The sequence below is a fragment of the Nocardiopsis suaedae genome, from assembly GCF_027706745.1.
In the GTDB taxonomy this organism is placed as follows: domain Bacteria; phylum Actinomycetota; class Actinomycetes; order Streptosporangiales; family Streptosporangiaceae; genus Nocardiopsis_A; species Nocardiopsis_A suaedae.
Genome location: NZ_JAQFWP010000060.1, coordinates 1 through 46130, shown reverse-complemented (window position 1 = coordinate 46130; position 46130 = coordinate 1). Strand labels below are relative to the sequence as shown.

At 74.4% G+C, this 46130-nt stretch carries 40 protein-coding genes, 1 CRISPR repeat array and 2 riboswitches; of the genes, 29 read left to right on the top strand and 11 right to left on the bottom strand.

Going from position 1 to position 46130, the window contains the following annotated elements; all coding sequences use genetic code 11:
- Positions 1-78 precede the first annotated feature (78 nt).
- A complete protein-coding gene (locus tag O4U47_RS24505) occupies positions 79-270 on the top strand; it encodes a DUF397 domain-containing protein (RefSeq protein ID WP_270680320.1) in 192 nt (63 codons plus the stop codon).
- A 50-nt stretch (positions 271-320) separates the two neighbouring features.
- On the opposite strand, the gene O4U47_RS24500 is transcribed toward O4U47_RS24505, so the two are convergent.
- Positions 321-1400, bottom strand: a complete 1080-nt coding sequence (locus tag O4U47_RS24500) for a polyprenyl synthetase family protein (RefSeq protein ID WP_270680319.1) — start codon at positions 1398-1400, stop codon at positions 321-323.
- A 93-nt stretch (positions 1401-1493) separates the two neighbouring features.
- Here O4U47_RS24500 and metF point away from each other — a divergent pair, with 93 nt between their 5' ends.
- Complete coding sequence (gene metF, locus O4U47_RS24495) at positions 1494-2447, top strand: methylenetetrahydrofolate reductase [NAD(P)H] (protein WP_270680318.1); 954 nt, start codon at positions 1494-1496, stop codon at positions 2445-2447.
- Here metF and O4U47_RS24490 read toward each other — a convergent pair.
- On the bottom strand, positions 2365-3033 hold the full coding sequence (locus O4U47_RS24490; RefSeq protein ID WP_270680317.1) for a GNAT family N-acetyltransferase: 669 nt from the start codon (positions 3031-3033) through the stop codon (positions 2365-2367). The genes metF and O4U47_RS24490 overlap by 83 nt on opposite strands.
- 306 nt (positions 3034-3339) lie before the next feature.
- A complete protein-coding gene (gene bldD / locus O4U47_RS24485) occupies positions 3340-3834 on the bottom strand; it encodes a transcriptional regulator BldD (protein WP_017622275.1) in 495 nt (164 codons plus the stop codon).
- A 458-nt stretch (positions 3835-4292) separates the two neighbouring features.
- Between bldD and pyrR the strand changes: the two genes are divergently transcribed.
- The 13 genes from pyrR to metK all read left to right on the top strand — a co-directional run bounded on the left by pyrR (position 4293) and on the right by metK (position 20070).
- Entirely contained in the window at positions 4293-4922 is a 630-nt protein-coding gene (gene pyrR / locus O4U47_RS24480) for a bifunctional pyr operon transcriptional regulator/uracil phosphoribosyltransferase PyrR (protein WP_270680316.1), read from the top strand.
- A complete protein-coding gene (locus O4U47_RS24475; RefSeq protein WP_270680315.1) occupies positions 4922-5848 on the top strand; it encodes an aspartate carbamoyltransferase catalytic subunit in 927 nt (308 codons plus the stop codon). Before pyrR ends, O4U47_RS24475 begins: the two co-directional genes overlap by 1 nt.
- Positions 5849-5869: 21 nt before the next feature.
- The gene (locus O4U47_RS24470; protein ID WP_270680314.1) at positions 5870-7183 is read left to right on the top strand and encodes a dihydroorotase; all 1314 of its coding nucleotides are present in this window, start codon (positions 5870-5872) and stop codon (positions 7181-7183) included.
- The gene (carA, locus tag O4U47_RS24465) at positions 7180-8364 is read left to right on the top strand and encodes a glutamine-hydrolyzing carbamoyl-phosphate synthase small subunit (RefSeq protein ID WP_270680313.1); all 1185 of its coding nucleotides are present in this window, start codon (positions 7180-7182) and stop codon (positions 8362-8364) included. Before O4U47_RS24470 ends, carA begins: the two co-directional genes overlap by 4 nt.
- Positions 8365-8370: 6 nt before the next feature.
- Positions 8371-11667 (top strand): carbamoyl-phosphate synthase large subunit, encoded by a 3297-nt coding sequence (gene carB / locus O4U47_RS24460; protein WP_270680312.1) that lies wholly within the window; start codon positions 8371-8373, stop codon positions 11665-11667.
- Between the two features lie 66 nt (positions 11668-11733).
- Complete coding sequence (locus O4U47_RS24455) at positions 11734-12633, top strand: dihydroorotate dehydrogenase electron transfer subunit (protein WP_270680311.1); 900 nt, start codon at positions 11734-11736, stop codon at positions 12631-12633.
- Positions 12634-13189: 556 nt separating this feature from the next.
- Positions 13190-14158: a dihydroorotate dehydrogenase gene (locus O4U47_RS24450; RefSeq protein ID WP_270680310.1), complete on the top strand. Its 969-nt coding sequence runs from the start codon at positions 13190-13192 to the stop codon at positions 14156-14158.
- Between the two features lie 424 nt (positions 14159-14582).
- Positions 14583-15284 carry an orotidine-5'-phosphate decarboxylase gene (gene pyrF, locus O4U47_RS24445; protein WP_270680309.1) on the top strand — a complete coding sequence of 234 codons (702 nt, stop codon included), beginning with the start codon at positions 14583-14585 and terminating at the stop codon, positions 15282-15284.
- 423 nt (positions 15285-15707) lie between these two features.
- Positions 15708-16028 carry an integration host factor, actinobacterial type gene (gene mihF, locus O4U47_RS24440; protein ID WP_017541927.1) on the top strand — a complete coding sequence of 107 codons (321 nt, stop codon included), beginning with the start codon at positions 15708-15710 and terminating at the stop codon, positions 16026-16028.
- A gap of 277 nt (positions 16029-16305) precedes the next feature.
- Positions 16306-16902 (top strand): guanylate kinase, encoded by a 597-nt coding sequence (gene gmk / locus O4U47_RS24435; protein WP_270680308.1) that lies wholly within the window; start codon positions 16306-16308, stop codon positions 16900-16902.
- Positions 16903-16972: 70 nt separating this feature from the next.
- A complete protein-coding gene (gene rpoZ, locus O4U47_RS24430) occupies positions 16973-17239 on the top strand; it encodes a DNA-directed RNA polymerase subunit omega (protein WP_017622265.1) in 267 nt (88 codons plus the stop codon).
- Positions 17240-17282: 43 nt separating this feature from the next.
- Positions 17283-18512: a bifunctional phosphopantothenoylcysteine decarboxylase/phosphopantothenate--cysteine ligase CoaBC gene (gene coaBC / locus O4U47_RS24425; protein ID WP_270680307.1), complete on the top strand. Its 1230-nt coding sequence runs from the start codon at positions 17283-17285 to the stop codon at positions 18510-18512.
- A gap of 364 nt (positions 18513-18876) precedes the next feature.
- Positions 18877-20070, top strand: coding sequence for a methionine adenosyltransferase (metK, locus tag O4U47_RS24420; RefSeq protein ID WP_270680306.1), 1194 nt, complete (start codon positions 18877-18879; stop codon positions 20068-20070).
- 178 nt (positions 20071-20248) lie between these two features.
- Here metK and O4U47_RS24415 read toward each other — a convergent pair whose 3' ends face one another.
- Together O4U47_RS24415 and O4U47_RS24410 are read right to left on the bottom strand one after the other, a co-directional pair.
- A complete protein-coding gene (locus O4U47_RS24415) occupies positions 20249-21556 on the bottom strand; it encodes a DUF418 domain-containing protein (RefSeq protein WP_270680305.1) in 1308 nt (435 codons plus the stop codon).
- A gap of 446 nt (positions 21557-22002) precedes the next feature.
- On the bottom strand, positions 22003-22884 hold the full coding sequence (locus O4U47_RS24410; RefSeq protein ID WP_270680304.1) for a helix-turn-helix transcriptional regulator: 882 nt from the start codon (positions 22882-22884) through the stop codon (positions 22003-22005).
- Between the two features lie 101 nt (positions 22885-22985).
- Between O4U47_RS24410 and O4U47_RS24405 the strand changes: the two genes are divergently transcribed.
- Complete coding sequence (locus O4U47_RS24405; protein WP_270680303.1) at positions 22986-23693, top strand: SDR family oxidoreductase; 708 nt, start codon at positions 22986-22988, stop codon at positions 23691-23693.
- A 295-nt stretch (positions 23694-23988) separates the two neighbouring features.
- Here O4U47_RS24405 and O4U47_RS24400 read toward each other — a convergent pair whose 3' ends face one another.
- The 4 genes from O4U47_RS24400 to O4U47_RS24385 all read right to left on the bottom strand — a co-directional run bounded on the left by O4U47_RS24400 (position 23989) and on the right by O4U47_RS24385 (position 27522).
- Positions 23989-24453 (bottom strand): nitroreductase/quinone reductase family protein, encoded by a 465-nt coding sequence (locus O4U47_RS24400; RefSeq protein ID WP_270680302.1) that lies wholly within the window; start codon positions 24451-24453, stop codon positions 23989-23991.
- 66 nt (positions 24454-24519) lie between these two features.
- Entirely contained in the window at positions 24520-25710 is a 1191-nt protein-coding gene (locus tag O4U47_RS24395) for an acyl-CoA dehydrogenase family protein (protein ID WP_270680301.1), read from the bottom strand.
- A complete protein-coding gene (locus O4U47_RS24390; RefSeq protein WP_270680300.1) occupies positions 25707-27146 on the bottom strand; it encodes a CaiB/BaiF CoA transferase family protein in 1440 nt (479 codons plus the stop codon). The genes O4U47_RS24395 and O4U47_RS24390 overlap by 4 nt, the downstream gene beginning before the upstream one ends.
- A gap of 7 nt (positions 27147-27153) precedes the next feature.
- Positions 27154-27522, bottom strand: coding sequence for a DUF3870 domain-containing protein (locus O4U47_RS24385; RefSeq protein ID WP_270680299.1), 369 nt, complete (start codon positions 27520-27522; stop codon positions 27154-27156).
- Between the two features lie 408 nt (positions 27523-27930).
- Positions 27931-28057: riboswitch (SAM riboswitch) on the top strand.
- Positions 28058-28155: 98 nt separating this feature from the next.
- Here O4U47_RS24385 and O4U47_RS24380 point away from each other — a divergent pair.
- The 3 genes from O4U47_RS24380 (at position 28156) to O4U47_RS24370 (ending at position 31330) form a co-directional block, all read left to right on the top strand.
- A complete protein-coding gene (locus O4U47_RS24380; protein WP_270680298.1) occupies positions 28156-29499 on the top strand; it encodes an aminotransferase class V-fold PLP-dependent enzyme in 1344 nt (447 codons plus the stop codon).
- A 557-nt stretch (positions 29500-30056) separates the two neighbouring features.
- The gene (locus O4U47_RS24375) at positions 30057-30773 is read left to right on the top strand and encodes an SAM-dependent methyltransferase (RefSeq protein ID WP_270680297.1); all 717 of its coding nucleotides are present in this window, start codon (positions 30057-30059) and stop codon (positions 30771-30773) included.
- Entirely contained in the window at positions 30773-31330 is a 558-nt protein-coding gene (locus O4U47_RS24370; RefSeq protein ID WP_270680296.1) for a DinB family protein, read from the top strand. The genes O4U47_RS24375 and O4U47_RS24370 overlap by 1 nt, the downstream gene beginning before the upstream one ends.
- Positions 31331-31408: 78 nt before the next feature.
- Here the strand turns inward: O4U47_RS24370 and O4U47_RS24365 are convergent, their stop codons facing one another.
- Positions 31409-32188 (bottom strand): nucleotidyltransferase domain-containing protein, encoded by a 780-nt coding sequence (locus O4U47_RS24365; RefSeq protein ID WP_270680295.1) that lies wholly within the window; start codon positions 32186-32188, stop codon positions 31409-31411.
- Positions 32189-32326: 138 nt separating this feature from the next.
- Here O4U47_RS24365 and O4U47_RS24360 point away from each other — a divergent pair, with 138 nt between their 5' ends.
- Entirely contained in the window at positions 32327-32602 is a 276-nt protein-coding gene (locus tag O4U47_RS24360; RefSeq protein ID WP_270680294.1) for a FitA-like ribbon-helix-helix domain-containing protein, read from the top strand.
- Between the two features lie 571 nt (positions 32603-33173).
- Here the strand turns inward: O4U47_RS24360 and O4U47_RS24355 are convergent.
- A complete protein-coding gene (locus O4U47_RS24355) occupies positions 33174-35738 on the bottom strand; it encodes a primosomal protein N' (RefSeq protein ID WP_270680293.1) in 2565 nt (854 codons plus the stop codon).
- A gap of 115 nt (positions 35739-35853) precedes the next feature.
- Here O4U47_RS24355 and fmt point away from each other — a divergent pair, with 115 nt between their 5' ends.
- The 9 genes from fmt (at position 35854) to O4U47_RS24310 (ending at position 45870) form a co-directional block, all read left to right on the top strand.
- Complete coding sequence (gene fmt / locus O4U47_RS24350; RefSeq protein WP_270680292.1) at positions 35854-36792, top strand: methionyl-tRNA formyltransferase; 939 nt, start codon at positions 35854-35856, stop codon at positions 36790-36792.
- Between the two features lie 104 nt (positions 36793-36896).
- A CRISPR array of direct repeats spans positions 36897-37353; the repeat unit is 30 nt; unit sequence CGTGAGCCCCGCAAACGCGGGGATGGACCG.
- A gap of 220 nt (positions 37354-37573) precedes the next feature.
- Complete coding sequence (locus O4U47_RS24345; protein WP_270680291.1) at positions 37574-39061, top strand: RsmB/NOP family class I SAM-dependent RNA methyltransferase; 1488 nt, start codon at positions 37574-37576, stop codon at positions 39059-39061.
- 132 nt (positions 39062-39193) lie between these two features.
- Positions 39194-39865, top strand: a complete 672-nt coding sequence (gene rpe / locus O4U47_RS24340; protein ID WP_270680290.1) for a ribulose-phosphate 3-epimerase — start codon at positions 39194-39196, stop codon at positions 39863-39865.
- Positions 39866-40161: 296 nt separating this feature from the next.
- Positions 40162-41163, top strand: a complete 1002-nt coding sequence (locus tag O4U47_RS24335; protein WP_270680289.1) for a phosphatase PAP2 family protein — start codon at positions 40162-40164, stop codon at positions 41161-41163.
- A gap of 367 nt (positions 41164-41530) precedes the next feature.
- Positions 41531-41658, top strand: a riboswitch (FMN riboswitch).
- A 124-nt stretch (positions 41659-41782) separates the two neighbouring features.
- The gene (locus tag O4U47_RS24330; protein ID WP_270680288.1) at positions 41783-42403 is read left to right on the top strand and encodes a riboflavin synthase; all 621 of its coding nucleotides are present in this window, start codon (positions 41783-41785) and stop codon (positions 42401-42403) included.
- On the top strand, positions 42403-43089 hold the full coding sequence (gene pnuC, locus O4U47_RS24325; RefSeq protein ID WP_270680287.1) for a nicotinamide riboside transporter PnuC: 687 nt from the start codon (positions 42403-42405) through the stop codon (positions 43087-43089). Before O4U47_RS24330 ends, pnuC begins: the two co-directional genes overlap by 1 nt.
- A 161-nt stretch (positions 43090-43250) precedes the next feature.
- Positions 43251-44555 (top strand): bifunctional 3,4-dihydroxy-2-butanone-4-phosphate synthase/GTP cyclohydrolase II, encoded by a 1305-nt coding sequence (locus tag O4U47_RS24320; protein WP_270680321.1) that lies wholly within the window; start codon positions 43251-43253, stop codon positions 44553-44555.
- 284 nt (positions 44556-44839) lie between these two features.
- Complete coding sequence (gene ribH, locus O4U47_RS24315; protein WP_270680286.1) at positions 44840-45346, top strand: 6,7-dimethyl-8-ribityllumazine synthase; 507 nt, start codon at positions 44840-44842, stop codon at positions 45344-45346.
- Between the two features lie 32 nt (positions 45347-45378).
- Positions 45379-45870 (top strand): PH domain-containing protein, encoded by a 492-nt coding sequence (locus O4U47_RS24310; protein ID WP_270680285.1) that lies wholly within the window; start codon positions 45379-45381, stop codon positions 45868-45870.
- Positions 45871-46130: the final 260 nt, after the last annotated feature.

Here is a 46130-nt window from a genome sequence, read left to right as displayed (position 1 = left end):
GGGGAGTGGGCGGCGTTCCTGCGTGAGGTGGCCTCCGACCGCTCCTGAGGTGACCATGGATACCCGAGGAGAGTCCGTATGGCGTCCCCCGTACTGGCCTGGCGCAAGAGCAGCTACAGCAACCAGACCGGGGGCCATTGTGTCGAGATGGCAGAACGTCCGGGACGAGTCATGATGCGGGACACGCGGAACCGCGACCTCGGCCACCTGTCGTTCCCCTTAGGGGAGTGGGCGGCGTTCTTGCGTGAGGTGGCCGCCAGCCGCCCTTGAGGCGTGGACCCCCTGGCCTCCCCCGGTGAGGGGGTCCCGTCCGCGACGCCTCAGAACTTCCGGGACGTCGCCGCCACGATCAGGTCGGCCAGGGCCGATCGCGCCTCCGGCTCGATCAGGTCGGACTCCAGCGCCCGTGTCGCCTGCTCCACGTAGTCGTCGATCCGGCGCTCGCACGCCTCCAGGGCGCCGCTCTCCTCGGTGATCGTGCGCATGAGGGAGACCGCTTCGCCGTCCAGGTCCGGGTCGCCCAACCGGGAGCGGAACTCGGCGGCGGCCGCCTCCCCGGCGCGCTCCAGCGTCTCGGCCACCAGCAGCGTGCGCTTGCCCTCGCGCAGGTCGTCGCCTGCGGGCTTGCCGGTCTGCGCCGGGTCGCCGAACACGCCCAGCACGTCGTCGCGGAGCTGGAAGGCCAGCCCCAGCGGCAGCCCGTAGGCCGAGTACACCGGCGCCAGCTCGGGCCCGCGCCCCGCCAGGGCGGCGCCCAGGTGCAGCGGCCGCTCAACGGTGTACTTGGCGGCCTTGTAGTGCATCACCCGCAGTGACGCCTCCACGCTCTCGGCGCCGCGCACCTGCTCCAGCATGTCCAGGTACTGCCCGGCCATCACCTCGGTGCGCATCGCGTCGAACGCCGCCCGGCCCGCCGCCAGCGCCTCCTGCGGCAGCCCGCTGCCCTGGTACATGTCGTCGCACCAGGCCAGGCAGAGGTCCCCGATGAGGATCGCGGCCCCCTGGCCGAACCCCTCCGACGAGCCCGACCAGCCCTGCTCGGCGTGGAGCGCGGCCAGCCGCCGGTGGGCGGCGGGCAGCCCGCGCCGGGTGTCGCTGTTGTCGATCACGTCGTCGTGCACCAGCGCGCACGCCTGCAGCAGCTCCAGGGAGGCGGCGGCGCCGTAGGCCTCCGGGGTGTCCGTGCCCCCGGCGCCGCGCCAGCCCCAGAAGCAGAAGGCCGGGCGCAGCCGCTTGCCGCCGGACAGCATCGCCTCCAGCGCGTCCATGGCCGGCGCCAGCTCGGCGCCGATCTCCAACAGCTCGGTGCGGCGGCGCCCGATGAACTCCGACAGCGCGGCGTCCACGGCGGGGCGCACATAGGAGACCGGGGATGCGGGGGTGGACGGGGTGGAGGTCATGGACGCAGGTTATCGGCCGCCTGACCGGTGACTTGACCGGACCGGGGGTGGTCGGCCCCCCGCGCCCCAGGCCATGGGCTTATGGTGGAGGGCATGTTTGGCTCACCGACAACCAACGGAACCGCGACTGTGCCCACCCCCCGGCCCCGGGACATTCGCGACCTTCTCAACGCCGGCGAACCGACATTCTCCTTCGAGTTCTTCCCGCCGAAGACCGAAGAGGGCCTGAAGAGGCTCTGGACGGTCATCCGCGAGATCGAGGCGCTCGGACCGTCCTTCGTGTCGGTCACCTACGGAGCCGGCGGGGGGACCAGGGACCGCACGGTGGAGATCACCGAGCAGATGGCCACCGACACCACGCTGCTCCCGGTCGCCCACCTGACCGCGGTCGACCACTCGGTACGCGAGCTGCGCCACCTCATCGGGCGCTTCGCCGCCGTCGGTGTGACCAACCTCCTCGCGCTGCGCGGCGACCCGCCCGGCGACCCGCTGGGCGAGTGGGTCAAGCACCCCGACGGCCTGGAGTACGCCGAGGAGCTGGTCCGCCTGATCAAGGAGAGCGGGGACTTCTCCGTGGGTGTCGCGGCGTTCCCCTACAAGCACCCGCGCTCGGAGGACGTCGAGACCGACGTGCGCTACCTGGTGCAGAAGTGCCGCGCCGGCGCCGACTACGCCATCACCCAGATGTTCTTCGACGCCGACGACTACCTGCGGCTGCGCGACCGGGTGGCCGCCAAGGGGTGCGAGACGCCGATCATCCCGGAGATCATGCCGGTGGTGAAGTACGGCACCATCGAGCGCTCCGAGCAGCTCTCCGGCGCCCCCTTCCCGCGCCACCTGGCCGAGGAGTTCGAGAAGGTCAAGGACGACCCGGAGGCCGTGCGCGAGCTGGGCCTGGACCAGGCGCACCGGCTCTGCGAGCGGCTGCTCGACGAGGGCGCGCCGGGCATCCACTTCATCACCTTCAACCAGTCCACCGCCACCCGCGAGATCTACCGGCGGATCGCCGCCGACCGCGCCCCCGCAGTGGCAGGCGCGCGGCCATGACCGCGAAGGGCTGATCCGGGCTGCCGGGAAAGGAGAACTCCGGCAGCACGTCGATGAACCCGCACGAGCCGTAGAGCCGCCGCGCGACGGTGGAACCCGTGCGGGTGGACAGCACGGCGGCGCGCTCCGGGCGCGCCGCCGTGAGGCTTTCCAGGAGGGCGCGGCCGATGCCGCGCCCCTGCATGTCGGGGCGCACGTGGACCTCGGCCACCTCGAAGGTGTCGCGGAACCAGCGCCGCTCGGCGGCCGGGTCGCGCCGCCGCAGCTCCTCGGTGACCACGTCGAACCACCACTGCCCGCGGTGCCCGCGGAAGCCGTAGGCGAACCCGGCCAGGCGGGGCGGCGAGGGGGCGGCGCCGGGGCCGTCCGGGGGACCGGCGGCGGGGTCTCCGGCGGGCTGCAGCGCCAGCACCGCCTTGAAGTGGGGGTGGCGGGCGTGCTGCTCCATGATGGTGCGCCGCCCGGGGAGCTGCTCGGCGGGCGGCTCCATCGCGGCCGTGTAGACCTCCAGCAGCGCCGGCAGCGCGTGGACGAAGGCGGGAGGGGCGGGCTCCCACAGGTCGAGCGGCCCGGTGTCGGTCTCCACAGGGTCAGCCTACGCCCGGCGGGGCGGCCGGGGGCCTTCTTGACCGGGGCGGGCGTGTGCGGTTAACTGGACGTGTTCGCACACCAGTTCGATCGGCGGGGCGGTCCACCGCCTTCGCCGGATCGCGGGGCACCCCCCTGGTGCGCGGATCGGCCGCGGCCGGGCGGGGGGAGGGGAAGCCTCTTGCCCGGCCGCGCTCCCTCCTTCTCGGTGCCCCTGGGGCAGGGGGGCGCCGGTGTCGGAAGCGGCCGGGCGCCGGGTCCGCGCGGGACGGGGCCGCGCGGGGGATTTCGCCTCGACGGCGGTCTAGAAGGCGTCCACGGCGCGCCGTGCCTCGGGGTCCAGGACCCCCCAGTTGATCAGTTCCTCGGTCAGGTCGCTCGGCGAGCGGTCGTAGATGACCGCGAGCGAGCGCAGGTCCTCCTGGCGGATGGAGAGCACCCGGCCGTTGTAGTCGCCGCGCTGGCTCTGGATGGTGGCCACATAGCGTGCCAGCGGGCCGGCCTTCTCCTGCGGGAGCTGCTGCATGCGCTCCAGGTCGATGACGAGCTTGGGCGTGGGGCCCAGCGGGGCGGGTGCGGCGCCGCCCGGCAGCAGCTCGGACATGGGCACGCCGTAGAAGTCCGCCAGCTCGGCGAGCTTCTGCACGGTGACGGCGCGGTCGCCGCGCTCGTAGGAGCCCACCACGACGGCCTTCCAGCGCCCGTGGGACTTCTCCTCCACCCCGTGCAGGGAGAGCCCCTGCTGGGTGCGGATGGCGCGCAGCCGCGCACCAAGGGACTTCGCGTATTCGGATGGCATGTTCTTCGTCGCTCCCCGGCCGTGAGGTGGCTCGTTTCCCGGGCCGTCGCGCACGGTGTGACGCAGCCCAGATTGGTTACGGACAGTGACGGTAAGGCTGTCGGGGCGCCAGGTCAAGCCGTTGGGTGGAAACGCGACTATTCAGTGGCCAAACCGTGCGTAAGTGAGAGGTGTCTCATTCCGGGACCGAACGGGGCGTCCGGTGGGGTTTCGGGACACGGGAAGCCCGCAACGGTAGGAGGTTTCACATTTGACGACCACTTCGGCCGCCCCGGTGCCCCCGTGGTGCGGCCATGGGTGGCCGCCTGTGGTCAAGCCTCCATGGTATGGCGAGGGTCACATTTTCGCCATGTTTGGTGATAGAGCCCGGCGGGCCTGCTTCCGCCGCGCTGATAACGTGAGGCCGATCGACATCCTTTAACGTCCTGCTCAGTGAGGCAGGGAAGGGGGTCACTACTTTGTGTGCCCAAAAAAGCGCGGACGGTGAGCCACCGGCCGGGGATGCACGCCCCGTGCTGGAGGGCCCCGAGATCCAGCGCGCGCTCACCCGCATCGCACACGAGGTCCTCGAACGCACCAAGGGCGCCGAGGACGTCACCCTGCTCGGCATCCCGTCCCGCGGCGCCCCTCTCGCGCACCGCCTGGCCGAGCGCATCGAGCGGGTCGAGTCCCGCACCGTCCCGTGCGGCGCCCTCGACATCACCATGTACCGCGACGACCTCCACCTCGCGCCCGCGCGCGCGTTGGGCCGAACCGAGATCCCGCCCGAGGGGATCGACGGCCGGGTGGTCGTGCTCGTCGACGACGTCCTGTTCTCCGGCCGCACGGTCCGCGCCGCCCTGGACGCCCTCAACGACCTGGGCCGCCCGCGCGCGGTGCAGCTCGCCGTCCTCGTCGACCGCGGCCACCGGGAACTGCCGGTCCGCGCCGACTACGTCGGCAAGAACCTGCCCACCTCCCTGCGCGAGTCGGTGACCGTGCTCCTTGAGGAGACCGACGGCCTCGACGCCGTCCTCATAGGACCCAGGCGGGAGCGCGGCGGCGGCCGCACGGACGAGACCCGCGCCGCGGGCGGGGAGGAGAACTGATGCGCCACCTGCTGTCCGCGGGCGACCTGACCCGGGACGAGGCCGTGCTGGTGCTGGACACCGCGCGCGAGCTCGCCCAGGTCGGCGACCGCTCCGTGAAGAAGCTGCCCACCCTGCGCGGGCGCACCGTGGTCAACCTCTTCTACGAGGACTCCACCCGCACCCGCACCTCCTTCGAGCTGGCCGCCAAGCGCCTGTCCGCCGACGTCATCAACTTCTCGGCCAAGGGCTCCAGCGTCTCCAAGGGCGAGAGCCTCAAGGACACCGCCCTGACCCTGCAGGCCATGGGCGCCGACGGCGTCGTCATCCGCCACTCGGCCTCCGGCGCCGCCCGCCGCCTGTCCAACTGGGTCGACGGGTCGGTGCTCAACGCCGGGGACGGCACCCACGAGCACCCCACCCAGGCCCTGCTGGACGCCTACACCATGCGCGAGCGCATGGGCCGCCTCGACGGCCTGCGCGTGGCCGTGGTCGGCGACGTGCGGCACAGCCGGGTGGCCCGCTCCAACGTGCTGCTGCTCAACACCCTCGGCGCCCAGGTCACCCTGGTCGCCCCGCCCACCCTGGTGCCGGTCACCGCCGGATCCTGGCCATGCGAGGTCGCCTACGACCTCGACGCGGTGCTGCCCAAGACCGACGTGGTGATGATGCTGCGCGTCCAGGCCGAGCGCATGAAGGACGCCTACTTCCCCACCGCGCGCGAGTACAGCCGCCGCTACGGCCTGGACAAGGAGCGCTTCGCGCTGCTCGGCGACGACGCGATCGTCATGCACCCCGGCCCCATGGTGCGCGGCATGGAGATCTCCGCCGAGGTCGCCGACTCCCCGCGCGCCACCGTGACCGAGCAGGTCGCCAACGGGGTCAGCGTGCGCATGGCGGTGCTCTACCTGCTGCTGGGCGGCTCCGAGCCGGCCATTGGGAACTGAACTAAGGGAGAACTCGGGCCGATGGCCAATCAGAACCACGACGGCGGGGCCTACCTGATCCGAGGGGCGCGCCCCCTGGGCGGCGAGCCCGCCGACATCCTGCTGCGCGGCGGCACCGTCGCCGCGATCGGCGCCGGGGCGGCCCAGGCCGCCGACGGCGCCGCCGAGGTCGACGCCGCCGGGCTCATCGCCCTGCCCGGCCTCGTCGACCTCCACACCCACCTGCGCGAGCCCGGCCGCGAGGACGCCGAGACGGTGGCCGGGGGCTGCCGCTCGGCCGCCGCCGGCGGCTACACCGCCGTGCACGCCATGGCCAACACCGACCCCGTCGCCGACACCGCCGGGGTCGTCGAGCAGGTCTGGCGGCTCGGCCGGGACAGCGGCCTGTGCGACGTGCGCCCGGTCGGCGCCGTCACCCGCGGCCTGGCCGGGGAGCGGCTCGCCGAGCTGGGCGCCATGGCCGACTCGGTCGCCGGGGTGCGCGTCTTCTCCGACGACGGCATGTGCGTGTCCGACGCCCTGCTGATGCGCCGCGCCCTGGAGTACGTCAAGGCCTTCGACGGCGTCGTCGCCCAGCACGCCCAGGAGCCCCGCCTCACCGAGGGCGCGCAGATGAACGAGGGCGAGGTCTCCGACCGGCTCGGCCTGGGCGGCTGGCCCGCGGTGGCCGAGGAGGCGATCATCGCCCGCGACTGCCTGCTCGCCCAGCACGTCGGCTCGCGCCTGCACATCTGCCACGTGTCCACCAAGGGATCGGTGGAGATCATCCGCTGGGCCAAGGAGCGCGGGTGCGACGTGACCGCCGAGGCCGCGCCGCACCACCTGCTCCTCACCGACGGCCTGGTGGAGGACTACGACCCGATCTACAAGGTGAACCCGCCGCTGCGCACCGCCGAGGACGTGCGGGCGCTGCGGCAGGGCCTGGCCGACGGCGTGATCGACTGCGTGGCCACCGACCACGCCCCGCACCCCATCGAGGCCAAGGAGACCGAGTGGTCCACCGCCGCGATGGGCATGCTGGGCCTGGAGACCGCGCTCTCGGTGGTCCACCACACCATGGTCGACACCGGGCTGCTCGACTGGTCCGGGGTGGCCGAGCGCATGTCGGCCGCGCCCGCCCGGATCGGGCGCGCCTCCGGGCACGGCCGCCCGCTCGCCGAGGGCGAGCCGGCCAACCTGGCCCTTTACGACCCGGCGGCCGAGCGGGTGGTCGACCCCGCGGCCCTGGAGTCCAAGAGCACCAACACCCCGTACCGGGGCATGACCCTGCCGGGACGTGTCGTGGGCACGTTCCTGCGCGGCGTCCCGACGGTCCTCGATGGGAAGATCCAGTGACAGCAGAAGCAACCGCAGCCCCCGAAGCCGCCCCGGCCGTGCTCGTGCTGGAGGACGGCCGCGTGTTCCGCGGCCGCTCCTTCGGGGCGCGCGGCGAGGCCTACGGGGAGATCGTCTTCAACACCGGCATGACCGGCTACCAGGAGACCCTGACCGACCCGTCCTACCACCGCCAGATCGTCACGATGACGGCGCCGCACATCGGCAACACCGGCGTCAACGACGACGACCCCGAGTCGGGGCGGATCTGGGTGGCCGGGTTCGTGGTCCGCGAGCCCGCGCGGGTGCCCTCCAACTGGCGCGCCCAGCGCACCCTCGACGAGGAGCTCGCCCGGCAGAACGTGGTGGGCATCGCCGTGCCCGGCACCCGCGCGCTCACCCGCCACCTGCGCGACCGCGGCGCCATGCGGGCCGTCATCAGCACCGAGGAGACCGACCCGCGGGTGCTGCTGGAGCGGGTCAAGGCCGCGCCCGAGATGGCCGGGGCCGACCTGAGCGGCGAGGTCTCCACCGACGAGCCCTACACCGTGCACCCGCCCGAGGGCGTCGCCGCCCGCTTCCGGGTCGCCGCCGTCGACCTGGGCATCAAGGCGATGACCCCGCAGCGGCTCGCCGAGCGCGGCTGCGAGGTGCGGGTGCTGCCCGGCACCGCCACCGCCGCCGAGGTGCTGGAGGCCGGGCCGGACGGGGTGTTCTTCAGCAACGGCCCCGGCGACCCCGCCACCGCCGGCGCCAACGTCGCCGTGCTGCGCGAGGTGCTTCAGGCCGGGCGGCCCTTCTTCGGGATCTGCTTCGGCAACCAGCTCCTGGGCCGCGCCCTGGGGCTGGGCACCTACAAGCTGGTCTTCGGCCACCGCGGGGTCAACCAGCCGGTGCAGGACGTGCACACCAAGCGGGTGCACATCACCAGCCACAACCACGGCTTCGCCGTCGACGCGCCCACCGACGGGCCGTTCGACACCCCGCTGGGCCGCGCCGAGGTCAGCCACATCGACCTCAACGACGGCGTCGTCGAGGGGCTGCGCCTGCTCGACCGGCCCGCCTTCAGCGTCCAGTACCACCCCGAGGCCGCGGCCGGGCCGCACGACGCCGCCGAGCTCTTCGACGCCTTCTGCGACCTGATGGACCGCAGCCGGGGCGCCGAGCCCGCGTCCGCCCAGCCCGAGAACGCAGAGAAGTAGGGAACCATGCCCCGCCGCAACGACCTGAACTCCGTCCTGGTGGTCGGCTCCGGTCCCATCGTGATCGGGCAGGCCGCCGAGTTCGACTACTCCGGCAGCCAGGCCTGCCGCGTGCTCAAGGCCGAAGGCCTGCGCGTCATCCTGGTCAACTCCAACCCGGCCACGATCATGACCGACCCGGAGATGGCCGACGCCACCTACGTCGAGCCCATCACCCCGGACATGGTCGAGAAGATCATCGCCAAGGAGCGGCCCGACGCGCTGCTGCCCACCCTGGGCGGCCAGACCGCGCTGAACACCGCCATCGCCCTGCACGAGTCCGGCGTGCTCGACAAGTACGGCGTCGAGCTCATCGGCGCCAACGTCGAGGCCATCCAGTCCGGCGAGGACCGCGAGACCTTCAAGGGGATCGTGGACCGCATCGGCGGCGAGTCCGCCCGCTCGCGGATCTGCCACAGCCTGGACGACTGCCTGGCGGCCGCCGCCGACCTGGGCTACCCGCTGGTGGTGCGCCCCTCCTTCACCATGGGCGGCTCCGGCTCGGGCTTCGCCCACGACGAGGCCGAGCTGCGCCGCATCGCCGGGCAGGGCCTGACGCTCTCGCCCACCACCGAGGTGCTCCTGGAGGAGTCCATCCTCGGCTGGAAGGAGTACGAGCTGGAGCTGATGCGCGACGGCAACGACAACGTGGTCGTCGTCTGCTCCATCGAGAACTTCGACCCGATGGGCGTGCACACCGGCGACTCGGTGACCGTCGCCCCCGCCATGACCCTCACCGACCGCGAGTACCAGCGCATGCGCGACCTGGGCATCGCCATCATCCGCGAGGTCGGGGTGGACACCGGCGGCTGCAACATCCAGTTCGCCGTCGACCCCGCCAGCGGGCGGCTCATCGTCATCGAGATGAACCCGCGGGTCTCCCGCTCCTCGGCGCTGGCCTCCAAGGCCACCGGCTTCCCGATCGCCAAGATCGCCGCCAAGCTGGCCGTGGGCTACACCCTGGACGAGATCCCCAACGACATCACCGCCGAGACCCCGGCCAGCTTCGAGCCCGCCCTGGACTACGTCGTGGTCAAGGTGCCGCGGTTCGCCTTCGAGAAGTTCCCCGGCGCCGACCCCGGCCTGACCACCACCATGAAGTCGGTCGGCGAGGCCATGGCCATCGGCCGCTCCTTCCCCGAGGCGCTGCAGAAGGCCATGCGCTCGGTGGAGAAGAAGGGCGTCGGCCTCACCTGGGAGGGCGAGCCCGGCACCAAGGACGAGCTGCTGCAGTCGGCGGCCACCCCCGGCGAGTACCGGCTGCGCCAGGTGCAGCAGGCGCTGCGCGCCGGGGCGAGCGTCGAGGAGCTGCACCGGGTCACCGGCATCGACCCCTGGTTCCTGGACCAGATGGCGCTGCTGGAGGAGACCGCCCGCACGCTCGCCGCCGCCCCGCAGCTCGACGCCGAGCTGCTGCGCGACGTCAAGCGCCTGGGCTTCTCCGACGCCCAGATCGGCCAGGTCACCGGCAGGACCGAGGAGGTCGTCCGGGAGCTGCGCGGCGCCCTGGACGTCCACCCCGTCTACCTGACCGTGGACACCTGCGCCGCCGAGTTCGCCGCCAAGACGCCCTACCTGTACTCCAGCTACGACGAGGAGACCGAGGTCCCGCAGGGCACCCGCCCCAAGGTGGTCATCCTCGGCTCCGGGCCCAACCGCATCGGCCAGGGCGTGGAGTTCGACTACAGCTGCGTGCACGCCTGCTTCGCGCTGTCCGAGGCGGGCTACGAGACCGTCATGGTCAACTGCAACCCGGAGACGGTCTCCACCGACTACGACACCAGCGACCGGCTCTACTTCGAGCCGCTCACCCTGGAGGACGTCCTGGAGGTGGTCCGCGCCGAGCGGCTCACCGGCGAGGTCGTCGGCGTCGTCGTGCAGCTGGGCGGGCAGACCCCGCTGGGCCTGGCGCGCGCCCTCAAGGAGGCCGGGGTGCCCATCGTCGGCACCAGCCCCGAGGCCATCGACCTGGCCGAGGACCGCGGCGCCTTCGGGGACGTGCTGGCCCGCGCCGGGCTCCCGGCGCCCAAGCACGGCACCGCCACCTCCTTCGACCAGGCCCGCACCGTCGCCGACGAGATCGGCTACCCGGTCATGGTCCGCCCCTCCTACGTGCTGGGCGGGCGCGGCATGGAGATCGTCTACAACGAGGCGATGCTCGCCGACTACATCGAGCGCAACGCCGAGGTCAGCCCGGACTACCCGGTGCTGATCGACCGGTTCCTCGACGACGCCATCGAGATCGACGTGGACGCGATCTACGACGGCCGCGAGCTGTACATGGGCGGCATCATGGAGCACATCGAGGAGGCCGGGATCCACTCCGGCGACTCGGCGTGCGCCCTGCCCGCGGTCACCCTCGGCCACGAGGACTACGAGCGGATCCGCTACTCCACCGAGGCGATCGCCCGCGGCACCGGGGTGCGGGGCCTGCTCAACGTCCAGTACGCGCTCGCCTCCGGGGTGCTGTACGTGCTGGAGGCCAACCCGCGCGCCTCGCGCACGGTGCCGTTCGTCTCCAAGGCCACGGCGGTGCCGCTGGCCAAGGCGGCCGCCCGGGTGATGCTGGGCGCCGACATCGCGCAGCTGCGCGCCGAGGGCCTGCTGCCCGCGGGCGGCGACGGCGGCACCCTGCCCATGGACGCCCCGGTGGCGGTCAAGGAGGCGGTCATGCCGTTCAACCGCTTCATCGACCGCAAGGGCGAGGGCGTGGACACCGTGCTCGGCCCGGAGATGCGCTCCACCGGCGAGGTCATGGGCATGGACGCCGCCTTCGGCGCGGCCTACGCCAAGTCGCAGCTGGCCACCTCGGGCTCGCTGCCCACCCGCGGCAGCGTGTTCGTGTCGGTCGCCAACCGGGACAAGCGCAGCATGGTGTTCCCGGTCAAGCGCCTGGCCGACCTGGGCTTCGAGATCCTGGCGACCGAGGGCACCGCCTGGGTGCTGCGGCGCAACGGGGTCGAGGCCAAGGTGGTGCGAAAGCACAGCGAGGGGCCCGGGCCGGACGGGGAACCCACTATCGTTCAACTCATCCACGACGGCGCGGTGGACCTCATCGTCAACACGCCGTTCGGCGGGGCCGGGCAGTCCGGCCCGCGCCTGGACGGCTACGAGATCCGCACCGCCGCGGTGGTGCGCGGCGTCCCCAGCGTCACCACGGTGCAGGGGCTCGCCGCCGCGGTCCAGGGCATCGAGGCGCTGGCCCGCGGCGACATCGGGGTGCGCTCCCTCCAGGAGCACGCCGAGTCGCTGCGCGGCGCCTGAGGCGACGATCAGGGCGAGCGGCCCGCCGGGGCCGCCCGGCGGGTGAACAGGGCAGGACGGTCAGGTTTGAGCGACTACGGTCCGGTGCAGATCCGGTGCCCGGTGCTGTCGGTGCGCCGGGTGGACGCCTACTACGCGATCACCGTGGTCGCCCCGCAGATCGCCGAGCGCTTCCGGGCCGGGCAGTTCGTCGCCGTCGCGGTCGGCGGGGAGGCCTCGGCCATGCTGCTGCGGCGCCCGTTCGCCGTGCACGACGTCAAGCCCGACTACGGCGGCACCGTGGAGTTCCTGTTCTCGGTGCGCGGGCCGGGCACCTCCTGGCTGTCCGAGCGGCGCTCCCGGGACCTGCTGGACGTGGTCGGCCCGGTCGGGCGGCCCTTCCCGCTGCCCCGCGACCCGGTCAACTGCGCCCTGGTGGGCGGCGGCTCCGGCGGGGCCCCGCTGTTCCCGCTGGCGCACGCGCTGCGGCGGCGCGGCTGCCGGGTGGACTTCGTGCTCGGCGGCGCCTCTGCCGACCGGGTGTTCAGCGCGATCACCGCGCGCCGGGTGGCCGAGACCGCCACCTTCACCACCGACGACGGCTCTTTCGGGGTGCGCGGGCCGGTCACCGCCCCGCTGGGCCGGGTGATCGAGGAGTCCCGCTCGGACGTGGTGTACGCCTGCGGGCCGATGCCGATGCTGCGCGAGACCGGGGCCGTCGCGTCCCGCCACGGCATCCCGCTGCAGGTGGCCGTGGAGGAGACCATGGCCTGCGGCACCGGGCTGTGCATGTCGTGCGTGGTCCCGGTGGTCGGGGAGGACGGCGTCACCCGCATGGTGCGCGCCTGCATCGACGGCCCGGTCTTCCGGGGCGAGCGGGTCCGCTTCGACGACGTGGGCACCATCCCGTTCGACGCCTTGGGCGCGCCCGGCTGGAAGGCCCGCCCTGAACCGGGCGACGGCATGGCCGACCGCGCGGCGGGGTGAGCAGCCCGGCCTACGGCCCGGGGTGCGCGGTCGCCCAGGGGGCCGAGTGGAGGCGACCGGGTGCGTCGGGCCCTGCCGCCCGGACGCGGGAGGCCGTCCCGCCGTCGGTACCGACCCGCGCGGTGCCGGTCCCCGGTCGTGCGGGGCCGGGCCCGTGGCATCGCCGGGGACCGCACGGCGTTCGTGGAGTCTCCGGTGGCCCCGGCCGGTCGTCCGGGCCGAGGTCGGTCCGGGCCCGGGCGGGGACCGCTGCGGCCGCGCCAGTCCGGTCCGACGGAGGCCCTTCGGCTCCGGCGGCGCGTTCGGCGAATTCGGCGGCTTCGGCGGGGACGAATGTCGCCGGTCGGGCCCCGGACGGACGACGGGGCGGTGCACGGGGACCCGGGACCGGGACGGCCGTCGTGACCGCCGCAGGCGAGCGCCCGCCTTCAGCGGAGCGCTTCCGGGCCCGGGACGGCTCCGGCCGTCGTGGGGCGCGCACCGCAGAGCCCGGCACGGCGCCCATCTCTCAACGGCCGAGAGCGGCCACCCACCACCAGGAAGGCGGAACCCGACGATGAGCCCGGACCTGCGGACGCGGCTGGGCAGTGTCCACCTGGACAACCCGGTGCTGACCGCGGCCGGGTGCGCGGGCACCGGGCGCGAGCTGGCGGCGTTCTTCGACATCTCCCGCATCGGGGCGGTCATCACCAAGTCGGTCATGCTGGAGCCGCGCGCGGGGCGGCCCGCTCCGCGGGTCGCCGAGACGCCCAGCGGCATGCTCAGCGCCACCGGGCTGCAGGGCCCCGGCGTGGAGGTGTTCCTCCAGCGCGACCTGCCCTGGCTGCTGTCCCGCGGCGGCCGCGCCGGGGTGTCGCTGGCCGGGTCGGGCGTGGCCGAGTACGCCGAGCTGGCGCGGCGGGTCTCCGAGGCGCCCGGGGTGGCCTTCCTGGAGGTCAACCTGTCCTGTGCGAACCCCTCCGACCAGGGGCGGCACTTCACCGACGACCCCCGCGAGGCGGCCCGCGTGGTGCACGCGGTGCGCTCGCACGCCCGCTCCGACGTGCCGGTCTTCGCCAAGCTCGCCGCCGACGTGCCCGACCCGGTGGCGCTGGCCGAGGCCTGCGCCGAGGCGCGTGCGGACGGCCTGTCCCTGGTGAACACGGTCCGCGGGATGGCGATCGACCCGCGCACCCTGCGCCCGGCGGTGGCCGGGGGCATGGGCGGGGTGTCCGGCCCGGCGATCCGGCCGATCGCGGTGGGGTGCGTGTACGAGGTGCACGCGGCCCTGCCCGAGCTGCCGATCATCGGCACCGGCGGGGTGCGCACCGGCGCCGACGTGCTGGAGTTCCTGGCGGCCGGCGCCTCGGCGGCGGCCGTGGGCACGGTCAACTTCCACGACCCCTCGGCGTGCGCGCGCATCCTGCGCGAGCTGGAGGAGGCGCTGACCGAGCACGGGGTGCGGCGGGCCGCCGACGTCATCGGGGCCGCGCACCGGCCCATGGGGGAGCCGCTGGGGGGTGCGCACGCCCCTGGCGGGGCCTGAGACAGCCCGTGGCGGCCCGGACACGCATCGGCCTTGTCCCAGGACGGAGCGCCTGCGCCGGGGAGTCCAGGGCCGTCTGAGCGCCGCGCCGGGCCCAGAGGGCCTCCGCCGGAGCGGTGTGAGCTGCGGCGGCCGGTCGGGACTGGCCGCCGCGCCCGCCGGTCGGCGCTCCGGGCCCGGACCGCCCCTGGGGCCGTGACGGCCGGGCTGACCTGGTCGGACGGAGATCACACCGCTCCGGCGGCTCCGGCCCCGGCCCCCACGGGGCCGGGTATGCATGAACCCGCCGTACGGGGGAACCGCACGGGGCAGTGCCCGCGCGTCCGTGCGGCTCCCGCCGGCCGCGGGCGCCGGCCCCTCCGGGGGCGGGCGGCCCGGCCGGACGGCACGCACGTTCCACACACGCACGTGAAGGAGAGGCATCGTGGCCGCGCCCATCGCAGTCGCCATCGACGCACCCGAGATCGAGACCGCCGCCCGCTGGGCGTCCGCGGTCGCCCCGCACGTCAGCACGGTCAAGGTGGGGCTGGAGCTCTACCTGCGCTATGGGCCCGAGGTGATCACCACGGTGCGCGGGGCCAACCGGGTCTCGGTCTTCCTCGACCTGAAGCTGCACGACATCCCGGCCACGGTGGCCGGGGCCGCGCGCAACGTGGCCCGGCTCAAGCCCTCCATCCTGACCGTGCACGCGGCCGGGGGCCGGGACATGGTCCGGGCGGCGGTGGAGGCGGCCCCCGACACCACGATCGCGGCGGTGACGGTGCTCACCTCGCTGGACGACGCCGAGCTGGAGCGGATCGGGATGGTCGGCCCGGCCTCGGACGCGGCCCGGCGGCTCGCGGAGCTGGCCGTGGAGGCGGGGGCGGGCGCGCTGGTGTGCTCCCCGCACGAGGTGGCCCAGCTGCGCGCGGACGTGGGCCCCGACGTGCGGCTGATCACCCCGGGGGTGCGCCCGGCCGGCGCGGACCGCGGCGACCAGGCCCGGGTGGCGACCCCGGAGCAGGCCCTGGCCTCCGGGGCGGACCTGCTGGTCATCGGCCGCCCGATCACCCGTGCCGCCGACCCGGGCGCGGCCGCGGCCTCCATCGCCGCGGCGGTGCGCCGTTCCGAGGCGGTCGGCGGCTGAGGCCCGGCGCCCGTGCCGGGGCCCAGCGCCTATCGGGTGCTGGGCCCCGGTGCCTTTCGCCGGTCCGGAACCGGGCGGGGGCGCGTGCGGGGGGCGGCCACGGCCGCCCCTGGCTCCCCACCGTGTCCGATTCCGGTCACATTCGGTCACGCCGATTCGGTTCGCCGCAAGCCGTGCAGCGAGCGGCTGCGCGACCGGCTCGGACCCCGGAGTGCGTGCCTGTCCGGGGATGACGCGGCCATGCCCAACCGGGCCAAAAGTCCCGATTTCAACCTCGGTGCGCAATCGAGTGGTGACACACTGTAATTAGTTGGACGAAATAGCGCTTGAAGGGCCACTTTGCGTTGCCGAACGGGGCCGGAACCTACTAACTTGCGCAGGCGTCCGCCCTCTACAAACGAGAGAAAACCGAGGTGACCCGGCGTGGCCCTTCCTCCCCTCACACCCGAGCAGCGCGCCGCGGCTCTGGAGAAGGCCGCTAAGGCCAGAAAAGAGCGCGCGGAAGTCAAGAACCGGCTGAAGCACGGTGGCGTCTCCCTCAAGGAGGTGCTCGCCGACGGCCAGACCGACGACGTCATCGGCAAGATGAAGGTCTCGGCCCTGCTGGAGTCGCTCCCCGGCGTCGGCAAGGTCCGTGCCAAGCAGATCATGGAGCGGCTCAACATCGCCGAGTCGCGCCGCGTCCGCGGCCTGGGTGCCAACCAGCGCTCCGCCCTGGAGCGCGAATTCGGCGGCGCCGAGTAAGGACCCGACCGACTGTGCGGTCCCCCACCGCGGGGACCGCCCTACGGGTCCGCCGGCCGGCCGCGGCACCGCCGCGGCCGCCGGTGCGGCGGAGGACCCCGTGAGCGCCGCGGCGCGCCCGGTCCGCACCGCCCCCGCCAGCGGGGCGCGGGACGGCCGGGGGCGCCGCGGCGCGGTGGTATAAAAGACCGATCACCCCCGGTCCGGCGCCCCGCCCCGTTGTGCACGGGCACAGGCCCGGCCGGATCGAACGCCGCATCGAGAGTTAGATCCCCACGTGCCTACCAGCCCGATCGACGCCGATGGCGCCGGCGCCCCGGCCCGGCGGCTCACGGTCCTGTCCGGCCCCTCCGGGGTGGGCAAGAGCACCGTCGTCAAGACGATCCGCGCCGACCACCCCGAGGTCTGGCTGTCGGTCTCGGTCACCACGCGGGCCCCCCGGCCGGGGGAGACCGACGGCGTGGAGTACTTCTTCGCCACCGCCGAGGAGTTCGACCGGATGGTCGCCGAGGGGCGGATGCTGGAGTGGGCCGAGTTCGCGGGCAACCGCTACGGCACGCCGCGCGCGCCCGTCGAGGAGCGGCTGCGCGCCGGGACCCCCGTCCTGCTGGAGATCGACCTGCAGGGCGCGCGCCAGGTCCGCGCGTCCATGCCGGACTCCTTCCACGTCTTCCTCGCCCCGCCCTCCTGGGAGGAGCTGGTGCGGCGGCTCACCGGCCGCGGCACCGAGGCGCCCGAGGTGGTGCAGCGCCGGCTGGACGCCGCGCGCACCGAGATGGCGGCCGAGAAGGAGTTCGACGCCACGCTCGTCAACACGTCCGTCGAGGACGTCCGTGACGAACTGCTAGCCTTGATCCAGGCGCCGAAGGTGTGATATCCGGCGCCCGCACCGCCCACCCGGCCCCCGCCCGCGGGGGCCGACGACCGTCCAGGGGGAACCCCACGTGGCTGGTACCGAGCCCGTCGCCGAAGGCATCACCAACCCGCCGATCGACGACCTCCTCGAACTCGTCGACAGCAAGTACAGCCTGGTCACCATGTCCTCCAAGCGGGCGCGGCAGATCAACGCCTACTACGCCCAGCTCGGCGAGGGCCTGCTGGAGTACGTCGGCCCGCTGGTCGAGACCCAGGTCCAGGAGAAGGCCCTGTCCATCGCCCTGCGCGAGGTGAAGGCCGGCCTGCTGACCTCGGAGCCCTACGAGGGAAGCTGAAGGCGTGGCGCGGGGGCTCCGGCCCCCGGGCTAGAGTCCGACCGTGAACACACCTGAAGACAACGCAGCTGACGCGCCCGAGGTCGTCCTGGGGGTGGGCGCCGGGATCGCCGCCTACAAGGTGTGCGAGGTCCTGCGCCGGTTCACCGAGACCGGGCACCGGGTCCGCGTCGTCCCCACCGCCGATGCCCTGCGCTTCGTGGGCGAGCCCACCTGGGCCGCGCTCTCCGGGCGCCCGGTGGCCACCGGCGTGTGGGACACCGTGCACGAGGTCCCGCACGTGCGCCTGGGGCAGGGGGCCGACCTGGTCCTGGTCGCCCCGGCCACCGCGGACCTGCTGGCCAAGGCCGCCCACGGCCTGGCCGACGACCTGCTCACCAACACCCTGCTCACCGCGCGCTGCCCGGTGGTCTTCGCCCCGGCCATGCACACCGAGATGTGGGAGCACCCGGCCACCCGAGCCAACGTGGCCACCCTGCGCGCGCGCGGAGCGGTCGTCCTCACCCCCGACTCGGGCCGCCTGACCGGCGCCGACACCGGGCGCGGACGCCTGCCCGACCCCGGGGCCCTGTTCGAGTCCGCGCGGGCGGCGCTGCGCCGCGGCCCCGGCCCCGCCGACCTGGCCGGGCGGCACGTCCTGATCACCGCGGGCGGCACCCGCGAGGCCCTCGACCCCGTGCGCTACCTGGGAAACCGCTCCTCCGGGCGGCAGGGGTACGCGCTGGCGGCCACCGCCGCCGCGCGCGGGGCGCAGGTCACCCTGGTCGCCGCCAACACCGACCTTCCGGCGCCCGCCGGGGCCGAGGTGGTGCCCGTGGAGTCCGCCGAGCAGATGCACCGGGCCGTGCTGGAGGCCCGCAAGGGTGCCGACGCCGTGGTGATGGCCGCGGCCGTCGCCGACTTCCGGCCCGTCGCCAGCGCCCAGAGCAAGATCAAGAAGACCGGCGCCGGCCCCGAGCCGCTCGACCTGGCGGTCAACCCCGACATCCTCGCCGAGGTCTCCGCCGACCGCGCGCACGCGGGCCAGGTGGTGGTGGGCTTCGCCGCCGAGACCGACGACGTCCTGGCCAACGGCCGCGCCAAGCTCGCCCGCAAGGGCTGCGACCTGCTCGTGGTCAACCGGGTCGGCGGCGGGCGCGCCTTCGGCACCGAGGACAACCAGGCGGTCGTCCTGGCGTCCGACGGGGGGTCCACCGAGGTTCCGACGGGTCCCAAGACCGACCTCGCCGACCGCGTCTGGGACCTCGTCGCCGAGCGCCTCACGGGGACCTGACACGGCGCCCACGTGTTGCGCCGCGGGGAAGCCGTTTCGCTGTACGCTACGAAAACCCCAGCGCAAGGGCATGATCGGAACGGCCTCTGGAACTTTTTATGTGGCGTGCGTCACACTGCGTCCAGGGGCGTCTGAAGTGGGCGTTCCATGGATCGGCATCGGTCCGGCACCATCGCCGGAGCGGCCGAGACGGCCCCATGAGCCCCCCGCGCCCCGGGTGCGGCGGGGAGGGCACCACTACAGTGGATTGAGTAACCAACCCCGTGGGTCGGTAATCGCCGGTGGTCACCCACCAGCCCCGGCGGACCGCCGGCCCGAATAGAGACAACTGTCAGCCAGCAGCCGCTGCAAGGAGTCACTTAACGTGTCCCGTCGCCTTTTCACCTCCGAGTCGGTCACCGAGGGCCACCCCGACAAGATGGCCGACCAGATCAGTGACGCGATCCTCGACGCGATGCTGAAGGACGACCCCGCCAGCCGGGTCGCCGTGGAGACCCTGATCACCACCGGCCAGGTGCACATCGCCGGTGAGGTCACCACCAAGACCTATGTGGACATCCCCGAGATCGTCCGTAAGAAGATCCTCGAGATCGGCTACGACTCCTCTGCCAAGGGCTTCGACGGAGACTCCTGCGGGGTCTCGGTCTCCATCGACCAGCAGTCCCCCGACATCGCGCAGGGCGTCGACACCGCCTACGAGGCGCGGGTCGAGAAGGAGGAGGACAAGCTCGCCAGCCAGGGCGCCGGCGACCAGGGCCTGATGTTCGGGTACGCCAACCGCGAGACCCCCGAGCTCATGCCGCTGCCGATCAAGCTCGCCCACGCGCTGTCGCAGCAGCTCTCCAAGGTCCGCCACGACGGCACCGTCCCCTACCTGCGCCCCGACGGCAAGACGCAGGTCACGGTCGAGTACGAGGGCACCACGCCGGTCCGCCTGGACACCGTGGTGCTGTCCAGCCAGCACGCGCCGGACATCGACCTCAACGAGCTCCTGTCGCCCGACGTCAAGGAGCACGTGATCGAGCCGATCGTGTCCCAGTACGGGCTGGAGGCCGACGACTACCGGCTCCTGGTCAACCCGACCGGCCGCTTCGAGATCGGCGGCCCGATGGGCGACGCGGGCCTGACCGGCCGCAAGATCATCGTCGACACCTACGGCGGCTACGCCCGCCACGGCGGCGGCGCCTTCTCCGGCAAGGACCCGTCCAAGGTGGACCGCTCGGCCGCCTACGCCACCCGCTGGGTCGCCAAGAACATCGTCGCGGCCGGCCTGGCCGAGCGCGCCGAGGTCCAGGTGGCCTACGCCATCGGCAAGGCCGCCCCGGTCGGCGTCTTCATCGAGACCTTCGGCACCGAGCAGGTGGCCCCGGACGTCATCGAGAAGGCCGTCAAGGAGGTCTTCGACCTGCGCCCGGCCGCGATCGTGCGCGACCTGGACCTGCTGCGCCCGATCTACTCCAACACCGCGGCCTACGGCCACTTCGGCCGCGAGGTCCCGGAGTTCACCTGGGAGTCGACCGCCCGCGCCGAGGCCCTGAAGTCCGCGGTCGGCGCCTAAAGGCGTCCGACCCGGCTCCGCCGGAGCCGAACAGCGAACGCGCAGGGCCCGCCTCCCGCAGGGGAGGCGGGCCCTGGCCTTCGTCCACCGTCCGGGACCGCCCCGCGGTCCCGGTCCCTGCCCGGGCCGTGCCCGGTGTGCTCCTGGTGCGCCTTGGTGCGCCCAGAGCCTGGCCGCCTCAGCGCGCCGTCCGCCGCCGTGCCGTCCCGGCCAGTGCCGCCTTCTGCACGGCCTCCAGCGGCCCGTGCCGGAACCGGCGCAGCCACAGCGTGCTACCCGCGAGCAGGACCGCTCCGATGGCCGCCCACAGGGCGATCACCCACCACGGCCCCGAGTCCGCGAAGCGCGCCGCCAGGCCCAGGCCGAAGCCGTAGCAGGCCAGCATGGCGAGGACGTTCTGGAGGACATAGCCGCTGAGCGCGACGCGGCCCAGGTCGGACAGTGCCCGCACCACCGGCCCGGTCCGCTGTGCCCGGTCCAGGACCAGCCCGACCAGCCCCGCCACCCCGATCGCCGCCACCGGTGCGGCGGCGTAGCGCTCGATGAGGAACCAGTCGCCGCCGAGCAGCGAGGCCGCCGCCTTCATCGGGACCCCGGTGCCGAGCCCCCACACGGCCATGCGGACACGCAGCCGCCGCCCCTGCGCTCCGGGCGAGAACGCCCCGGCTCGGAAGAGGAACACGCCGCAGAGGAACAGCGCTAGCAGCAGGCCGAAGGTCATGACGGGCTCAAGGCGCAGCACCGCGGCGTTCTCCAGCCGGGCCGCGACCTGCTCCGGGTAGGTGCCCTCGGCGTAGAGCCGGACGAGCTCCGCTGAGGCACCGCCCTCTCCTCCCGTGGTGTCCGGGGAAGCCGCGAGGAGGGCGGTGCCCACGCCCATCAGCGCCACGTGCACGGTGCCCGCGACGGCGGCCGCCGCCACCCGCACGCGCGGGCCGCGCGCCAGCAGCCAGGCCGCCACAAGGGCGGTCATGGCGTAGCCCATCAGCACGTCCCAGGCGAACACCAGGGTGAAGTGCACCAGGCCCTCGAAGAACAGGAACAGTGCCCGCCACTTGTAGGGCCCCGGCCAAGGCAGACCGCGTTTGCGCGCCGACCGGTACTGCACCGCCAGCCCGGCGCCGAACAGCAGGGTGAGCAGCGACAGCGAGGTGCCGTTCATGGCGAGGCGGAACAGCGCTTCGGCGACCGCGCCCGCACCGGGGTCGGCGGCGGCCGAGGCCAGGGTGGGCATGTCACGGTCGAGGATGCCGAGCTCGCCCCCGGGACCGGCGAACAGCCAGATGTTCATGCCCAAGGTGCCGAGGATCGCCAGCCCCCGGAGGACGTCGAGCAGCGGCAGGCGGCCGGCCCCCGTGGCACGCTCGGCCCCCTCGGCCGCTTCCGCGGGCGCCCGCCCGGCCTCCTCGGCGGCGTTCCCGGCCCTTCCGGGTGCCGTGGACTCGCCGGACTCCGTCCCGCCCGGTCGTTCGGTGCGCATGCTCATGCGCGGGTTCCCCTCCCCGTCGTCGCGTCGTCGGGGCCGGTTCCGGCCCCGTCACCCACCAGCGTGGCGGGGGAGCGGCGGCCGGGACCTCCTGCGCGCAGCCGAACCCCGCGTACTCGGTTGGAAGTACGGAGAGGGCGACGAAGGGAGGGCCACCGACGGACACCCATCCGGGAGGGCACGAGGCCGGTGCGCGGGTCGGCGTCCGCTGGGACGGTGTCCTTTCTCCGCTGTTGGTCTCGGGGCCGTGCCCGCCCCTCCGGGGACGCCGCTACGTGCGGTGCTCGCGGATGGTGGCCCCGGGGGTGGGCGGATGCTCAGGGGCCCAAGCGCCGTCGGCGGGGCCGGCCGGGTCCGGCCGGGTCCGGCAGGGCCCTCACCACAGGGCGTTCAACGGTGGCGCCCACCCGGTCGGAGAGAGACGACCGCTCCAGAGGAGGCCCCGTTCAGCCTGTCGGACCGCCGTCGGGGGCGTGAGAAGGGTTCTCCCCCGGCACGGGGCGCCGGCCCTGGGCGGCCATCGCGAGCAGGACCACGGCGTCGTGCTCGGGCGTGCCGGGGGCGGCCTGGTAGACCAGCATCCGCTGTCCGCCCCCAGGGGTGGTGAGCACCTCGTTCGCGAGGGTGAACCGGCCGATCCCCGGGTGGTGGAACGCGGTCTCGCCGCCGCGTTTGACCCAGATCTCGTGTCGGCGCCACAGGGCGGCGAACCCGCCGTCGGCCGCGGACAGTTCGGCGACCAGCGCGGCGGTCGGCCCCTGGGCGGCCGGTTCGGCGCTGCGCAGGTGCGCGACGCAGTTGCGCGCCACCCGGTCCCAGTCGGCGAAGACCGTCTTCGACGCCGGGTGGAGGAACGTGTACCTGATCGTGTTGCGCTGTGCGGGCGGCCAGTCGCCGAGCCCGGACATCAGCGCCAGCCCCTCGGGATTGGCGGCGAGGACGTCGTTGACCTCGCTGAGCACGTACGCCGGACTGGGGCGGACCGATTCCAGCAGCAGCCGGAGGCCGGGGCGGGCCGACCGCGGCGGCGCGGGCGGGCGGCGGGGTGTGCGCCCCGCCGCGCGGTCGGCGAGGGCGAGCAGGTGGGCGTGCTCGTCGTCGGTGAGCAGCAGGACCCGGGCCAGGGCGTTCAGGACCGCGTCGCTGGGCGCGGCCTCGCGTCCCTGCTCGATCCGGGTGTAGTAGTCCGCGCTCACTCCGGCCAGCGTGGCCAGCTCCTCGCGGCGTAGCCCCGGGGTGCGCCGGGGGCCCGGCCCGGCGGGCAGCCCGACGTCGGCCGGGCCGATCCGCCCGCGCCGGGTGCGGAGGAACTCCGCCATCGCGTTCATACCGGCGATTGTGCCACCGAGGGTCCACGGCCGGGTGGCCCTGTCGCACCCGGGAACCGGGCGGCCTTCCCGGTCCGGGCGGGGCGCCGGAGGCTCGGGGCATGACCGAAGTGATGATCATCGGCGGGGGTTCCGGGATGGGGCTGGCTCTGGCCCGGACCGTGCTCGCCGAGGGGATGGACGTGACGATCGTGGGGCGGTCCGCGGACCGGCTCGCGGAGGCCCAGGCGGACCTGTCCGCGTACGGGAAGGCCGCCGCGGTCCCGGCGGACATCGGCCGGGAGGAGGACGTGGCCGGGCTGTTCGAGCGGGTGGGGCGGGCGGACCACGTCGCGGTCACCGCGGCGGACGTCACGGGCGTGTACGGCCCCACGGCCGGAGTCGCCACGGAGGCGGCCCGCGCCGTCGTGGACACCAAGCTGTTCGGCGCCTGGCTGGTCGGCAAGTACGCGGCCGGGCGCGTGACCGGGTCGATCACCTACACGTCGGGGATCAACGCCTACCGGCCGAACGGGGCGAACACGATCGTGGCGGCCGCCAACGGCGCGCTCGCGTCACTGGCGTACGGGCTGGCGGTGGAACTGGCGCCCGTGCGCGTGAACGTGCTCTCCCCGGGGTGGGTGGACACCCCCGTTTGGGACAGGATCGGCATGGACCGGCAGGCGGCCTTCACGGAGATGGCCGAACGGCTTCCGGCCCGGCGGATCGGCACGGCCGAGGACATCGCCCGGGCCTTCACGTCGCTGATGGGCAATGGCTACGTCACCGGAACGGTACTGCACGTCGACGGCGGCCACCGCCTCGTGTGAACGGCCGTACGGCTGCCCGATCCCGGGGAGGCGGCCCCTGCCGACCCGACTGGGACCGCCTCTCAGGGGGCTGGGCAGCACGGGGGGGCGTCCGCGCGACCGTGGACGGCGTCGCTGTCCGCCGATGGGCGGGGTGCCGGTCAGGTCTTCCGAGGTCGGCCGGGGCCGGCCTCGGGGACCGATGAAGGCTTCGCCGCACGGTAGGGCGCAAGGAGGCGAGGCGCGTCCGGACCAGAGCCGTGGAGGCCGTACCGGTGCGTGAGCGCCGTTCCTGTGCAGGGCTCGGAAACGGCGGTCACAGGCGTACGGTCGTGCTCCGGATGATCTCGAACACCGGGTGGTCGGCGGCCTCGTCGACGAACCACTCCAACGGCGAGTCGGGGGCGGCCCTGAAGTACGGGCCGACCACCGCGACCCGCGGGTTGGCCAGGTACTCCTTGAGCACCGGGGCCGCGCGCCCGGCGTCCACCTCGGCCACGCTGACCAGCTCGATCCAGCCGCCCCGGCGCAGGGTGGCGAACCCGTCCTTGCGGATGTTGCGCACCCAGCCGACCTCACCGTAGGGGGCGACGAGGAACCGGCCCTGCTCGTTCTCCACCAGGTCGATCGGGGTCGACCGGAGGAAGCCCGTGGACCGTCCGCGGGTGGTCAGCAGCCGCGTGTAGGACGGGCCCAGCCCGTACTTCACCAGGCCGGACACGGTCGCGTCGAAGACGCGCCGCATCTTCCCGGCCCGGAACTGCTTGGTGTCGTTCCCCATCGACATCTCCCTCATTCGGCTCACGACCATTGTGCTGGGTGCGCCGGTGCCGGGGCTACTCGCGGGTCAGCGGAACGCCGAGACGCCGGTCACCGCCTGCCCGATGCTGAGCGCGTGGATCTCCTCGGTGCCCTCGTAGGTGGCCACCGTCTCCAGGTTGGCCATGTGCCGCATCACCGGGTACTCCAGGGTGATCCCGTTGGCGCCGTGCACGGACCGGGAGGTGCGGGCCACCCGCTGGGCGGCGGCCACGTTGGCGAACTTGCCGAAGCTGACGTGGTTGTGGTGGCACGCGCCCTGCTCCTTGAGCCGCCCGATGCGCAGCGCCGTCATCTGCGCCTGGTTCACGTCCACCACCATGTCGGCCAGCTTGCGCTGGGTGAGCTGGAAGCCGCCGATGGCCTGACCGAACTGCTCGCGGGTGGTCGCGTACTCCAGCGCCGACTCGTAGCAGGCGCGGGCGGCGCCCACCACGCCCCACACGATGCCGTAGCGGGCCTCGTTGAGGCAGGAAAGCGGCGAGCCCAGGCCACGCGAGCCGGGCAGCAGCGCCGAGCCGGGCAGCCGGACGCCCTCCAGCACCAGCTCGGAGGTGATCGAGGCGCGCAGCGACAGCTTGTGCCGCACGGTGTTGGCGGTGAACCCCGGGGTGTCGGTGGGCACCAGGAACCCGCGGACGCCGTCGTCGGTGGCGGCCCACACCACCGCCGCGTCGGCGACCGACCCGTTGGTGATCCACATCTTGGTGCCGTCGAGCACCCAGCCGTCGCCGTCCCGGCGGGCCCGGGTGCGCATCGACCCGGGGTCGCTGCCCGAGTCGGGCTCGGTCAGCCCGAAGCAGCCGATCGCGTCCCCGGCCGCCATCCCCGGCAGCCACTCCCGCTTCTGCTCCTCGGAGCCGAACTTGTGGATCGCCGTCATCGCCAGCGACCCCTGCACGGACACGAAGCTGCGCAGGCCCGAGTCGACCGCCTCCAGCTCCCTGCACGCCGCGCCGTAGGCGACGGGGCCCACACCCGCGCAGCCGTACCCCTCCAGGTGCATGCCGAGCACGCCGAGGGCGCCCAGGCGCTTGGCGAGCCCGCGCGCGTCGGGGATGGTCCCGGCCTCGTACCAGTCGGCGACGTTGGGCAGCAGCTCGTCGGCGGCGAACGCGCGCACCGTGTCGCGGATGTCGCGCTCCTCGTCCGTCAGCTCCCGGTCCAGGGCCAGGAAGTCGCGGGCGTCGGGGGCCGCGGCCTTGCGCTGGTCGCTCATCGGTGGTCCGTCCTTCCGTCGTCGTTCGGGGTGTCGGCCGCGGGCCCGGCCGGTCCGGTGGCGGTGCCGGGGCCGTCCGGGTCCTCGGGCCCACCGCTCCCCGGGTCGGTCTGGCGTACGGCGCCGCGGCCGATCATCGCGGCGATGCCGTCCTCGGACACGCCCAGCTCGGCCAGGACCTCGCGGGAGTGCTGGCCCAGCAGGGGAGGGGGGAGCGGCGGCGCGCCGCCGCCCTCCTGGCCGCCCGGCTGCGCGCCCGACGCCAGGCGGAACCCGGCGCGCACCGTGTCCAGGGCGCCCGCGGTGGGGTGGTCGACCCGCACCAGCACGTCGTCCCCGGCGGCCTGGGCGGAGCGCACCGCGTCCAGGGGGCCGCGCACCTGCCCGGCGGGCACACCGGCCGCGGTGAGCAGCTTCAGCCACTCGGCGGCGGGGCGGGCGCCCAGCTCGGCTTCGAGCTCGGGGATGAGCGCGTCCCGGTTGCGGATGCGGTCCGGGTTGCCCGCGAAGCGCGGGTCTCCGGCCAGGTCCGGGCGGTCCAGCACCCCGCACAGCCGCTGGAACAGGGCGTCGTTCCCGGCGGCGACCACGATGTCGGCGTCGGCGGTGCCGAACACCTGGTAGGGCACCACGGTGGAGTGGGCGTTGCCCATGCGGGGCGGCTCGGCGCCGGTGACCAGGGCCTGCTGGGCGATGTTGACCAGGCCGGACAGGGCCGAGTTGATGAGGGACACCTCCACGTGCTCCCCCCTGCCGGTGGTGCGGGCGCGCAGCAGCGCGCCGAGGATCGCCACGGCGGCGTTGAGCCCGGAGAGCACGTCGGTCATGGCCACGCCGACCTTGCTCGGTGGGCCGTCCGGCTCGCCGGTGATGCCCATCAGGCCGCTCTCGGCCTGCACCAGCACGTCGAAGGCGGGGCGGTCCGCGGGGGTGTGCTCGGGGCCGAAGCCGCTGATGGAGCAGTACACCACGGCGGGGTTGCGCCCGCCGACGTCGGCGAAGCCCAGGCCCAGGCGCTCGGCGACGCCCGGGCGGAAGTTCTGGATCACCACGTCGGAGCGGGCGCACAGCTCCCGCACGGCCGCCCGGCCGTCGGGGTCCTTGACGTCCACGGCCAGGCTGCGCTTGCCGCGGTTGACGGCGAGGTAGTAGGCGGCCTCCCCGCCCGCGTGGGGTGGGCCCCAGGCGCGGGTGTCGTCGCCGTGCCCGGGGTGCTCGACCTTCACCACCTCGGCCCCCAGGTCGGCCAGGAGCATGGTGGCGTAGGGCCCGGCGAGGACCCGGGACAGGTCGGCGACCCGGACCCCGGCCAGCGGCCCCTCCGGGGGCGGGGCGCCCGAGGGTCTGTTGTGATCGGTCTGCTCGTCCGGTTCGCGCCGGCCGGTCCCGTCGTGCGGTCCGTACCCGGTCGCGCCGTCGCGGTTCGTCTCGCTCATCCCTCGCTCACTCGCTCGACTGCTCGCCGCCGCGCTGTTCGCGGAGCTGGTGGTAGGTCTCCAGGCAGCGGCGCAGCGCGGTGGTGAGGGCGGCGCCGGACTGCCCCGCGTAGCGGGTGCGCACGCGCTCGGCGATCTCGGGGAGGTCGTCGGCGACGGACAGGCCCTCGACGAGCGCGCGGAAGAACCGTTTGGCCAGATCGGTCAGGAGCGTGGTGTCGGCGGCGACGATGCGCCCGTCGGTGACGTTGACGGCGAGCACCACGCCGAGGCGCTCGTACTGGGAGTGGCTCGCGACCGCGTCGGGCAGGCGGGCATAGCCCGAGACGAGGACGACGTCGGGGTCGTCGAGCAGAGCAAGATCGTGACCGTGCACGTTTTCGGCCCTTTCCGTTTCCGGGCAGCATGAGGCTCCGTAGGGCTGGAGTCTCGCGCCTGGACGGGCGACCTGGGAAGGCAGGGCGCCCTGAGCGGGAGGGCAGTCGCCCAAGTATCCCCGCAAGCGGTGCGCCCCTGTCAATGCTCGCCCCGTGACGGGGGCGCGCCGCGGCGGCCGTCGGGAGCGCCCCCGGCCCGTGGGCCCGGCCTCCCCGTGACCGGCGGGGACACCGACCCGCCGCCTTCCGGACACGCGCCGCCGGGCACGCCGTCGCGCAGACCGCCGGGCACAGGGCCGCACGCCGTCGCCGCACAGGGCCGCGTGGACCGCCGCGCCCGCCGCCACCCGGGTCACACCGGCCCCGCCTTGCGCTGAACCGGACACGGTGCGCTATAGTCCCGCATAGGTCATGAGCGCCAGCGCCAAGCCCCGGCTCGCTGGCCGGCAACCCTCCTACCGCGGTGGGGTGCCCCGGGTGAGGACCAGGTCGAGACACGACCGATGGACGCAACGTGTCAGGCAAGCGCGGACCCCCGCGGGTTCGAGCCGGAGACACCGCCGTGCGCCGAGGGCGCCGCACGGGGACGCTCCCGGCTCCTCTGGGGTCCCGATGACCCCTGAGGAGCAGTGATGACCGCAGTCGCAGACAGCCCCGCCCCCTCCGCCGTCCCGGCCGCCCGCGGGTGTACCCCCGGAGCGCCCGCGGTGCTCGGCGCGGGCGTGCCCGTCCCGCTGGCCGCCGGCGGCACCGTGGACTACGCCAACTTCGACTACGCCGCGAGCGCGCCCTGCCTGGAGGCCGTCCGCGACGCCCTGGACGAGGCGCTGCCGCTCTACGCGAGCGTGCACCGCGGCGCGGGGCACCTGTCGCAGGTCAGCACCGCCGCCTACGAGCGGGCGCGGCGCACCGTCGCCGAGTACACGGGTGTGGGCGCGGGCGACGCGCTGGTGTTCGTGCGCGGCACCACCGACGCGCTCAACCTGCTGGCGCGCTGCGTCCCCGACGGCTGCACGGTGGTGGTCTTCGCCGCCGAGCACCACGCCAACCTGCTGCCCTGGGAGCACCGGGGGAGCCGGGCCGGGCGGGTCGTGCGGCTGCCGCTGCCGGAGACCCCGGGCGAGGCCGTCCGGGCGGCGCGCGAGGCGCTGCGGGCCGCCCCCGAGGGGCCGCGGCTGCTGTGCGTGACGGCCGCCTCCAACGTCACCGGGGAGATCTGGCCGGTGCGCGAGCTCGCGGAGGCGGCGCACGCCGAGGGGGCGCGCATCGCGGTCGACGCCGCCCAGTACGTGCCGCACCGCCGATTCGACCTGAAGGCGTCCGGCGCCGACTACGTCGCCTACTCCGGGCACAAGCTGTACGCGCCCTTCGGCGCGGGGGTGCTGGCGGGCCGGTCCGACTGGCTGCGCGCGGCCGCCCCGTACCTGGCCGGGGGAGGGGCGACCGGCAACGTCACCGACCACGACGTGCGCTGGAACGACCTGCCCGCGCGGCACGAGGCGGGCAGCCCGAACGTGCTGGGCGCGGTGGCGCTCGCCGCCGCCTGCGCGACCCTCATCGAAGCCGGCCAGGAGCGCCTGCACACGCGGGAGGAGGCCCTGCTGCGGCGGCTGCGCGCCGGGCTCGCGGCGGTCCCGGGGGTGCACGACCTGTCGTTGTGGGACGGGCGCCACCCGCGGGTGGGCATCGTGTCGTTCGTGGTGGACGGGGTCCCGGCCGGGCTGCTGGCCGCGGCGCTGTCGGCCGAGTACGGGATCGGCGTGCGCGACGGGCTGTTCTGCGCGCACCCGCTCACCCGGCACCTGCTGCCGGAGGGGCACGAGCAGGCGGTCCGCGCGAGCCTGGGCCTGGGCACGACGGAGGAGCACGTCGACCGCCTGGTGGCGGCGGTGGCCCGCCTGGCGGAGCACGGCCCGGAGCTGGAGTACCGCGACGACGAAGGGCGCCTGGTCCCGGTCGTCCCGGCGGACACCTGAGGCGGGAGCGGGGCGGGCGACCCTGTCGCCGTCACCGACCAGTCGGGGAGGGGCGTTGACGGAGGCCTCGGTCGCCGCCTTCTTCCTGCCGCTCCGGTGGCCTGGTGGGCGGGTGGGGGCTTAAGCGGGGCACCCGCTGAGCCGCCGATTCGCCGTTTCCTCGAAAGTCGACATCATGGCCTCGAGAAACATATACCGGTTAAAACTTCACTAATCGGGAACTCAAGGGTGAAAATGGTGCGCACTCCCTCTCCTGGGTGATCGGGGCGGTGACCGCGGGGTCAGAGGGGGCGGTGCCGACTCCGCCGGGGCCTCCGGCCCGCCGGTGGAACCGGTGGCGGGTGAAGGCGCCGAGGGTGCGCGTACAGGTGCGGTTCAGTAGGGGTGACGAGGCTGATGCGGGTGTCGGCGCCTGCCGCTCTTCCGCGGATCGGAAGCGGTTGCGATCTGTTCCGTACGGGAAAACCGGCGTACATTCCCGGTGAATTTATCTCCGGGTGAATGATGTACCTCACACCAGGTAACATCGATCGCCAAAGGACTCCGGGAGCGCGATCGTGACTGATGAGTGGCCGGCCCCGCCGATCGTCGAGGACCACCAGAGGGTCGCCGACGTTCCCCGCCCGCGTGTCGTGGGGCTGGACGGCCGACCTCCCGCGCAGCGCACCGCACCCCCCGAGCCCGACCCGCTCGACCGCGCCCGGCTGGCCTTCGCCGCCCGCGCGGCCCGCTACCTGGCCGCCGACGCCGGGGTCCGCCAGTTCGTCGACATCTCCTCGGGGCTGCCCACCTGCGACGCCGTCCTCGAAGCGGTCGGGGACCGCGGCTCGGGCGTGCGCGCCGTCTACTTCGACGCCTCCGACGGGCCCGCCCTGCACCCCGGGGCGTCCCCGCACCGGGCGGCCGCGCCGGTGGTGTCGGTGCCCTGGCACTCCCCCTGGGCGCTGGTGGAGCGGCTGGCAACGTGCGGGCTCGTCGACGTCGACGAGCCCGTCTGCGTTCTGGTGCTCGACACCGCCCCGAAGACGGGTGGGCCCGCCCCCGGCCCCGAACTGCTGGCCGCCCTGCACGACGCCCTCGGCCGGGGCGGGCACGTGCTCACCGCCTACCCGCGGGGCGGGCGGCCCGACCGGGCGTCGCGGGCGCTGGCCCCGTTCGCGCCCCTGGAACCCGGCCTGGCCGACATCGCGTGGTGGCCCTACCCGGACGAGGACGTCGCCGCCGAGGGCAGCGGCCTCACCGGGGCCGTGGGCCGGAGGGAGGGTGCACGGTGATGACCGCGCTCGACTGGCCCGCCGAGGTCCTCGCCCAACTGGAGTTCTACTGGGACGCCTCGCTGCGGCCCCGCCTGGACGGGCTCGGTGACGACGAGTTCTTCTGGGAGCCGGTCGAACCGTGCTGGTCGGTGCGCCCCCGCCCGGACGGCGCGTTCGTCGCCGACTGGAGTTGGCCCGAACCCGACCCGCCGCCGGTCACCACGATCGCCTGGCGGCTCGGGCACATCGTCGTGGGCGTCCTGGAGCTGCGCGTCGACCACCACTTCGGCAAGGGCGACATGACCATCGCCGACGCGCACTGGCCCGGCAGCGCGGACGAGGCGCTGGCGCGCCTGGAGGACGCCTACGGCGCCTGGTGCGCGGGGGTCCGGTCCAAGGCGCCGGACGACTTCGCGGCCCCGGTGGGCTCCGCGGAGCCCGAGCAGTGGTCGGACCTGCCCTTCGCGGTGCTCGTGCTGCACGTCAACCGCGAGGTGATGCACCACGGGGCGGAGGTGGCCCTGCTGCGCGACCTCTACCGTGCGCACCCGGCGCACGTCCGCGACGCGGTGTAGGGGGCCGGTCCCCGGGGGTCTGGCCCGGCGGGCCGAGCCGTCGGGCGGCCCGGCCCACCGAGGGGCGGGGACGGCTGGTCACAGCCCCCGCTCGGCCCAGTGGCGGCGGTGCGCCTCCACCAGCCAGGTGTCGGCCCAGTCGCGGTCGGGGTGCTCGGGCAGGGGTGAGGCGGTCACGAGCCGCTCCAGGCGGGCCTCCTGCTCGTCGGCGGCCTCCAGGGCCTCCTCCAGCGTGTGCTCTCCGCGGCGCAGCTCCCGCAGCCAGGTCGCCCACGGCTCGGGCATGGGCAGGGTGAGGCGGCCGGTCTCCAGGATCTCCGCGCCCTGAACGCCCAGGCGCACCATGTGGTAGGCGAACTTGGTGTCGAAGCCGTGCACGTCGATGAGCTCGGGCCGGTTGGTGCGCCGCCCGGCGCGGCGGCCGAGCAGGCTGTCGCGCTGGGAGCGCAGGTAGCCCAGGCAGCGGTCGCCGACGCGGCGCGACAGGATCCGCTCGGAGACCTCCCGCAGCTCGCGGCCGAGCAGGTCGATGCGGACGATCTCCTCCTCGGGGACGAAGAGCGGCAGCAGCACGGTCGGGTTGCCGTCCAGGGCCAGGCGCATCCACTTGCGCAGCGCGTACACGGTCAGGTCCAGGTCGCCGGGGCCCGAGCGGACCCCTTCGGGCTGGGACCGGTACACGTACTGCTCGAACCCGCGGAGCCCCATGACGTACTCCGGCGGCTCGACGCAGACGCCCATCTCGTCGCGGTCGTCCTGGTCGGACACGGTGATGCCGTGGACCCCCGAACCGACCTGGCACTGGAGGATCGTGCCCTTCTCGGCGACGGCGGCGAACTCGGGAGACGAGTGCTTCATGGGGACCTCCCCCGGCCCAGAAGACGGGCCGGCGTCCAGGGTGCGGCGCCCCGCACCGGGGACCTCCCGCGGGTGGGAAGTAGAGCAACGTAGCAGAAACGCGGGCGAGGAGGCCTCCGAATATCGGAGGGTGCATGCATGGGGGGAGAGATCACCGTCAGGGACGTGCCCGAGGATGTGCGGGAAGCCCTCATGGAGGAGGCACGGCGGCAAGGACGATCCCTTCAAGGACTGCTGCTGGCCGTTCCTGTACGGGAGGCCGCCTTCAGCGGGAACAGGAGGCTGCTGGCCGACATCGAACGGGAACTCGCGGAGGGAGGGGGCGCGGGGCCGGATGCCCCCGACTCCGCGGAGCTGATCCGAGCCGAGCGTCCTGACGATCCGGGTGAGGGCGGCACAGGGCCGGTGGGCTGAGAAGCCTGCCGCCCATGGTCGCTCGCAATGATCGACTGAGGCGCTTGTCGTCCCGTGGAGCGGCGTGACCGGGGCTTCCGGACATGGCAGGTGACGCGGCGGCCAGCGGCGTGCGGAGCCGGGGACGGCTCCCTCCATGGGCGCGTGGGAGCCCTCACCCCCTGCCCGAGATCAACAGGGGAGGGGGCGGCTCGGCCCAGTGCCCCGGCCGGTGCGCCGACCTGGTCGGGCGGGGCGACACGAGGAGGGCGAGGGCTCTCGGGACCGCGAGCATCCGTGCGCCGCCCGGGCGCACACGCTGGATGGCCGGGTGATCAAGGGTGGGCGGGCTGACACCGGAGCCGAAAGCCCGAACTCAATGGTGTCGTCCTCGTGTGGTGCAGCCTCCATACGACCACTGACGCGGTCGTTTCCACGCTGAGGCGGCCCCGCCCCGCCTCCGGAATCCGGACCGGTGCCCGCCCGCCGAAACGCGGCCATGACAGCGCGACAGCGCCCCCGCCGCAATCACCGCGGACTGGACGGACGCAGGGGCTCGGCCGACTTCGATCCGCCGGGTGCGGCCCCCGCCTCACACCACCTGCAGCGGATCGACGCGCACCTGTGCCAGGTGTTCCTCGCGGCGGGCGCTCCTCGCGGCGGCCGCGGCCTTCAGCGCCTTCGTCAGCTCGTAGGCGTCGGCGTGGGGGACCCGCAGCAGCGCCCGTTCCGGTGCCTCCTCCGCCGACCGGGGCCCCGGGCCGCCCGCGTCGACCGGGACCGGCCCCAGCACCTCCGCCGACTCCGGCAGCGACAGCCCGTCCAGCAGCTCGCGCACCTTCGCCGGGGCGCCGGTCACCGACGCCATCGTCACCGCCGGAGGGAACCCCAGCTCACGGCGCTCCTCCAGCTCCCGCTCGGCCAGGCCGGACGGGTCCCACCGCACCAACGCCTGCACCGCGGGCACCGACGCGTCGGCCATCACCACCACGCGCCCGCCCTCCTCGGCCGAGCGCACGAGCGCGGCGGCGCTGAACCAGCGCCGCGCCGCCTCCTCCGACGCGCGCAGGTCGGCGCGGCCCAGCATCGTCCAGCCGTCCAGCAGCAGCGCGGCCGCGTAGCCGCCCTCGGCCACCGGCTCGGCGCCCGGCGTCGCCACCACCAGCGCCGGGCGCTCCGACACCGTGGTCAGCACCTCGTCGCGGCCCGACGTGCGCACCGGCAGCGACGGGAACGCCCGCCCCAATTCCTCGGCGGTGCGGCGGTCGCCCACGACCGACGCCCGCACCCGTGCGTGCCCGCACTCCTCGCACTGCCAGTCGCCCGCGATCCGCCCGCACCAGCGGCAATAGGGGGCGGCGTGCGCGCTGCGCAGGGCCAACGGCCCCTGACAGGACCCGCACCGGGCGTGGGCGCGGCACCGGTTGCACGCCAGCGACGCCAGGTAGCCGCGCCGGGGCACCTGCACCAGCACGGGGCCGTGCGCGGCCGCCTCCCGGGCGACGCGCATCGCCAGGTGCGGCAGGCGCGCGGCGCGGGCCGCCTCGTCCCGGGCCAGCTCGAAGTCGTCGCCGGAGGCGCGGACGGCGGGGGCGCGGCGGCGCACCGTCGCGCGGTCGGCGGTCAGCGGGTGTGCCCAGCCCGACTCGACCAGCCGGGCGCCTTCGGCCGTGCGGGTGTGGCCCCCGATGAGCGCGGCGGCCCCGGCACGGTGGGCGCGGAGGGTCAGCACGGTGCGCGCGTGCGGGTAGGGGGCGTGCGGGTCGGCGTGCACGTCGTCGCCGTCGTCCCACAGGACCACCAGGCCGAGGTCGTGCACGGGCGCGAACATGGCGGCGCGGGTGCCGACGACGGCCGAGGCCTGCCCGCGCAGGGCGGCCAGCCAGCGGCGGTACCGCTCGGCGGGGCCCAGCTCGGCGGTGAGGGCGACGTGGCGGCCGGGGCCGAGGCGCTCGGCAAGGGCGGCGTCGAGGACGGCGACGTCGCGGCCGTCGGGGACGACGACCACGGCGCCGCGACCGGCGTCGACGGTCGTGCGGACGGCGATGGCGATGGCGTCGTCCCAGCCGGGGCCGGGCAGGGCCGACCAGACGGCCCGGGCGGGGTGTCCGGCGCGCAGCGCGGAGACGAAGGAGGGGCCGAAGGCGTAGTCGGCCCAGGGGCCGATGGCTTCGGCGTCGGGGGCGGGGGAGTCGGCCGCGTCCGCCGGGGCGTCCGATGCCGTGGGCTCCTCGCTGGCATCGGGCTCCGGGGCGGGGGGAGAAGGGGAAGCCGAAAGGTCGGCTTCCGGGTCGGCGCCAGTGTCTGCCGCCTCGGGAGCGCCTGGCGCACCCGGCGTGTTTGGCGCGTCCACCGCGTCCGGAGCATCCGAAGCGGGCGCAGAAGTCCGGGAAGCAGCGGCCGGTGCTTCGGATTCCGCGGCCTCCTCGGGCCCGGTGGCCTCCGGGGGCGTGCCCGCCGCGGGCTGTTCGGGGGCGGCGCCCTCGTCCTCGGTGCTCGGCGGGGTGTCGTCGTCCGGGGACACGTCGGCCGCTGCGGTGTCGTCCTGGTCCGCCGCAGTCGCCTCACCGGTCGTGTCGCCGGAGCCGGCAGGCTCCTCGGCCTCGTCCGCCTTCTCGCCCGTTCGCCCTTCCTTCTCCACGCGCGCGTGGCGGGGCGGGACGGCGAGCCGCAGCACGTCGCTGAAGGTGCCCGCGTAGCGGTCGGCGACGGCGCGGGCCAGGTCGCGGATCTCCGGCGTCAGCACCGGCTCGGGGGAGACCACCGCAGAGAGGTACGACAGGCGCCCCGTGAAGTCGGAGGCGGCGGCGCGCTCGATGAGGAAGCCGCTCAGGACCTGGCCGTGGAAGGGCACGCGCACACGGCAGCCGGGAACGGCGTCGTCGGCCATGTCCGCCGGGACCTGGTAGTCGAAGAGGCGGTCGAGGTGGGGCAGGGGCGTGTCCACCGCCACCCGCGCGATGGGCAGCTCCTCCGCCGGGGTGCGCTTCTTCGGGCCCTTCTTCCCCTTGGCGGCCTTGGCGGCCTTGGGCGCCGACGTGCCGCCGGCCTTCGCGGGGGTCTTCGGAGCGGCCGGTCCGCCCTGCGCGTCGGCGGCCGGCCCGGCCTCGGGCACGTCGAAGAGGAGCCCCTCCCCGGGCTCGGGCTGCGGATCCATCGTGCCCAGGTTTACCAGAGCCTTCCGACAGGCGGCTGCTGGTAGACAAGAGGCCACGGAGCTGACTCGGCCGCGGAGTGGCGCGGCGGCCCGGGCGCGAGGGGAGAGGGATCCGATGAAACTGGTGTTCGCCGGAACGCCGGAGGTGGCGGTGCCGACGCTGAAGGCGCTGCTGGACTCCCGGCACGAGGTGGCGGCGGTCGTCACCCGGCCGGACGCGGTGGCGGGGCGGGGGCGCAAGGTCACGCCGAGCCCTGTTGCGAGCGTGGCCGAGGAGGCGGGGGTGGAAGTGCTCAAGCCCGCCAAGGCCGACGAACCGGAGTTCCTGGACCGGCTGCGGGAGATCGCGCCGGACTGCTGCCCGGTGGTGGCCTACGGCGCGATCCTGCGGCAGGAGGCCTTGGACGTGCCGCGCCACGGGTGGGTGAACCTGCACTTCTCGCTGCTCCCGGCGTGGCGCGGGGCGGCCCCCGTGCAGCACGCGGTGCTCCACGGGGACGACGTGACCGGGGCGACGACGTTCGAGATCGAGCCGGAACTGGACTCGGGGCCGGTGTACGGGATGCTGACCGAGCCGATCGGGCCCGGTGACACGAGCGGGGACCTGCTGTCGCGGCTGGCCGAGGCGGGGTCGGGGCTGATGGTGCGGACGCTGGACGGGATCGAGGACGGGTCCCTGGAGGCGCGGCCGCAGAGCGCGGACGGGGTGTCGTTCGCGTCGAAGATCAACCCGGAGGACGCGGAGGTCGACTTCGCGGCGCCCGCGATGCGGGTGGACCGGCTGGTGCGGGCGTGCACGCCGACGCCGGGGGCGTGGACGACGTTCCGGGGGGCGCGGCTGAAGCTGGGGCCGGTGACGCCGGTGACGGACATCGCGGCGGGCCACGAGCTGGCGGCGGGCGAGCTGGCCGTGGAGAAGAAGCGCGTGCTGGTGGGGACGGCGACCCACCCGGTGAGGCTGGGGGACGTGCAGGCCCAGGGCAAGAAGATGATGAACGCGGTGGACTGGGCGAGGGGCGTCCGCCCGGAGGAGGGCGAGCGCTTGGGCGCGTGAGGGAGGATGAGCAGACGGAACGGGGATGCGGACAGAAGCGGTCCACATGTGCCGTTCAGATGGTCAACCTTCGATAACGGCGCCCGTTCACCCAGGTCGTTAAGGGTGAGCCCCGCAAACGCGGGGATGGACCGCAGACCGGCCTACCGCTGGACCGCGTGAAGTCGTGAGCCCCGCAAACGCGGGGATGGACCGGGCGCAGCACAGGTCGCTGCCGTAGAGGCGCCGTGAGCCCCGCAAACGCGGGGATGGACCGAGCAGGCGCTGGGCCTCAGCGCTGTCGGGGTCGTGAGCCCCGCAAACGCGGGGATGGACCGCCGAACCCGGCCCACCCGTGCGGCGCACCGGCGTGAGCCCCGCAAACGCGGGGATGGACCTTGGGCGTGCCAGCCGGGCACGCCGCGCGTGGGGTGAGCCCCGCAAACGCGGGGATGGACCCGCAGGCGGGCTGTGGACGCAGCTGCAGAACGAGTGAGCCCCGCAAACGCGGGGATGGACCCACGCTGAGTTTCGGCTTGCTGCCGCAGCACTGGTGAGCCCCGCACGCGCGGGGGTGGACCCGTCCTGCTGGGTCCACCCGCGCTCGTCGCGGCGTGGGCCCCGCACGTATGGGGATGGAGCGGGACCGGTCGGCGTCAGCCCCGCCAGGTCGCTCGCCCTGCCGTGTCACACCCCACTTGCGTGTGACACGGCCCCGCTCCTCGTCACGCGCAGTATCCTCGGGGAGGCCCATCCGGCCCCTTTCGACCACCACAATCCCCTGCGTGAGGCTGATCCCGACGTGACCGACCGTTCCCGTTCCCCGTACCGTTCCGGACGTCGCGGCCCCGGCTCGGGCGGCTCAGGCGGTAAGGGCGGCAAAGGCAAGGGCCAGGGCGACGCCCAGAAGCCCGCCCCCTCCCCCGGAACGGCCGTCCGCCGTGTCGCCTACGACGTGCTCCGCGCCGTCCAAGAGCGCGATGCCTACGCCAACCTCCTTCTCCCCGCCAAGCTCCGCGACCGCGGACTCACCGGCCGGGACGCGGCCCTCGCCACTGAGCTCACCTACGGCACCCTCCGCCGCCAGGGCACCTACGACGCCGTCCTCGACGCTTGCATCGACCGCTCCCTCTCCTCCGTCGACGCCGAGGTCCTCCCGATCCTCCGCCTGGGCGCCCACCAGCTCCTCGGTACCGGCATCCCCCCGCACGCCGCCGTCAGCGCGACCGTCAACGTCGCCCGCCGCACCATCGGCCAGCACCGTTCGCGCTTCGCCAACGCCGTCCTCCGCAAGGTCGGCGCCCGCGACCTCGACGCCTGGCTGGAGATCGTCGCCCCCGGCGCCGACGACCCCGTCGGCCGCCTCGCCATCGTCCACAGCCACCCCCGCTGGGTCGTCGAGGCCCTGGCCCGCGCCCTCGGCGACGACTCCGCCGGGGACCTGGCCGAGACCGAGCGCCTCCTCGCCGCGCACAACGAGCGCCCCGAGGTCACCCTCCTCGCCAAGCCCGGCCGCGCCTCCATCGCCGACCTGGTCAACGCCGGCGCCCGCGAGGCCCGCTACTCGCCCTACGCCGCCTACCTCCCCGAAGGCGACCCCGCCCTGCTCACCGAGGTGCGCCAGCGCCGCGTGGCCGTGCAGGACGAGGCCAGCCAGCTCGTCGCCCTCGCGCTGACCCGTGTGCAGGTCGACGGGGCCGACGCCCGCTGGCTGGACGCCTGCGCCGGACCCGGCGGCAAGGCCGCCATGCTGGCCGGTCTCGCCGGGCAGCGTGAGGCGCGCCTGCTGGCCGCCGAGGTGCAGCCCGCGCGCGCGGGCCTGGTCGCCCAGGCGGTGCACCGGTCGGTGCGCGACGCGGGACGTGTGGTCGTCGCCGACTCGACCCGCCCGGCGTGGAAGGACGGCTCCTTCGACCGGGTCCTGGTCGACGCCCCGTGCACCGGTCTCGGGGCGCTGCGCCGCCGCCCGGAAGCGCGCTGGCGCCGCACGCCCGAGACCGCCGGGGAGCTGCGGCCGACCCAGGAGGCCCTGCTCCAGCGCGCGCTCGACGCCGCCCGCCCCGGGGGAGTGGTGGCCTACGTGACCTGCTCGCCGCACCTGCCCGAGACGGAGGGCGTCGTCGACGCGGTCATGGCGGACCGTTCCGACGCCGAGGTGCTCCGCGCGGCCGACTACCTGCAGGAGGTCCCCGACATCACCGCGGGCAAGGACGGCAGGTACGTCCAGTTCTGGCCCCACCGCCACGGCACCGACGCGATGTTCCTGGCCCTGCTCCGCAAGCGCGCCTGAGCCCGCCCCCTCGGCGATGATCTCGACGAAGGTGCTGTCAGAACGGCCCGGATGACAGCACCTTCGTCGAGATCATCGTGGGGGCGGCGGGGGTGACCAGGGACGGACCCGGTCCCCATTAGGATCGAAAGCGTGGCAATCCAGATCTCTCCCAGCATCCTCTCCGCCGACTTCGCGCGCCTCGCCGAAGAGGCGGCCGCCGTCGAGAACGCCGCCGACTGGCTGCACGTCGACGTCATGGACAATCACTTCGTGCCCAACCTGACCCTGGGCCTGCCGGTGGTGGAGTCCCTGCTCAAGTCGGCCAAGCTCCCCCTGGACTGCCACCTGATGATCGAGGACCCCGACCGGTGGGCGCCCGGCTTCGCCGAAGCCGGGGCGGGCAGCGTCACCATCCACGCCGAGGCCGCCAAGGCTCCCGTCCGCACCCTGCGCGCCATCCGCTCCGCCGGGGCCCGCGCCTCGCTCGCCCTCAACCCGGGCACCTCCCTGGACGCCTACGCCGACCTCCTTCCCGAGGTCGACATGCTGCTGCTGATGACGGTCGAGCCCGGCTTCGGCGGCCAGAAGTTCATCGACCTGGTGCTGCCGAAGATCCGCAAGGCCCGCGAGCTGGTGGGCGGCCGCGACGCGCAGGTGTGGGTGCAGGTCGACGGCGGCGTCGCCGGGGACACCATCGAGCGCGCCGCCGAGGCCGGGGCCGACGTCTTCGTCGCCGGGTCGGCGGTCTACGGCGCCGAGGACCCCGCCTCCGCGGTCGAGGCCCTGCGCACCAAGGCCGAGAAGGCGGCCGCGGCGTCCTGACCCCGCGGTTCCGGGCCTCCGGTTCGCGCGGCCGTTCCCGGGTAGCGGGGCGGTCGCGCGCTTGGCGAACCGCCCCTCTGGCCCGGGCACTTGGGAGCCGCCGGGCCCGCCGTTAGGATCACGCGGTAACCGAACGGCGTTCCGGTGCGATGCGCGGGGGCGTCGAGGCGACGACGGTCCCGCGGCGGGCGCCGCGGGTCCAGGAGGACGGGTGAGGGTATCGGGCCCCGGCCCGAGCAGGCGCGCTCAGAGCCACGTCCGGCCGCAGAGCAGGATCCGTGAGGAACGGGGTGCGCATGGACGCGATATGGGGCGCCGAGACGGGCGCCGTCGAATGGGTGCAGGGCTGGGGCTCCTGGCTGGAGCCGATCATGCTGGCCGTCACCACCCTCGGCTCGAAGACACTGTTCATCGCGGTGCTGCCGCTGGTGTTCTGGAGCGTCCACGCGAGCCTGGGCGCCCGCCTCGCCATCGTGCTGCTGGGCTCGGCGACGGTGAACGGGGTCCTCAAGACCGCGGGGCACGGCGCCCGGCCCTACTGGTACGACCCCGGTGTGCGCCCGCTGTCCACCGAGTCCTCCTTCGGCATCCCCTCCGGCCACGCCCAGACCGCCGTGACCCTGTGGGGCTACCTGGCCGCGACGGCCGCCCGGCCCCGCATGTGGGCGGCGGCGCTGGTGCTCATCGGCCTGATCTGCCTGTCCCGCATCTACCTGGGCGTGCACTTCCTCACCGACATCCTGGGCGGGCTGGCCGTCGGCGCCCTGCTGTTGTGGCTGATCCTGCGCTACGAGCGCCGCGCGGTGGCCTGGTGGCGGTCGCGCGGCCCCGTCGTCCAGATGGCGCTGGCCGTCGGGCTGTCCGCGGCGGGCCCGTTGCTGGTCGCGCTGGTGCAGGCCACCGTGTGGAGCGGGTGGACGGTGCCCGAGGGGTGGACCGGCCCGATGCCGCCCGACCCCCAGGCGGGCGCACTGGCCGACGCGGCCTCGCTCAGCGGCGCGCTGCTGGGCGTGCTGGTCGGGTTCACCCTGCTCGACCGGCGGGGCTGGTACAGCGCCGACGGGTCGCTGATCACCCGGGCCGCCCGCTACATCACGGGCATCACCGGCGTGGTGCTGATCTTCGTCGTGGTCAACCTCGCCTTCCCGGCGTCCGCGTCGGCCGCGGCCGAATACGCCACCTTCCTCGCCGCCACCCTGTGGGCGTCGTTCGGGGCGCCGGAACTCTTCATCCGGGTGGGGATGGCCGATCGCGCGCGCGATGGGGCGGGGGAGCCCGCCACCGTTCCGCCGTCCTGACGAACGTCCTGACGAAGGAGCGTGCGGGGGAGCGCTTACGGGGAGGGCGCGGCCGTCGGCGGTGCGTCGGTCAGCACGGGAGAACCACGCCGGAGTGGGGTATGTCACGCCGCGTCTGAGATGTGGAGTCTTGCGCCTGGGCCGCGGTGGCGCCCCGCCTCTCGGCGGCACCGCGCCCGCCCCCCTTCCGGCGTGCGCCGGAACGGCTTGCCATGTCGGGTTTTCCCGCCGCATCGCCGGGTCCGGCCCCCGGCCCTCCGGCGCGCCGCCCGGCACCCGCGCTTCCCGCTCCGGCGGCCCGTTCCCGGAACCCGCCGCGAGCCGGGAATGGAAGCGCATGGCACACTGTTGGCCGAGACGTACAAAACGCGTGCTCCGGGGTCGGTGAAAATCCGAACCGGCGGTGATAGTCCGCGACCCGGCCGAAGCCATCGGCCGGTGGAACCGGTGAAATTCCGGTACCGACGGTGAAAGTCCGGATGGGAGGCGTACGCGTGGGACCGGTGCGACCGTTCGGCCCGTGAAGGGCCGGAGGCGACGACCGGGCCCTGGTCGGCGGACCCGAGGGTCCGCGCCGTGAACCCCGGAGCCTGGACCAGGTGAAGGGGAAGGCCCGACGTTGTTCACCGGAATCGTGGAGGAACTGGGCGAGGTCGCCGAGATCACGCCGTTCTCCGACAGCCAGGGGGAGTCCGCCCGCATCGCGCTGCGCGGCCCCGAGACCACCTCCGACGCGGCCCACGGCGACTCGATCGCCGTCAACGGGGTCTGCCTCACCGTCACCGGCGTCGACGGCGGCGTGTTCACCGCCGACGTGATGAAGGAGACGCTGGACCGCTCCTCCCTCGGCGCCCTGCGCCCCGGGTCCCCGGTCAACCTCGAACGCGCCGCCAAGGTCTCCGACCGGCTCGGCGGCCACATCGTGCAGGGCCACGTCGACGGCACCGCCGAACTCCTGGAGCGCACCCCCGCCGCGCGCTGGGAGACCCTCCGCTTCAGCCTCCCCGGGCACCTCGCCCGCTACGTGGTGGAGAAGGGCTCCATCGCCGTCGACGGCGTCAGCCTCACCGTCGCCGCGGTCGAGCCCGGGTCCTTCACCGTCTCCCTCATCCCGACCACCCTCGAACTGACCACCCTGGGCCGCAAGGGCCCCGGCGACCCGGTCAACCTCGAGGTCGACGTCATCGCCAAGTACGTCGAGCGCCTCACCCAGGCGGTGCGCGCCGGGGAGGCCTCCTGATGGGCGGCGCGTACAGCGGCGTGTGGTGGCTGGAGTGGGCCTACGCCGGATTCACCCTCTTCGGCGAGCACGTGCGCTGGGCCGACCTGATCGGCAACATCGCCGCGCTCGCGACCGTGGCGCTGGCGGTGCGCCGGTCGATGTGGACCTGGCCGGTGCAGCTCACCGGCGCGGTGCTGCTCTTCGCCGTGTCCATCGACGCCCACCTGACCGGCAACGCCCTCAAGCAGATCATGTTCGTGGGCCTGGTCGTCTACGGCTGGACCCGCTGGGCCCGGGCCACCAAGGGCGGCGCCGAGCTGCGCGTGCGCCCGGCCACCGGGCACGAGCGCGGGGTCCTGCTGGGGCTGCTCATCGGCGGCACCGTCGCCGTGGCCCTGCTGTTCGAGGCGACGGGCCTGTCCTGGGCGCCGTGGCCGGACGCGTTCATCTTCGTGGGCAGCGCCGTGGCCACCTTCGGGCAGAGCCGCGCCCTGATCGACTTCTGGTTCGTGTGGATCGCCGTGGACCTGGTGGGCGTCCCGCTGGCCCTGATGTCGGGGCTGTGGGTCACCGGCGCCGTCTACAGCGTGTTCTTCGTCCTGGCGGCCATCGGCATCCGCGACTGGGTGCGCCGCCACCGCGCGGCCGAAGCCGCCGAAGCCGCCGGGGCCGCCGGGCCCACCGGACGGGAGGCGGTCGCATGACCCCGCCCCCGACGGCGCCCGCCGCGGCCCCCGCGCCCGGCCGCACCGCACCCGACCCCGCCACCGCGGCCGTACCCGCCGCGTCCGCCGTACCCGCCGCGTCCCACGTGCCCGACCCGCACCGGCGCGCCGACGCCGCCTCCCGGGAGGAGACCGCCCCGATGACCGCAGTCCAGGAGACCGACGCCCCGGCCGGGGACGCGCCCGTGCGCCTCGACACCGTCCCCGAGGCGGTCGCCGACATCGCCGCCGGGCGCCCCGTCATCGTCGTCGACGACGAGGACCGGGAGAACGAGGGCGACATCATCTTCGCCGCCGACGCCGCCACCCCCGAACTCCTGGCCTTCACCATCCGCCACACCTCCGGCGTGGTGTGCGTCCCCATGCTCGGCGAGGACCTCGACCGGCTCGACCTGCCGCTGATGGTCGCCGCCAACGAGGAGGGCATGCGCACCGCCTACACCGTCACCGTCGACGCGCGCGCCGGGGTGAGCACCGGCATCTCGGCCGCCGACCGGGCCCGCACCATCGGCCTGCTCGCGTCCCCGGCCTCCACCGCCGCCGACTTCGTGCGCCCCGGCCACATCCTGCCGCTGCGCTACCGGGACGGCGGCGTGCTCGCCCGCCGCGGGCACACCGAGGCCTCGGTCGACCTGGCCCGCCTGGCCGGGCTGCGCCCCGCCGGGGTGCTGGCCGAGGTCGTCAACGACGACGGCACCATGACGCGCCTGCCCGGCCTGCGCGCCTTCGCCGACGAGCACGGCCTCAAGCTGGTCTCCATCGAGCAGCTCGTCGCGCACCTGGAGGGCACCGAGGGCGCCGTGCGCGCCGTCGACGCCCCGCACACCGACCGCGCCGCCGCCGTGGAACGCGAGGTGGAGACCCGCGTCCCCAACCGGTTCGGCGACTGGAAGGCCGTGGGCTACCGCGGGCTGGGCGACGGCGCCGAGCACGTCGCGCTCGTCCTGGGGGAGGTCGCCGATGGCGAGGAGGTCCTCACCCGGGTGCACTCCGAGTGCCTGACCGGGGACGCCTTCGGCTCGCAGCGCTGCGACTGCGGCGAGCAGCTCGACGCCGCCATGGAGCGCATCGCGGCCGAGGGCCGCGGGGTCGTGGTGTACCTGCGCGGGCACGAAGGGCGCGGGATCGGCCTGCTGTCGAAGCTGCGCGCCTACCAGCTGCAGGACGCCGGGGCGGACACCGTCGACGCCAACCTGGAGCTGGGGCTGCCCGCCGACGCCCGCGACTTCGGCCCGGCGGCCGGGGTCCTGGCCGACCTGGGAGTGCGGTCGGTGCGGCTGCTCAGCAACAACCCGGACAAGGGCCCGGCACTGCAGGCACGGGGGATCGGGGTGCGCGAGCGCGTGCCGATGCCCGCCTCGGTGACCCCGGACAACCTGCGGTACCTGCGCACCAAGCGCGACCGGATGGGACACGACCTGCCCGGCGTGGCCGCCGGGGAGTAGGAGCGCGGGGCGGGCCGGACGCAGGGCTGCGCCCGGACCCGCCCCTCTGAGCCGCGGCGGCGGGCCCCCGCGGGAGGCGCCGGAACGCCCGCCAACCCGCGGCCCGGCGGGGGCCCCGCCCCCCCACCCCACCCCCCCCGCCCCGCCGCCGCACCCCTCCCCGCGCGCCGCGCGGAGGTACCCGTGGCGGCTCTCGCGGGCCTGCCGGGCACGGCGCCCCGCCGGGGCGGGCCGGCGGCCGCGGACCGCACGGACGAACGAGCACGAAGGATCACGAGGACACCATGAGCGGAACCGGACGCCCGGACGAGCAGCGGCTTCAGGCCCCCGGCATGACCGTCGGCATCGTGGCCACCCACTGGAACGCCGAGTTCGTGGAGCCGATGCTGGAGCGGGCCGTGGCGGCCGCCGAACGGGCCGGGACCCAGGCGCCGACCGTGGTGCACGTGGCCGGCGCGGTGGAGCTGCCCGTCGTCGCCCAGGAGCTGGCGCGCACCCACGACGCGGTGGTCGCCCTCGGCGCCGTCGTGCGCGGGTCCACGCCGCACTTCGACTACGTGTGCCAGTCGGTCACCCACGGCCTCACCGAGGTGGCGCTGAACTCCTCGACCCCGGTGGGCAACGGCGTTCTGACCTGTGATACGCAGGAGCAGGCGCGCGAGCGCAGCGGTCTGCCGGGCAGCGTCGAGGACAAGGGGCGCGAGGCGGCGGAGGCCGCCATCGGCTCGGCGCTGGTCCTGCGCGGTCTGCGCGGGGACGGCGCCGGGGTGCGCGGGCACCGGGCGGGGTAGGGACGACTTCGGGAGCGAGGGACGGGCGCCGGATGGGCACGAGTGCGGGAGAGGCCGCTGTGGAGGGGACCGCGAGCGGTGGGAGCACCGGGCTCCCGAAGGTGTACCGGCCGCGCAACATCCGACTGGTGGCCTACGGGCTCGCGGTCATCGTCGTGGCGACGATGGCGGTGCTGGCGGTCATGCTGCCGCCGGACTGGCGCCTTCAGGACCGGGTCGGTCTGGTGCTGCTGGGCCTGGTCGGCGCGGGCGCGCTGCACCTGCTGGGGCGGCCGAGGCTGGTCGCGGCCGACGACGGGGTGACCGTGGTCAACGGCATCCGCACCTATGTGCTGGAGTGGGCCGAGATCGTGGACGTCCAGATGCGCGAGGGCGAGCCGTGGCCGTCGGTGGACCTGGCCGACGGGGCGACGCTGGCCGTCATGGGCATCCAGAGCAACGACGGCGACCTGGCGCTGAAGAACCTGGAGGACTTCCGCTCCCACCTGCGCGACCGCGGCGAGGCCGAAGAGCCCGGTAGGTGATCCACACCGGGCGCCCCCGGGCCCGGCCCTGCGTGTATCAGCATGTGGGACCGATCGCCGAGGTGGGGCTCGTTGTTGGTATTCGGGCATGGATTCCAACAACGAGGCGCATCTCGGCGAGGATTGGAGTCCGGGCCGGGGTTCCCGTGCAGCGCGGCGTCCGGGATGTCCGGTTCTCGGGAGGGGCCAGGGGGAACACGTTCTGGTTTTCGCCGAGTTGCGCCTGGTGGCCGGTATTCAGGCCCGAATACCGGCCACCA

Coding starts and splice junctions, on each gene's coding strand:
- O4U47_RS24505 (WP_270680320.1), top strand. CDS start 79: ATGGCGTCCCCCGTACTGGCCTGGCGCAAGAGCAGCTACAGCAACCAG.
- O4U47_RS24500 (WP_270680319.1), bottom strand. CDS start 1,400: ATGACCTCCACCCCGTCCACCCCCGCATCCCCGGTCTCCTATGTGCGC.
- metF (WP_270680318.1), top strand. CDS start 1,494: ATGTTTGGCTCACCGACAACCAACGGAACCGCGACTGTGCCCACCCCC.
- bldD (WP_017622275.1), bottom strand. CDS start 3,834: ATGCCATCCGAATACGCGAAGTCCCTTGGTGCGCGGCTGCGCGCCATC.
- O4U47_RS24475 (WP_270680315.1), top strand. CDS start 4,922: ATGCGCCACCTGCTGTCCGCGGGCGACCTGACCCGGGACGAGGCCGTG.
- O4U47_RS24470 (WP_270680314.1), top strand. CDS start 5,870: ATGGCCAATCAGAACCACGACGGCGGGGCCTACCTGATCCGAGGGGCG.
- carB (WP_270680312.1), top strand. CDS start 8,371: ATGCCCCGCCGCAACGACCTGAACTCCGTCCTGGTGGTCGGCTCCGGT.
- O4U47_RS24450 (WP_270680310.1), top strand. CDS start 13,190: ATGAGCCCGGACCTGCGGACGCGGCTGGGCAGTGTCCACCTGGACAAC.
- O4U47_RS24415 (WP_270680305.1), bottom strand. CDS start 21,556: ATGAGCATGCGCACCGAACGACCGGGCGGGACGGAGTCCGGCGAGTCC.
- O4U47_RS24410 (WP_270680304.1), bottom strand. CDS start 22,884: ATGAACGCGATGGCGGAGTTCCTCCGCACCCGGCGCGGGCGGATCGGC.
- O4U47_RS24405 (WP_270680303.1), top strand. CDS start 22,986: ATGACCGAAGTGATGATCATCGGCGGGGGTTCCGGGATGGGGCTGGCT.
- O4U47_RS24400 (WP_270680302.1), bottom strand. CDS start 24,453: ATGGGGAACGACACCAAGCAGTTCCGGGCCGGGAAGATGCGGCGCGTC.
- O4U47_RS24395 (WP_270680301.1), bottom strand. CDS start 25,710: ATGAGCGACCAGCGCAAGGCCGCGGCCCCCGACGCCCGCGACTTCCTG.
- O4U47_RS24390 (WP_270680300.1), bottom strand. CDS start 27,146: ATGAGCGAGACGAACCGCGACGGCGCGACCGGGTACGGACCGCACGAC.
- O4U47_RS24380 (WP_270680298.1), top strand. CDS start 28,156: ATGACCGCAGTCGCAGACAGCCCCGCCCCCTCCGCCGTCCCGGCCGCC.
- O4U47_RS24370 (WP_270680296.1), top strand. CDS start 30,773: ATGACCGCGCTCGACTGGCCCGCCGAGGTCCTCGCCCAACTGGAGTTC.
- O4U47_RS24365 (WP_270680295.1), bottom strand. CDS start 32,188: ATGAAGCACTCGTCTCCCGAGTTCGCCGCCGTCGCCGAGAAGGGCACG.
- O4U47_RS24360 (WP_270680294.1), top strand. CDS start 32,327: ATGGGGGGAGAGATCACCGTCAGGGACGTGCCCGAGGATGTGCGGGAA.
- O4U47_RS24355 (WP_270680293.1), bottom strand. CDS start 35,738: ATGGATCCGCAGCCCGAGCCCGGGGAGGGGCTCCTCTTCGACGTGCCC.
- fmt (WP_270680292.1), top strand. CDS start 35,854: ATGAAACTGGTGTTCGCCGGAACGCCGGAGGTGGCGGTGCCGACGCTG.
- O4U47_RS24335 (WP_270680289.1), top strand. CDS start 40,162: ATGGACGCGATATGGGGCGCCGAGACGGGCGCCGTCGAATGGGTGCAG.
- pnuC (WP_270680287.1), top strand. CDS start 42,403: ATGGGCGGCGCGTACAGCGGCGTGTGGTGGCTGGAGTGGGCCTACGCC.
- O4U47_RS24320 (WP_270680321.1), top strand. CDS start 43,251: ATGACCGCAGTCCAGGAGACCGACGCCCCGGCCGGGGACGCGCCCGTG.
- ribH (WP_270680286.1), top strand. CDS start 44,840: ATGAGCGGAACCGGACGCCCGGACGAGCAGCGGCTTCAGGCCCCCGGC.
- O4U47_RS24310 (WP_270680285.1), top strand. CDS start 45,379: ATGGGCACGAGTGCGGGAGAGGCCGCTGTGGAGGGGACCGCGAGCGGT.